Origin of the sequence: Synechococcus sp. RS9907, from assembly GCF_014279615.1 — a bacterium.
Classification (GTDB): Bacteria; Cyanobacteriota; Cyanobacteriia; order PCC-6307; family Cyanobiaceae; genus Parasynechococcus.
Genome location: NZ_CP047944.1, coordinates 1 through 54,939, shown reverse-complemented (window position 1 = coordinate 54,939; position 54,939 = coordinate 1). Strand labels below are relative to the sequence as shown.

61 protein-coding genes and 1 tRNA gene (1 of these 62 only partly in view) are annotated in these 54,939 nt (G+C 62.1%); 28 read left to right on the top strand and 34 right to left on the bottom strand.

Annotated elements, in window-relative coordinates:
* On the bottom strand, positions 1-694 hold the 5' portion of the coding sequence (locus SynRS9907_RS00310) for a SpoIID/LytB domain-containing protein (protein ID WP_188021440.1). It extends 866 nt beyond the left edge of the window; 694 of the gene's 1,560 nt are visible here — the first part of the coding sequence; it begins with the start codon at positions 692-694; its stop codon lies beyond the left edge, outside the window.
* A 57-nt stretch (positions 695-751) separates the two neighbouring features.
* Here SynRS9907_RS00310 and rpmI point away from each other — a divergent pair, with 57 nt between their 5' ends.
* Genes rpmI through SynRS9907_RS00295 form a run of 3 tightly spaced genes read left to right on the top strand, consistent with a single transcriptional unit; the run spans position 752 to position 1,883 of the window.
* The gene (gene rpmI, locus SynRS9907_RS00305; protein WP_006852081.1) at positions 752-949 is read left to right on the top strand and encodes a 50S ribosomal protein L35; all 198 of its coding nucleotides are present in this window, start codon (positions 752-754) and stop codon (positions 947-949) included.
* 56 nt (positions 950-1,005) lie between these two features.
* Complete coding sequence (gene rplT / locus SynRS9907_RS00300; protein ID WP_011363098.1) at positions 1,006-1,353, top strand: 50S ribosomal protein L20; 348 nt, start codon at positions 1,006-1,008, stop codon at positions 1,351-1,353.
* A gap of 11 nt (positions 1,354-1,364) precedes the next feature.
* Positions 1,365-1,883 carry a hypothetical protein gene (locus tag SynRS9907_RS00295; RefSeq protein WP_188021439.1) on the top strand — a complete coding sequence of 173 codons (519 nt, stop codon included), beginning with the start codon at positions 1,365-1,367 and terminating at the stop codon, positions 1,881-1,883.
* A gap of 38 nt (positions 1,884-1,921) precedes the next feature.
* On the opposite strand, the gene SynRS9907_RS00290 is transcribed toward SynRS9907_RS00295, so the two are convergent.
* Complete coding sequence (locus SynRS9907_RS00290) at positions 1,922-2,467, bottom strand: hypothetical protein (protein WP_188021438.1); 546 nt, start codon at positions 2,465-2,467, stop codon at positions 1,922-1,924.
* A gap of 51 nt (positions 2,468-2,518) precedes the next feature.
* On the opposite strand from SynRS9907_RS00290, the gene SynRS9907_RS00285 reads away from it, so the two are divergent.
* From SynRS9907_RS00285 to SynRS9907_RS00270, 4 genes are all read left to right on the top strand, one after another.
* Positions 2,519-3,352 (top strand): thiazole synthase, encoded by an 834-nt coding sequence (locus SynRS9907_RS00285; RefSeq protein WP_188021437.1) that lies wholly within the window; start codon positions 2,519-2,521, stop codon positions 3,350-3,352.
* 77 nt (positions 3,353-3,429) lie between these two features.
* Positions 3,430-3,603, top strand: coding sequence for a photosystem II assembly protein Psb34 (gene psb34 / locus SynRS9907_RS00280; RefSeq protein ID WP_114988853.1), 174 nt, complete (start codon positions 3,430-3,432; stop codon positions 3,601-3,603).
* Positions 3,604-3,677: 74 nt separating this feature from the next.
* Positions 3,678-4,874, top strand: coding sequence for an NAD-dependent epimerase/dehydratase family protein (locus tag SynRS9907_RS00275; RefSeq protein ID WP_115009693.1), 1,197 nt, complete (start codon positions 3,678-3,680; stop codon positions 4,872-4,874).
* A 13-nt stretch (positions 4,875-4,887) separates the two neighbouring features.
* Positions 4,888-6,033 carry a glycosyltransferase family 1 protein gene (locus tag SynRS9907_RS00270; RefSeq protein WP_188021436.1) on the top strand — a complete coding sequence of 382 codons (1,146 nt, stop codon included), beginning with the start codon at positions 4,888-4,890 and terminating at the stop codon, positions 6,031-6,033.
* On the opposite strand, the gene mrdA is transcribed toward SynRS9907_RS00270, so the two are convergent.
* Genes mrdA through cbiD form a run of 6 tightly spaced genes read right to left on the bottom strand, consistent with a single transcriptional unit; the run spans position 6,030 to position 12,224 of the window.
* Positions 6,030-7,817, bottom strand: a complete 1,788-nt coding sequence (mrdA, locus tag SynRS9907_RS00265) for a penicillin-binding protein 2 (protein ID WP_188021435.1) — start codon at positions 7,815-7,817, stop codon at positions 6,030-6,032. The genes SynRS9907_RS00270 and mrdA overlap by 4 nt on opposite strands.
* Positions 7,814-8,197, bottom strand: a complete 384-nt coding sequence (locus SynRS9907_RS00260) for a hypothetical protein (RefSeq protein ID WP_188021434.1) — start codon at positions 8,195-8,197, stop codon at positions 7,814-7,816. The genes mrdA and SynRS9907_RS00260 overlap by 4 nt, the downstream gene beginning before the upstream one ends.
* A gap of 9 nt (positions 8,198-8,206) precedes the next feature.
* Positions 8,207-8,818 carry a hypothetical protein gene (locus tag SynRS9907_RS00255; RefSeq protein WP_115081413.1) on the bottom strand — a complete coding sequence of 204 codons (612 nt, stop codon included), beginning with the start codon at positions 8,816-8,818 and terminating at the stop codon, positions 8,207-8,209.
* A gap of 57 nt (positions 8,819-8,875) precedes the next feature.
* A complete protein-coding gene (locus SynRS9907_RS00250; RefSeq protein ID WP_188021433.1) occupies positions 8,876-9,484 on the bottom strand; it encodes a sulfotransferase in 609 nt (202 codons plus the stop codon).
* Between the two features lie 14 nt (positions 9,485-9,498).
* Positions 9,499-11,085 carry a glutamine-hydrolyzing GMP synthase gene (guaA, locus tag SynRS9907_RS00245; RefSeq protein ID WP_115009697.1) on the bottom strand — a complete coding sequence of 529 codons (1,587 nt, stop codon included), beginning with the start codon at positions 11,083-11,085 and terminating at the stop codon, positions 9,499-9,501.
* Positions 11,086-11,117: 32 nt separating this feature from the next.
* Positions 11,118-12,224: a cobalt-precorrin-5B (C(1))-methyltransferase CbiD gene (cbiD, locus tag SynRS9907_RS00240; RefSeq protein ID WP_188021432.1), complete on the bottom strand. Its 1,107-nt coding sequence runs from the start codon at positions 12,222-12,224 to the stop codon at positions 11,118-11,120.
* Between the two features lie 38 nt (positions 12,225-12,262).
* Here cbiD and SynRS9907_RS00235 point away from each other — a divergent pair, with 38 nt between their 5' ends.
* Complete coding sequence (locus SynRS9907_RS00235; protein ID WP_188021431.1) at positions 12,263-13,411, top strand: alanine--glyoxylate aminotransferase family protein; 1,149 nt, start codon at positions 12,263-12,265, stop codon at positions 13,409-13,411.
* Positions 13,412-13,443: 32 nt separating this feature from the next.
* A tRNA-Gly gene (locus tag SynRS9907_RS00230) sits at positions 13,444-13,515 on the top strand.
* A gap of 21 nt (positions 13,516-13,536) precedes the next feature.
* On the opposite strand, the gene SynRS9907_RS00225 is transcribed toward SynRS9907_RS00230, so the two are convergent.
* The 3 genes from SynRS9907_RS00225 to SynRS9907_RS00215 are packed head-to-tail and all read right to left on the bottom strand — an operon-like array spanning position 13,537 to position 14,447.
* Positions 13,537-13,842: a hypothetical protein gene (locus tag SynRS9907_RS00225; protein WP_255445941.1), complete on the bottom strand. Its 306-nt coding sequence runs from the start codon at positions 13,840-13,842 to the stop codon at positions 13,537-13,539.
* Between the two features lie 24 nt (positions 13,843-13,866).
* Positions 13,867-14,085: a hypothetical protein gene (locus SynRS9907_RS00220; protein WP_038551887.1), complete on the bottom strand. Its 219-nt coding sequence runs from the start codon at positions 14,083-14,085 to the stop codon at positions 13,867-13,869.
* Between the two features lie 38 nt (positions 14,086-14,123).
* A complete protein-coding gene (locus SynRS9907_RS00215; protein WP_188021430.1) occupies positions 14,124-14,447 on the bottom strand; it encodes a chemotaxis protein in 324 nt (107 codons plus the stop codon).
* An 83-nt stretch (positions 14,448-14,530) separates the two neighbouring features.
* Between SynRS9907_RS00215 and SynRS9907_RS00210 the strand changes: the two genes are divergently transcribed.
* Genes SynRS9907_RS00210 through SynRS9907_RS00200 form a run of 3 tightly spaced genes read left to right on the top strand, consistent with a single transcriptional unit; the run spans position 14,531 to position 15,869 of the window.
* Positions 14,531-15,043 carry an AbrB family transcriptional regulator gene (locus SynRS9907_RS00210; RefSeq protein WP_114988843.1) on the top strand — a complete coding sequence of 171 codons (513 nt, stop codon included), beginning with the start codon at positions 14,531-14,533 and terminating at the stop codon, positions 15,041-15,043.
* A gap of 33 nt (positions 15,044-15,076) precedes the next feature.
* Complete coding sequence (locus SynRS9907_RS00205) at positions 15,077-15,487, top strand: DUF6554 family protein (RefSeq protein WP_188021429.1); 411 nt, start codon at positions 15,077-15,079, stop codon at positions 15,485-15,487.
* Between the two features lie 22 nt (positions 15,488-15,509).
* The gene (locus SynRS9907_RS00200) at positions 15,510-15,869 is read left to right on the top strand and encodes a hypothetical protein (RefSeq protein ID WP_255445940.1); all 360 of its coding nucleotides are present in this window, start codon (positions 15,510-15,512) and stop codon (positions 15,867-15,869) included.
* Here the strand turns inward: SynRS9907_RS00200 and SynRS9907_RS00195 are convergent.
* Entirely contained in the window at positions 15,824-17,428 is a 1,605-nt protein-coding gene (locus tag SynRS9907_RS00195; protein ID WP_255445939.1) for a DEAD/DEAH box helicase, read from the bottom strand. The two genes, SynRS9907_RS00200 and SynRS9907_RS00195, sit on opposite strands and share 46 nt — an antisense overlap.
* Positions 17,429-17,589: 161 nt before the next feature.
* Between SynRS9907_RS00195 and SynRS9907_RS00190 the strand changes: the two genes are divergently transcribed.
* Entirely contained in the window at positions 17,590-17,985 is a 396-nt protein-coding gene (locus SynRS9907_RS00190; RefSeq protein ID WP_114988841.1) for an HNH endonuclease, read from the top strand.
* Between the two features lie 3 nt (positions 17,986-17,988).
* Here SynRS9907_RS00190 and SynRS9907_RS00185 read toward each other — a convergent pair whose 3' ends face one another.
* A complete protein-coding gene (locus SynRS9907_RS00185) occupies positions 17,989-18,156 on the bottom strand; it encodes a hypothetical protein (protein ID WP_255445938.1) in 168 nt (55 codons plus the stop codon).
* 32 nt (positions 18,157-18,188) lie between these two features.
* Here SynRS9907_RS00185 and SynRS9907_RS00180 point away from each other — a divergent pair, with 32 nt between their 5' ends.
* Positions 18,189-19,142, top strand: a complete 954-nt coding sequence (locus tag SynRS9907_RS00180; RefSeq protein WP_188021428.1) for an SDR family oxidoreductase — start codon at positions 18,189-18,191, stop codon at positions 19,140-19,142.
* Here SynRS9907_RS00180 and SynRS9907_RS00175 read toward each other — a convergent pair.
* Positions 19,096-19,305 (bottom strand): hypothetical protein, encoded by a 210-nt coding sequence (locus SynRS9907_RS00175; RefSeq protein WP_250396930.1) that lies wholly within the window; start codon positions 19,303-19,305, stop codon positions 19,096-19,098. The two genes, SynRS9907_RS00180 and SynRS9907_RS00175, sit on opposite strands and share 47 nt — an antisense overlap.
* Between SynRS9907_RS00175 and pdxA the strand changes: the two genes are divergently transcribed.
* Positions 19,286-20,302, top strand: coding sequence for a 4-hydroxythreonine-4-phosphate dehydrogenase PdxA (pdxA, locus tag SynRS9907_RS00170; RefSeq protein WP_188021427.1), 1,017 nt, complete (start codon positions 19,286-19,288; stop codon positions 20,300-20,302). The genes SynRS9907_RS00175 and pdxA overlap by 20 nt on opposite strands.
* 1 nt (position 20,303) lies before the next feature.
* Here pdxA and accB read toward each other — a convergent pair whose 3' ends face one another.
* Together accB and efp are read right to left on the bottom strand one after the other, a co-directional pair.
* Positions 20,304-20,780: an acetyl-CoA carboxylase biotin carboxyl carrier protein gene (accB, locus tag SynRS9907_RS00165; RefSeq protein ID WP_114988838.1), complete on the bottom strand. Its 477-nt coding sequence runs from the start codon at positions 20,778-20,780 to the stop codon at positions 20,304-20,306.
* On the bottom strand, positions 20,777-21,340 hold the full coding sequence (gene efp, locus SynRS9907_RS00160; protein ID WP_188022291.1) for an elongation factor P: 564 nt from the start codon (positions 21,338-21,340) through the stop codon (positions 20,777-20,779). The genes accB and efp overlap by 4 nt, the downstream gene beginning before the upstream one ends.
* Positions 21,341-21,405: 65 nt before the next feature.
* On the opposite strand from efp, the gene SynRS9907_RS00155 reads away from it, so the two are divergent.
* Both SynRS9907_RS00155 and thiL read left to right on the top strand, forming a co-directional pair.
* A complete protein-coding gene (locus SynRS9907_RS00155) occupies positions 21,406-22,482 on the top strand; it encodes a peptidylprolyl isomerase (RefSeq protein ID WP_188022292.1) in 1,077 nt (358 codons plus the stop codon).
* Positions 22,479-23,465, top strand: coding sequence for a thiamine-phosphate kinase (gene thiL / locus SynRS9907_RS00150; RefSeq protein WP_188021426.1), 987 nt, complete (start codon positions 22,479-22,481; stop codon positions 23,463-23,465). Before SynRS9907_RS00155 ends, thiL begins: the two co-directional genes overlap by 4 nt.
* 90 nt (positions 23,466-23,555) lie before the next feature.
* On the opposite strand, the gene gap is transcribed toward thiL, so the two are convergent.
* Positions 23,556-24,581 (bottom strand): type I glyceraldehyde-3-phosphate dehydrogenase, encoded by a 1,026-nt coding sequence (gene gap, locus SynRS9907_RS00145; RefSeq protein ID WP_188021425.1) that lies wholly within the window; start codon positions 24,579-24,581, stop codon positions 23,556-23,558.
* Between gap and SynRS9907_RS00140 the strand changes: the two genes are divergently transcribed.
* The 4 genes from SynRS9907_RS00140 to SynRS9907_RS00125 are packed head-to-tail and all read left to right on the top strand — an operon-like array spanning position 24,580 to position 27,419.
* A complete protein-coding gene (locus SynRS9907_RS00140; RefSeq protein WP_188021424.1) occupies positions 24,580-24,732 on the top strand; it encodes a hypothetical protein in 153 nt (50 codons plus the stop codon). The two genes, gap and SynRS9907_RS00140, sit on opposite strands and share 2 nt — an antisense overlap.
* A gap of 9 nt (positions 24,733-24,741) precedes the next feature.
* Positions 24,742-26,151 carry a UDP-N-acetylmuramate--L-alanine ligase gene (gene murC / locus SynRS9907_RS00135; RefSeq protein WP_188021423.1) on the top strand — a complete coding sequence of 470 codons (1,410 nt, stop codon included), beginning with the start codon at positions 24,742-24,744 and terminating at the stop codon, positions 26,149-26,151.
* Entirely contained in the window at positions 26,148-27,053 is a 906-nt protein-coding gene (gene murB / locus SynRS9907_RS00130; protein ID WP_188021422.1) for a UDP-N-acetylmuramate dehydrogenase, read from the top strand. Before murC ends, murB begins: the two co-directional genes overlap by 4 nt.
* Before the next feature lie 24 nt (positions 27,054-27,077).
* Positions 27,078-27,419 (top strand): YbaB/EbfC family nucleoid-associated protein, encoded by a 342-nt coding sequence (locus tag SynRS9907_RS00125; protein WP_011363068.1) that lies wholly within the window; start codon positions 27,078-27,080, stop codon positions 27,417-27,419.
* Here the strand turns inward: SynRS9907_RS00125 and rsgA are convergent.
* From rsgA to grpE, 4 genes are read right to left on the bottom strand one after another with little or no spacing between them, the layout of a single operon-like run.
* A complete protein-coding gene (gene rsgA, locus SynRS9907_RS00120; protein WP_188022290.1) occupies positions 27,394-28,275 on the bottom strand; it encodes a ribosome small subunit-dependent GTPase A in 882 nt (293 codons plus the stop codon). The genes SynRS9907_RS00125 and rsgA overlap by 26 nt on opposite strands.
* A 25-nt stretch (positions 28,276-28,300) precedes the next feature.
* Positions 28,301-28,528, bottom strand: a complete 228-nt coding sequence (locus tag SynRS9907_RS00115) for a sulfurtransferase TusA family protein (RefSeq protein WP_114988831.1) — start codon at positions 28,526-28,528, stop codon at positions 28,301-28,303.
* Entirely contained in the window at positions 28,525-29,661 is a 1,137-nt protein-coding gene (gene dnaJ, locus SynRS9907_RS00110) for a molecular chaperone DnaJ (RefSeq protein ID WP_114988830.1), read from the bottom strand. Before dnaJ ends, SynRS9907_RS00115 begins: the two co-directional genes overlap by 4 nt.
* Positions 29,661-30,338: a nucleotide exchange factor GrpE gene (grpE, locus tag SynRS9907_RS00105; RefSeq protein WP_188021421.1), complete on the bottom strand. Its 678-nt coding sequence runs from the start codon at positions 30,336-30,338 to the stop codon at positions 29,661-29,663. Before grpE ends, dnaJ begins: the two co-directional genes overlap by 1 nt.
* A 90-nt stretch (positions 30,339-30,428) precedes the next feature.
* Here grpE and SynRS9907_RS00100 point away from each other — a divergent pair, with 90 nt between their 5' ends.
* From SynRS9907_RS00100 to SynRS9907_RS00090, 3 genes are read left to right on the top strand one after another with little or no spacing between them, the layout of a single operon-like run.
* A complete protein-coding gene (locus SynRS9907_RS00100) occupies positions 30,429-32,279 on the top strand; it encodes a GspE/PulE family protein (protein ID WP_188021420.1) in 1,851 nt (616 codons plus the stop codon).
* A 10-nt stretch (positions 32,280-32,289) separates the two neighbouring features.
* The gene (locus SynRS9907_RS00095; RefSeq protein WP_188021419.1) at positions 32,290-33,366 is read left to right on the top strand and encodes a type IV pilus twitching motility protein PilT; all 1,077 of its coding nucleotides are present in this window, start codon (positions 32,290-32,292) and stop codon (positions 33,364-33,366) included.
* Between the two features lie 19 nt (positions 33,367-33,385).
* Entirely contained in the window at positions 33,386-34,645 is a 1,260-nt protein-coding gene (locus SynRS9907_RS00090) for a type II secretion system F family protein (protein ID WP_188021418.1), read from the top strand.
* Here SynRS9907_RS00090 and SynRS9907_RS00085 read toward each other — a convergent pair.
* A complete protein-coding gene (locus SynRS9907_RS00085) occupies positions 34,620-35,888 on the bottom strand; it encodes an NAD(P)/FAD-dependent oxidoreductase (RefSeq protein ID WP_188021417.1) in 1,269 nt (422 codons plus the stop codon). The two genes, SynRS9907_RS00090 and SynRS9907_RS00085, sit on opposite strands and share 26 nt — an antisense overlap.
* Positions 35,860-36,363 carry a peptide-methionine (R)-S-oxide reductase MsrB gene (msrB, locus tag SynRS9907_RS00080; protein WP_188021416.1) on the bottom strand — a complete coding sequence of 168 codons (504 nt, stop codon included), beginning with the start codon at positions 36,361-36,363 and terminating at the stop codon, positions 35,860-35,862. Before msrB ends, SynRS9907_RS00085 begins: the two co-directional genes overlap by 29 nt.
* A 40-nt stretch (positions 36,364-36,403) precedes the next feature.
* Between msrB and dusA the strand changes: the two genes are divergently transcribed.
* On the top strand, positions 36,404-37,399 hold the full coding sequence (gene dusA / locus SynRS9907_RS00075) for a tRNA dihydrouridine(20/20a) synthase DusA (protein ID WP_188021415.1): 996 nt from the start codon (positions 36,404-36,406) through the stop codon (positions 37,397-37,399).
* A 13-nt stretch (positions 37,400-37,412) separates the two neighbouring features.
* On the opposite strand, the gene SynRS9907_RS00070 is transcribed toward dusA, so the two are convergent.
* The 7 genes from SynRS9907_RS00070 to SynRS9907_RS00040 all read right to left on the bottom strand — a co-directional run bounded on the left by SynRS9907_RS00070 (position 37,413) and on the right by SynRS9907_RS00040 (position 44,556).
* Positions 37,413-37,925, bottom strand: a complete 513-nt coding sequence (locus SynRS9907_RS00070) for an RNA-binding protein (protein WP_188021414.1) — start codon at positions 37,923-37,925, stop codon at positions 37,413-37,415.
* Between the two features lie 126 nt (positions 37,926-38,051).
* Entirely contained in the window at positions 38,052-39,470 is a 1,419-nt protein-coding gene (argH, locus tag SynRS9907_RS00065; RefSeq protein ID WP_188021413.1) for an argininosuccinate lyase, read from the bottom strand.
* 28 nt (positions 39,471-39,498) lie between these two features.
* Complete coding sequence (locus SynRS9907_RS00060; RefSeq protein ID WP_188021412.1) at positions 39,499-40,911, bottom strand: PP2C family protein-serine/threonine phosphatase; 1,413 nt, start codon at positions 40,909-40,911, stop codon at positions 39,499-39,501.
* Positions 40,912-40,946: 35 nt separating this feature from the next.
* Complete coding sequence (ftsY, locus tag SynRS9907_RS00055) at positions 40,947-42,485, bottom strand: signal recognition particle-docking protein FtsY (RefSeq protein ID WP_188021411.1); 1,539 nt, start codon at positions 42,483-42,485, stop codon at positions 40,947-40,949.
* Positions 42,485-43,120, bottom strand: a complete 636-nt coding sequence (gene nusB, locus SynRS9907_RS00050; RefSeq protein ID WP_188021410.1) for a transcription antitermination factor NusB — start codon at positions 43,118-43,120, stop codon at positions 42,485-42,487. The genes ftsY and nusB overlap by 1 nt, the downstream gene beginning before the upstream one ends.
* Positions 43,121-43,123: 3 nt before the next feature.
* Positions 43,124-43,858 (bottom strand): DUF502 domain-containing protein, encoded by a 735-nt coding sequence (locus SynRS9907_RS00045; protein ID WP_006849770.1) that lies wholly within the window; start codon positions 43,856-43,858, stop codon positions 43,124-43,126.
* A gap of 50 nt (positions 43,859-43,908) precedes the next feature.
* Positions 43,909-44,556: an HpsJ family protein gene (locus SynRS9907_RS00040; protein ID WP_188021409.1), complete on the bottom strand. Its 648-nt coding sequence runs from the start codon at positions 44,554-44,556 to the stop codon at positions 43,909-43,911.
* A 36-nt stretch (positions 44,557-44,592) separates the two neighbouring features.
* On the opposite strand from SynRS9907_RS00040, the gene queG reads away from it, so the two are divergent.
* From queG to SynRS9907_RS00025, 3 genes are read left to right on the top strand one after another with little or no spacing between them, the layout of a single operon-like run.
* Positions 44,593-45,558 (top strand): tRNA epoxyqueuosine(34) reductase QueG, encoded by a 966-nt coding sequence (gene queG, locus SynRS9907_RS00035; protein WP_188021408.1) that lies wholly within the window; start codon positions 44,593-44,595, stop codon positions 45,556-45,558.
* Between the two features lie 37 nt (positions 45,559-45,595).
* A complete protein-coding gene (locus SynRS9907_RS00030; protein WP_255445937.1) occupies positions 45,596-46,459 on the top strand; it encodes a tetratricopeptide repeat protein in 864 nt (287 codons plus the stop codon).
* Between the two features lie 45 nt (positions 46,460-46,504).
* On the top strand, positions 46,505-48,973 hold the full coding sequence (locus tag SynRS9907_RS00025; RefSeq protein WP_188021406.1) for a DNA topoisomerase (ATP-hydrolyzing) subunit A: 2,469 nt from the start codon (positions 46,505-46,507) through the stop codon (positions 48,971-48,973).
* A 12-nt stretch (positions 48,974-48,985) separates the two neighbouring features.
* Here SynRS9907_RS00025 and purF read toward each other — a convergent pair whose 3' ends face one another.
* The 4 genes from purF to dnaN all read right to left on the bottom strand — a co-directional run bounded on the left by purF (position 48,986) and on the right by dnaN (position 54,766).
* The gene (purF, locus tag SynRS9907_RS00020; RefSeq protein ID WP_114988814.1) at positions 48,986-50,443 is read right to left on the bottom strand and encodes an amidophosphoribosyltransferase; all 1,458 of its coding nucleotides are present in this window, start codon (positions 50,441-50,443) and stop codon (positions 48,986-48,988) included.
* Positions 50,444-50,504: 61 nt separating this feature from the next.
* Positions 50,505-52,811 carry a phosphoribosylformylglycinamidine synthase subunit PurL gene (gene purL, locus SynRS9907_RS00015; RefSeq protein ID WP_188021405.1) on the bottom strand — a complete coding sequence of 769 codons (2,307 nt, stop codon included), beginning with the start codon at positions 52,809-52,811 and terminating at the stop codon, positions 50,505-50,507.
* 40 nt (positions 52,812-52,851) lie between these two features.
* Positions 52,852-53,607, bottom strand: a complete 756-nt coding sequence (locus SynRS9907_RS00010; protein WP_188021404.1) for an RNA methyltransferase — start codon at positions 53,605-53,607, stop codon at positions 52,852-52,854.
* Position 53,608: 1 nt separating this feature from the next.
* Entirely contained in the window at positions 53,609-54,766 is a 1,158-nt protein-coding gene (gene dnaN / locus SynRS9907_RS00005) for a DNA polymerase III subunit beta (RefSeq protein WP_188021403.1), read from the bottom strand.
* Between the last annotated feature and the right edge of the window lie 173 nt (positions 54,767-54,939).

Sequence of the window (54,939 nt, the reverse complement as noted above, 5' to 3'; positions counted from 1 at the left end):
GCACCTGCTCCACCAGAGTCCAGCTGCCATAGGCATCCCTTTGCAAGCGGAAGGGCCCTTCAAAACGTCCACCCGCCCAGAGCAACCCATCCGAGGCCTCAATCAAGAGAGGTCCTTGCAGGGGGCGCTCACCCTCCAGCGTCTGCAACACCGGTTCGACGGTGCTGGTGACGATGCCTTGCCAATCGCGCACAGCAAGACCATCGGGAACAGGCGAGCCCTCCGGCGCCCACACCTCCCACTCCTTGGGATGGGCCACCTCGGCCGCAACTCCAAGAGCACGCCAACGGGAGGCGACACGATCCGCCGACTCAAAGCTGGCGTAGGGACCTGCAATCCGGCGGGCCAACTTGAGCGGACGGGCCAAGGCAACGCTTCGCCAGGTGATCACGAAACCTGAACCAATCCCTTGCTCCCCGGTGGCGTCGCGAAGGCTGAGCGATCCGGCAAAGGCACGCAGGTTCAAAGCAGCGGCGGTCGCCGTGGCACCAAGGTGATCCGCCAAGGCCACCCAGAGCACCGGTTCATGACCTTCAACCCGCGGTGGGTCAGCGACGGAACGGTGCGTCGCCCGTTGAACCGGTTCCACCACCGGGGGCTCAGACACGGCGGATTGCAGGCCATCAGCCTGCTCACGGGCGCGGCAGCCCAGGCCCACGCAAAGCAGCAATGTGAGCGTCAGGAACCGAATCATTCAGCAGGGGGCACGTCGGGACGTATTGTTGTCGTTTGTGTCCGAACGAGCAGACCAATGCCCAAGCTGAAGACCCGCAAAGCTGCCGCGAAGCGGTTCAAAGCGACCGGCACTGGCAAATTTCTGCGTCGTCGCGCTTTCCGGAACCACCTGCTGGACCACAAAACGCCCAAGCAGAAGCGTCATCTGGCCACCAAGGCCGTGGTGGACCGCACCGATGAAGAGCGCGTGACTCTGATGATGCCCTACGCCTGAGCACAGCTGCTCAGACGAGACCGTTCAACAAGACCTGATCCAACCCTTCCAACCTCATGGCCCGCGTCAAGAGAGGCAACGTCGCCCGTAAACGCCGCAACAAGATCCTGCGGCTGGCCCGTGGCTTCCGTGGTGGCAACGGAACCCTGTTCCGTACAGCAAACCAGCGGGTGATGAAAGCCCTCTGCAATGCTTACCGCGATCGTCGTCGTCGCAAGCGCGATTTCCGTCGCCTCTGGATTGCCCGCATCAACGCCGCTGCCCGCCTCAATGGTGTGAGCTACAGCCGTCTGATGGGCGGTCTCAAGAAGGCCGATGTGCGCCTGAACCGCAAGATGCTGGCTCAGCTGGCAGTTGTTGACCCCGGCAGCTTCACCAACGTCGTGGCTGCAGCCAAGAGCTGAATTTCCCAACCGTGAACCTGCTGCCCCAGACCTACCTGCTGGGCCTGGTCGGCCTGCTTGCCATCGTTGCGGTGGTGGTGGGCCGACAATTTTTTCGTGTGCGTCGCGATGAAGCACGCCTAATTGAGCTCGAGAAATCCGACACGGCCTCGTCTCGACAGGCGTCTGACCTCTACGAACTCGGATCCGTTCAATTGCGAAAGCGGTTGTACCCGCAGGCGGCTGCCACCTTGAAGCAGGCCCTAAAACGCCTGAGTGGTGAGCCGGATGAAGCCCGTGCGCTGATCGAAAACGCGCTCGGCTTTGCTTTGGCAGCACAGAAGGATTACTCCGGTGCCACCAAGCACTACAAGCTCGCTCTGAAGGCGAAAGCGGACTACCCCGTCGCCCTCAACAACCTGGCTTTTGCTCAGGAAAAGCTGCTGAAGGACGCTGAGGCGATCTCCCTCTATGAGCAGACACTTCAACTGGAACCCGACAACGCCACTGCGAAGAAAGGGCTGAAGAAACTCAAACGGCGGAACAGCTGAGTTCTTTCAGATCTCCTTGTTGCCTCACAAAAATATGGTCACCAGAGCGGCTGAACCGGGGGTTCTTCTTCACAGCCACTGGTCAAGGCCAGACGTCCACCCACTCCAGTGCTGGGATTGGCCACGTTGATCAGACGAGGTGCCTGCCAGCTGGTGGGACTGAACATCTGCAGGCCAAGGAAGACGCCACCAGGCTCAAGGCCAGCAATCAAAGGATCCGCCAAGGGAATGAGATCAAGCTGATCCGACCTGGCATGGAGATTGCCTTGTACCGGTGTGGTCACGGAGCCAAGGGTCATCGTGCCCCGAAGGTCCACCATCTGGCCCATGGCCGTCACCTGGGTGATGTCCAACGTGACATCAACGGTGGGATTGCCATCAAAAGGCTCAAATGTGCCGCACCATTGGCGGGGCAACGATTCCGCCAGCTTTGCAGCGCGTGCGACCGGATCGAAGCTCTCAACCTCGAGTTCATTGAGCTCCAGAGGAACCGCTAACTGAATCGGATCCAGAGGCAACTGGGGATTGGTCTGAAATGGAACCTGGCTGCCAGCCGGGAGATCCATGGCAAGCAGGAACGGCATGGAACACGATGGATGATGAAGGAACGGTAGGCCCTTTTGCTCAGACGCGTCATGGATTCGCCCTCCCCCAGCTCCGACCCCCTGACCATTGGCGGGCGTCAGTTCAACAGCCGTTTGTTCACGGGCACCGGCAAATATCCATCCATGGCATCGATGCAGCAGAGCATCGAGCGATCCGGCTGCGACATGGTCACGGTGGCTGTGCGTCGGGTGCAGACCGTTGCAACAGGCCATGAGGGACTGATGGAAGCCATTGATTGGCAACGGATCTGGATGCTGCCCAACACCGCGGGCTGCACCAATGCGGAGGAAGCGGTGCGTGTCGCCAGGCTTGGACGGGAGCTCGCCAAGCTGGCGGGCCAGGAAGACAACACCTTCGTGAAGCTGGAGGTGATTCCTGACTCCCGGCATCTTCTGCCCGATCCGATCGGCACCCTGAACGCCGCCGAACGCTTGGTGAAAGAAGGCTTCACGGTGCTGCCCTACATCAATGCAGATCCCCTGCTGGCCAAACGGCTGGAAGAGGTGGGATGCGCCACGGTGATGCCTCTGGGCTCTCCGATCGGCTCGGGCCAGGGGCTCAACAATGCCGCCAACATCGGCTTGATCATCGAGAACGCCGGGGTGCCGGTGGTGGTGGACGCCGGCATTGGTGTTCCAAGCGAGGCGGCGCAGGCCCTCGAAATGGGCGCCGATGCCGTACTGGTCAACAGCGCCATTGCCCTGGCAGGCGACCCCGCCGCCATGGCCGAGGCTATGGGCCAGGCGGTGATGGCCGGGCGGACAGCCCACCTCTCCGGGCGCTTGCCGCGGAGGGATCAGGCCTCTGCCAGTTCACCGACCACGGGCCTGGTGCAGTCACCCCAATGCAGTGAAGAGACATGAAGTGAGGTGAAGCCTGCTTCATAAAGGCTGGCAATGAGCATTTGGACTCATAAGGTCCGACCAGTCGCATTGGACCCATGTCGGTCACCACGGAAGACGGCGGTCGTCTCAACGCCTTCGCCAAGGAGCCACGCATGGAGGTGATGGACGTCGCCACCAGTCAGAGCCGCAACCGCAGCTCAATGATGATGCTGGTGAGCGGTGGATTGATCGTGGCCGCCATGGTGGCGGTGACCGTCGCCATCAGCTGAGACGGTTCACACTGAAAATCCCTGTAGTAGCTTGCCAGGACTGAGCATCACGCTCGTTCCAGCAGGAGTTTGGGGTGAAAGTTCTCGTTCTCGGCGGTGACGGCTTCTGCGGCTGGCCCTGTGCGGTGAACCTGGCGGATCAGGGCCACGACGTTCTGATCGTGGACAACCTCAGCCGTCGCAAGATCGACATCGACCTTGAAGTCGAGTCGCTGACGCCGATCGTGAGCATCGGTGAGCGCCTCAAAGCCTGGGAGGAAACCGGGGGCAAGCCGATGAGGTTTGTCCACATGGACATCGCCCATGAGTACCAGCGGTTGCTGGATCTGCTTCGGGACGAGCGCCCGGATTCCGTGGTCCACTTCGCGGAACAGCGGGCTGCCCCCTATTCGATGAAGAGCAGCGCCACCAAGCGCTACACCGTCGATAACAACGTCAACGGCACCCACAACCTGCTGGCGGCCATCGTTGAAAGCGGTCAAGACATCCATGTGGTGCACCTCGGCACCATGGGCGTCTACGGCTATGGCTCCCACCGCGGCGCCACCATCCCCGAGGGCTACCTCAAGGTGGAAGTGCCCCAGCCCGACGGCAGCCGCTTCGAAGAGGAAATCCTCCACCCGGCAAGCCCCGGCAGCGTCTATCACATGACGAAGACGCTCGATCAGCTGCTCTTCCTCTACTACAACAAGAACGACAAGGTCCGCATCACCGACCTGCACCAGGGCATTGTCTGGGGAACCAACACCGATGCCACAGACCGTGACCCGCGGCTCACCAATCGCTTCGATTACGACGGCGATTACGGCACGGTGCTGAACCGCTTCCTGATGCAAGCCGCCATCGGCTATCCGCTCACCGTTCATGGAACCGGGGGCCAGACCCGCGCCTTCATCCACATCCGCGATTCCGTGCGCTGCGTCCAGCTGGCGCTGGAGAACCCTCCGGAACAAGGGGAGCGGGTGAAGATCTTCAACCAGATGACCGAAAGCCATCAGGTGGGTGAACTGGCCAAGAAGGTGGCTGCCCTCACCGGCGCTCAGGTCAACAACCTGCCCAACCCCCGCAACGAGGCTGTTGAAAACGATCTGATCGTGGACAACCGCTGCTTCATCGAGCTGGGCCTCAACCCCACAACACTCGATGACGGCCTGCTGAAGGAAGTGGTGGAGATCGCCACCCGCTACGCCGACCGTTGCGACCGCAACCGCATCCTCTGCACCTCCGCCTGGACCAAAACCCAGGCCCAGGCCATCGGTACCGCGTCCTGATCGAGCTTCATCCTTGAAAGTCGCCTTCTTCACCGAAACCTTCCTGCCGAAGGTCGATGGCATCGTCACCCGTCTGACCAAGACGGTGAAGCATCTGGTGGACGCTGGCGATGAGGTGGTGGTCTTCTGCCCGGAAGGCTGTCCGGAGGAGTACATGGGAGCACGCCTGATCGGCGTGCCGGCGATGCCGCTGCCGCTCTATCCCGAGCTCAAACTGGCCTTGCCTCGGCCGGCGGTGTCCGACGCGATCGATGCCTTTCAACCCGATCTGATCCACGTTGTGAACCCGGCGGTGCTGGGTCTCGGCGGCATCTGGCTCGCGAAGAACAAAGGCATCCCCCTGGTTGCGAGTTATCACACCCACCTGCCCAAGTACCTCGAGCACTACGGCCTGGGAATGCTGGAGCCCCTGCTGTGGGAAATGCTCAAGGCCGCCCACAACCAGGCCCTGCTGAATCTGTGCACCTCCACCGCCATGGTGAAGGAGCTCAGCGACAAAGGCATTCAGCACACTGATCTGTGGCAGCGGGGTGTGGACACGGAGTTGTTCCGTCCCGAGCTGCGCAGCGCGGAATTGCGCCAGCGGCTTCTCGGGGGCCATGACGACCGTGGAGCGCTGCTGCTCTACGTCGGCCGCCTCTCGGCGGAGAAGCAGATCGAACGGATCCGCCCCGTGCTGGAGGCCCTTCCCGATGCACGACTGGCCCTAGTGGGCGATGGTCCCCACCGCCAACAACTGGAGAAGCACTTCGAGGGAACAGCCACCACCTTCGTCGGCTACCTCGCCGGGGACGACCTGGCAGGGGCCTACGCCAGCGGCGATGCCTTCCTCTTCCCCTCCAGCACCGAGACGCTGGGGCTGGTGCTGCTGGAAGCCATGGCAGCCGGCTGTCCGGTGGTCGGCGCCAACCGTGGCGGTATCCCCGACATCATCACCGACGGCGTCAACGGCTGCCTCTATGAACCCGACGGCACCGATGGTGGCGCTGCAAGCCTGATCGAAGCCACCCGCCGCCTGCTGGGCAACGACCTGGAACGCCAGGCCCTGCGCAGTGCTGCCCGCGCCGAAGCCGAGCGCTGGGGCTGGGCAGGCGCCACCGAACAACTGCGGACCTACTACCGCACGGTGCTGTCAGCGCCTCAACTCACGGCCGCCTAGCGCTGCCGGGTCCGCTCCCACTCCGCCAACACCTTCTTGGCCATGGGCAGAGCGTGAACCGATCCCCCTCCAGGGGTGTTCTGGGCAAAGGCCACCACAACGATCTTGCCGTCGGGATACGGGGCATAGCAACCGAACCAGGCGTGATCAGGCCCTCCGGTGCTGTCTTCAGCCGTTCCGGTTTTGCCAGCGGCCACAGGAATGCCAGGGCCATTGAGTCCGGCACCGGTTCCGGCCTCCACTACTTTGCGCAGGCCCTCCCGGATCGTCTGCAACGTTGATGGCTTCATCGCCACCTTGGTGCGGTGCTCCGGACTCATCCAGTCGATGTCACCAGCGGCGAGATGTGGCGTCACCAACCAACCGCCATTGGCGAACACCGCATAAGCGCGGGCCAACTGCAGGGGGGTGATCTGCACCACGGACTGACCGATGGAAGCACTGGCCATGTCCTCAGGGATCCAGGGCACCGTGCCGGGCTCCGCCCAACCCCGGCCACGATCAGCCCAGGGCTCATTTCCCACCAGCCCGACACTCTCTTCCCAGCCGATCTCAATGCCGGTTTTCTGCTGAAACCCAAGCTGATCAGCAGCCTGCTTCAACGCCAGGGACCCAACCCCGACGCCCACTTGATAGAAGAAGGTGTTGCTGGAAAAGCGCAGGGCATCGGCATAGCCGATATGACCGAAGCCAGCCCCGTTGTGATCCGGGAAGCAATGGCCGCCGTAGGTGATGCAAGCCTTGGTCTGCAGCTTGGTGTCGGGCGGAAATTTGCCGGATTCCATGCCGGCCATCGCCGTCACCGGCTTCCAGGTGCTGCCGGGGTCATAGGGATTCATGGCCCGGGACAACAACGGCTTCTTCGGATTGGAAAAGAGGGCGTCGTACTCCTTCTGGGTGGTCATCAGCTTGGAGAAGAAGTTCGGATCAAAACTGGGACGGCTGGCCAGAGCCAACACGGCACCCGTTGCGGCCTCCAGCGCCACCACGGCGCCACCAGGCTTGTCGGCCAGCGCCTGCTCCGCCACCCGCTGCAGATCCAGATCGAGGGTGAGCACAAGATCCTTTCCTGCTTGAGACGGTCGATCGCCCAGGTTGCGCTGCACCTCGCCCATGGCATTCACCTCGAGCATCTGGCCGCCCCACTTCCCGCGCAGATGGCGCTCATAGGCCGCCTCAACACCGGTACGACCAATGCGGTCGCGGATCTTGTAGCCCTTCTCCGCCAGCACTTCGAATTCGCTTTCCGTGATCGGCTGGGTGTAGCCGAGGGCATGGGCCGCCAGGGTTCCGTTGGGATAGGAGCGCAGGATGTCGACATCCACCTGGGCGCCCCGCAACCCCAGGGCCTGTTCCCGGAAGCGCAGCACCTGTTCCGGCTTGAGATCGAGGGCCAACGTGGTGCGGTAACCATCCCGATCCAGGCCCTTTTGCCGGCGCTTGTCGAGCAGATCAGGCTTCAGACTCAACAGCCGTGCCAAGCGATCCCGCAGATCAGGCCAGTCGTCATCGCTGACCAGACGCGGCTCGAGGTACAGGGAGTAAGTGAGTTTGCTGGTGGCCAGCACCCGGCCTTTGCGATCAAGCAACCGACCACGAATGGGCGAGCGAGGCACAAGACGGATGCGGTTTTCGTCCGCCAGTTCGCGAAAACGGGCCCCCTCCAGCAGCTGCATCCAGACCAGGCGACTGACCATGGCGCTGCAGAACAGCAACACCAGCATCAGCAGCACCAGGGGTTGCTGACGCAGACCGGTCTGACGCTGCTGGGCGGAACGGGTCATTCCTGTTGCGGCTCTGGCAAACGGCGGCGCAACTCCTCGAGGCGCTCTTCGATCCGCCGCAAGGTCGGCAGCAAATCGTCGGGGGCGTCCTGTTCAACCGGTGTCGGTTCATCAACAGACACCGAGACAGGCATCACCGGATTGCCCAGCCCGGGGCTCACGGCATCCAGCTGGTCTCGGACGCCCCGCGCCACGGGCTCCCCTTCCTGACGCAAATCAGCGATGGGGTCCTCCGAGCCAGCCGTGAACGCCTCCACCACCTTGCCGGGACCCCCCTGCCGGGCACGCTCCATCACGGCCAGCCCCACAGGCAGCACGTCCTGCATCAAGGAGAGACGCAACTGGTCGAGCGGGTTATCGGAGTTGGAATCAGCGGCCATGGGGCCAGATCAACGAACCCCAGTCTGTCCCGAAGGAAGCGCCAATGTCGGACAAGCCGAACGGTCCGCCGCCAGGGACCAGCCCATCACCCCACTCAGCACCATCAGCATCACCACAGGCACAAGGGCTTTCTGGGTGGTGTCCAGCAGGATCCACTCGCGCCAGGCACGCCAGAAGCGGCTGCGCTCAAAGCGGCGGTGCTCACGGCTTTCGTCGCGCTGACGCCGCCGGATCGCCTTGTCCACCCAGCGCTCGAAGGCCCGCTTCTTGGTGATCGTCATCTTGCGTTCCACCTCGAGCATCTGCCCGGAACCCAGCTCGGGATGGAAGGTGCTGATCAGCTCCAGACTCTTGAGGAACATCTCCACAGCGCCATCGTGAACGGCGGTGGCGTGATCATCCAGCTGGCCCCAGTCGAGTTCGGGGTAAAAACGGCTGCGGTTGGCCGTGATCTGATCCTCCGTCAGCTGACCGGGCTCCCGCAGCCAGCGATCGGTGTTGCTGTCGAACCGCCGCCAATAGAGGAAAGGGTTCAGATAGATCGTGCGGCCACCCAGCTGAATGCTGTCCTGCTGCAGCCGTCGCTGCAGCTGAACATCCTGCTGTTGTGTCGCCGTCATATCCCAAAGGCCGGTGGCCCAAGGTATCGGTGATGCAGGGCCGTCGCCAGCCGTGATTCAGCCTGCGGCCTGCGCAGAACGTGCGCCGGCATGGGGCAACACCTTGCCGCGGATTCGGTAGCCGCGACGCCTGAGAAAACGGCAGAGCGCGGCCTGCTCCGAGGGCACGCTGATGTCGAACTCAAAGAAATTGCTGCGTCCGGCGAAATAGCGCTTCAGATCAAGGTCATGGCGCTGCCAGGCCTCCTGCCAGTGCTGGCGCAGGTCCTCCAAGGTCAACGAAGGATCGTCATAGGCCCGACGCATCCGATCCAGATAGGCGCAGGCGTACTTGCCCTTGCGGTGGTTCATGCGTGAGTCCACCCAGCGGCTCACGTCGCGCGTGTTGTAGATGAAGCAGGAGCCTGGGTACTGCAGGTCCAACAAAGGAAACAGCCGGTAGGCGTAGAACTCACCACAGAGCTCCATGTCCGTGTAGCCGCAATAGCCATCCACACCATCCAGCAGCGGCTTGGAGAAGGTGAAGTTGGCCTGAATCCGACGGGCCAAGCGCCCCTTGTCGTAGTGGATCGAGCTGTAGCCGTTCTTGCGCAACAACTTGTGGAACGACCGCGTGCCGCACTTGTTGTGGCCAATCAAAAAAATGCGGCCTGGTTTGGGCCGCAACCAATCCCATGCCATCACTCCCACTCGATCGTGCCGGGGGGCTTGCTGGTGATGTCGAGCACCACACGGTTCACCCCCTTCACCTCATTCACGATCCGATTGGAGATGGTCTCCATCAGGTCGTAAGGGAGGCGGGACCAATCGGCGGTCATGCCGTCCTCACTGGACACACAACGCAGAACGATCGGCCAGGCATAGGTGCGTTTGTCCCCCATCACGCCGACGGAACGCACCGGCAGCAGCACCGCAAAGGCCTGCCAGATGTCGTGATACAGCCCTGCTTCCTTGATTTCCTGGCGAACGATCAGGTCGGCATCACGCAGGCAGTCCAGCTTCTCGTCAGTGACTTCACCCAAGATGCGGATGGCCAAACCAGGCCCCGGGAAGGGATGGCGGCGCACGATCTCCTCGGGGAGGCCGAGGCTGCGACCAACCTTGCGCACCTCATCCTTGAACAGCTTGCGCAGGGGCTCCACCAGCTTGAACTGCAGGTCTTTGGGAAGACCGCCCACGTTGTGGTGACTCTTGATCTTCACGGCAACCCGTTCGCCCGTCTTGGGGTCCACGTTGGTGCCGGCGCTTTCGATCACATCGGGATAGAGCGTGCCCTGGGCCAGGTAATCAAAGGGTCCGAGCCGCTTGCTCTCCTCTTCGAACACACGGATGAACTCGGTGCCGATGATCTTGCGCTTTTCCTCCGGATCGGTGATGCCCTTCAGCTTGCCGATGAACCGCTGGCGGGCATTGATGTATTCCACATGGATGTTGAACTTCCGATCGAAGAAGTCCATGAGGAACTCGGGCTCACCCTTCCGCATGAAGCCCTGGTCGATGAACATGCAGGTGAGCTGATCACCGATCGCCTTTTTGAGCAGGAAGGCGAGGGTGGATGAATCCACCCCACCGGAGAGCGCCAACAGAACGCGCTTGTCGCCCACCTGCTCCCGCACCAGGCCAACGGCCTCATCAATGAACGCCGCGGTAGTCCAATCGGGATCACAACCGCAAACGTGGTAGACGAAATTGCGGATCAGGGCCATGCCGCAGGTGGAATGCACCACCTCGGGGTGGAATTGCACCCCGTAGAGCTTGCGTTGCAGGTGCGCCACCGCCGCCTCCGGCGTGTTGGCGGTGTGAGCCAGACGCACAAACCCATCGGGCAGAGCCTTCACTGAGTCGCCATGGCTCATCCACATCGTCGAACCGTTGTCGACATTGGTGAGCAGGTCTGTGGGGTCGTCCACTTCCAGGGGCGCCTTGCCGTACTCGGCCTTGCCCGTGGCGGCTTCCACAACGCCCCCGAGCTGCTGCACCATCAGCTGCATCCCGTAGCAAACCCCCAGCACGGGAATGCCCAGATCCCAGATGCCGGGATCGCAGAGCGGAGCATGCTCGGCATACACGGAACTTGGGCCACCGCTGAGGATGATTCCCTTCGGAGCCATGCGTCGCAGCTCCTCGGCCGACGTGCTGTAACCGAGGACCACCGAGAAGACCTCGGTCTCGCGCACGCGCCGGGCGATCAGCTCCGAATACTGGGAGCCGAAATCAAGGATGACGATGGCCGGCTGACGCTGACCGTCGGACGAGGGCTGGGACATCGATCCTGGGAGGTATCGCTCGCGGACGAGCGTCAATCCCTCAATGTAAAGAAGCGCTTCTCCCCCTCCGGTCCCCACCAGCGCAGGGTGCGGCTTCGGTCGAACAGGGAAGCACCAATCCGCATCGACCAGGCGCCGTAGCGATCCACATAAGCCTGGCTGCGCCGCTCCACGATCGCGGCCAGGTGCTGCCCAAGGGCCGTGGCTTGGTCAGCCTCCAGTGCCTGAAAGGCCTCCTCAACGGATGCAGCACCCCGCAGTTGCAGCAACTGGGCCACCGACAGACCGGCATCAAGACCCAGGGCCACAAGCACCTCCAGACGGCCATCGGCCAGGTGGTGATGGGTGTGAAAGATGCCGCCGGCCAGCTTGATCAATTTGCCGTGGTAGCCGAGCAGCAGCAGATCGCGAACACCGGCCTCCGCCGCGGCCACCAGCACGGGCCCCACCCAGTTGCCCACCTTCAGCACGGGCCCCAGACCCTGCTGGCGGGCCAGATCCAAGCCGTTCTCACCGATCACCAGAACGAGGCGTCCCTGAAACGCCGCATCCGCAGCGAGCGCCCTGAGGTCTGCCAACACCTGCTGCAGTTGATCCGGTGCGGCGCTGCGCTGCACCTCCGCCTGGGTGCCGATCAAGGCCAGACCATCAACAACACCGAAGGCGGCATTGCTGGTGCGTTCGGCCAGGACGCGGCCCCTCGGAAGAATCGGCTGCACCAGCAAGCCCCGACCCGGCGGCACCAGGGGCAGCAGATTCCGCTCCAACAGCTCACGGGCAAAACCGGAGAGGCAAGCGTCCCCCTCAGCGCCAAAACGACCCACCCCTTCTCCGGCCTGCAGCTCGAGCACCGGCTGGGACGCAGCGATCCAGGCCACCCGCACCCAGACCTCAAGATCCCGCGTCAAATCAAGGCCAGGCCCTGGATCACAACGGCTGATACCCAGGGCCTCACCTGGTGCCAGAGGAGCCGCCGAGCAGACCGGCACCTGCATCGAGGGTTGATCTGACCCCTGACTCAACTGCTGCTCAGGCTCAAACGGCTTACCAAGCAACACCTGCAGGGCCGCCTTGGCCGCCGCCGCCACCCACACCGGCAGGGTCAATCCAGAACTGGAGGGGGCGATGGAACCGGACAAGCTGTTTTCTAGAGTCGCCGATTGGCATCCCCCGCGCCATGCAGGACAAGCTCACCCTGATGATTCCGGGCCCGACCCCGGTGCCGGAAACGGTGCTGAAGGCCATGGGTCGTCACCCCATCGGCCACCGCAGCGGGGAGTTCCAGGCCATCGTGCGGCGCACCACCGAACAGCTCAAGTGGCTGCACCAGACGACAAGCGACGTGCTGGTGATCACCGGCAGCGGAACCGCCGCCATGGAAGCGGGGATCATCAACACCCTCAGCCGCGGCGACAAGGTGCTGTGCGGTGACAACGGCAAGTTCGGCGAACGCTGGGTCAAGGTGGCCCGCGCCTACGGGCTGGATGTTGAGGTGATCAAGGCGGAGTGGGGTCAACCCCTCGATCCAGAGGCCTTCCGCTCAGCGTTGGAAGCCGACAGCGCCAAAGCGATCAAGGCCGTGATCCTCACCCACTCGGAAACCTCGACAGGGGTGATCAATGACCTGGAGAGCATTGCCCGTCACGTGAAGGCCCACGGCACGGCCTTGACCCTGGCGGACTGCGTCACCAGCCTTGGCGCCACCAACGTCCCGATGGATGCGTGGGGACTGGATGTGGTGGCATCAGGCGCGCAGAAGGGCTACATGCTTCCACCGGGCCTCAGTTTTGTGGCCATGAGTGCACGGGCCTGGGAGGCCTATGAGCGCTCCGATCTGCCCAAGTTCTATCTGGATCTGGGCCCTTACCGGAAAACAGCGGCGAAGGACAGCAACCCCTTCACCCCGGCCGTGAACCTCTATTTCGGGCTGGAAGCTGCTCTGGACATGATGCAGAAGGAAGGCCTGGACGCAATCTTTGCCCGCCACGCCCGCCATCGCGCCGCCGCCCAGGCAGGCATGAAGGCGATGGGCCTGCCCCTGTTTGCTGCCGAGGGTTGCGGCAGCCCGGCCATCACCGCAGTGGCCCCTGAAGGCATCGATGCCGAACAGTTGCGCAAAGCCGTGAAGGAGAAGTTCGACATTCTTCTGGCTGGCGGACAAGACCATCTGAAAGGTCAGGTGTTCCGCATCGGCCATCTCGGCTACGTCTGCGACCGGGATGTTCTGACCGCCGTCGCTGCGATCGAATCCACCCTTCAGTCCCTTGGTCTGCACAAAGGCAGCATGGGAGCAGGGGTTGCTGCAGCCTCCGCTGCTCTTAGCTAAAACACAGGTGGCGAGGACGATCTCGCCCCTTTGCGGGTGTAATTCAGTGGTAGAATGTCAGCTTCCCAAGCTGAACGTCGCCGGTTCGAGTCCGGTCACCCGCTTGAACAAATTTCAGACGCACATCAAGAACGAGACTTGACGAGCTGAAGAACCTGAGGCCCGGCAGATCCAGCACGGCGTTCGTGTCCCAGGGCCTGCAAAATCAACGAGCCTGCTTCATTGATGCGGCCATCTTCTGCACAGTGGCGGGCCTTGATAAACAAAGCCTGAGCTGCTGATTCATGGTCCTGACGTTGTTGAGCAGCCGTCTTTAATTGTTTTGTTTTCGTAAGCGTCAGGGTCAACGTTCGAATTCTCTTGTCATCAAAACAGTAGCTCTTATTGATATTTAGACCATCCCACGCGCGATCTGCACGATTGCCGATCAACTCCGTCGATTGCTCGGATTCCGATCAGGTACCCGGTTCCTCTGCATTGCCCCCCAGATCAGCAATCCGGTCACGCAGCTGCGAGCAACGGCGCTGATCACCTTTGGCTTCAGCGAGGGCAAGCGCGAATTCCAGTTTCTCGAGCTGATGACCACCTTCAAGGAAACCTGACCGGGTCCAGATGGTCATGCCATGCAAGGTGCGAGAGGCACAAGCATTGGAGGCAGGGATGGTGGTCGCCATAGTTGCCTTTCTTTTTATTTTGGCACCGCACGCCACCCCTACGCGACGTCGCGGCCCGCTTCTGTTTCGGCCTCCTGACCCCAGGCATGGTTCTGGGAGGACTCCTCAGCCATTTCAGGCTCTGGCATCGGAGCTGTGCTCTCCAGCAGCTCCCGCGTTTCCCGCAGCAGAGCTTCTACGCCCTCGAGAGTGGAGATCTCTTCGTCTGGAACAGCATTCAGATTCTGCTGCTGATGGCGCAGTTGGAGCTCGAGAGCTTCCTGACGCTGTTCCAGTTTCACCAAGCGCTGCGACAGAGCCGTGATGGTTTGAGCGAGATCTTCCGCTGTGCGGGTGATCCGAAAGGACACGGAGGACGTCATCACCGAAAGCTGATGGTTGCGCTGATGACAACACAGGAGCGCCGCTGTCTCAAGATCAAGCTGACATGACGCGATCGAGACCGATGCCTTCCTTGGCAACGCTGGCGCTGTACCTGCTGGCTGGAACCGCCATCGGACTGCTGGCTCTGTTCAGCGGCATTCCCGCCGCACCTCTGGCGGGAGCCTTGCTGGGTGCTGGCATCGTCAGCATGAGCGGCCAGCTGGAACCAGCCACATGGCCAGCGGGAACGCGCACGGTTCTGGAGATCGGCATCGGCACCGTGATCGGAACTGGCCTGACGCGAGCGTCCTTGGAGCAACTGCAACTCCTCTGGAAACCAGCGGTTCTGATCACCCTGGCACTGGTGCTGACAGGACTGGTCGTCGGCCTCTGGACCAGCCGCTTGCTCGGCATTGATCCCGTCGTGGCCTTGCTTGGCGCTGCCCCGGGTGGCATCAGTGGCATGAGCCTGGTCGGTGCCGAATTCGGCGTCGGTGCCGCGGTGGCCGCCCTCCATGCCGTGCGGCTGATCACTGTGCTGCTTGTGCTGCCGTTGGTGGTGCGGCTGATCGTCCCCTCGACAGCTGGAAGCTGATCGATACCTTGGGACCAATCCAAAACTGACGTCATGGGTCCCATCAGGTCATCGCTGGTTCTCTCCGCCGCGGCCCTGATCGGCGCTCTCAGCACCATGACCTCCCCCCTGCAAGCGGCCGAAGCCACCGAAGAGAAGGGGGCCAAGATCTATTGCTTCATGCGGTCCAGCGGCAACGACCACGAGGTGAGCTGGAATGCCGCCTACGCCGTGATCAAGCGGCAGCGCAGCGGCGTGTTCAAAACATCCCCGGAGCATGCCTCGGTGATGATTACAGAAGCCGTCGTCCAGGACCCCGGCAATTTCCCCGACTGTGGCCAGTTCCTTGGTGATCTGTTCGGTGGGAACACTCAACCAGCCACCGCTGCCGCCCTTGCAAACACCTCCACCTCCACCGAAAGCAGCATCGAGAGCAGCGACCACACCACGCGCTACAGCTACTGAGCCCTCAGGGCTTCTGGGGCTGATGCTTCTGGTTGCCGTGTTGATGGCGGGCTGCCAGAGCAAGCAACCCGCGACGCCTGCCAACACACCGACGCCGCTCGTCTCCAGTTGCCTCAGCGGGTTCCGCATGGATGACCTTGAGCTGATGGTCAAACGATGTGATGAGGCCATCGAGCAGACACCGGATCAGGCCGATCTGCATCGCGACCGCGCCCTTGTCTTGACCCTGCTTGGCGATCAAGCCAAAGCCTGCGACGACGTCACAACGGCAGTGTCGCTGCTGAAGCGGTCGAGCCAGCCGGTCGATCCGATGCTGCAGCACGAACTCCAGGTGCGTCAGAGCAGCTGCAAACAATCCCGCACCATGGCGGGGAGTGATTGACGTTGCAGCGACAAGCGCCGGGGCCCCAGCAACACCTCGATCCGTTCCGCCTTGCTCGCCAACAAGCCATCCACCAGCTGGTCGGCTGCGCCGAGTTGCAGCCAATGGCAGGTCAGGCCATCTCCCATTCCCAGACGATGACAGCGGTCTTCGGCTTGGTCGAGATCGCCTGGCGTCCAGGGGCGTTCCAGCAACACCACGTGACGGGCCCGGTGCAGGGTGAAGCCAAGGGCACCGGTGCCGAAGGTGGCCAGCAGACAATCGTTCTGACCCTGCTGAAACCGATCCACACTCTCCTGGCGTTCAGCAGGGCGCTGGCGACCGGTTAACAACTCGCCGCCAAGGGTTTGCTGCAACAGCTGCAATGGAGCCACAAAGCCACTGAACAGCACCACAGCCTCGCCTTGCCGGCGCAGTGACTCCACCAGCTGCCGGGCCGCCGGCAATTTGAATTCCGCAGCGATCTGGCGCATGGAGGTGAGCAGAGCCAGGTGCTCGGCATCCCGTCGGACCTCTCCGAGCTGAACCCGACGCCGGTAGTCATCCAGCACGAGCTCGACACGATGGTCGAAACCGGTGAGCTCAGCCTCCGACAGCGCCACGGGGTGAAGCCGTCGCTGCTTGGGAGGAAGGTCCACCACCTGCTGCTTGCGGCGATGCAGGATCAACGGTCGAGTCAAGCGCCGCAGCTCCTCAAGCTGACTGGCGCCGGACGCCTGCCAGCGTTTACCGGTTCGACCCTCCCGCCAGTGCCCCTGGCAATACCGCTCTTCGAACTGGCGTTGATCCCGAGCAATCGGATGGTCCATCGCCGCCAGCAGGGGATACAGCTGGGACGGGCGACCGTTCTTCATCGGGGTTCCCGTGAGCATCCAGATCGCCCGCAGACGGGGATGACGGGCCAGACGCAGCAAAGCGGCCGTGCGCTGCGCCTGAAGCGACTGGGCGTAGTGCGCTTCATCCACCACCAGGAGCGTTCCCGCTGGTGGCAGGGTGTCGGGAAGCCGAGCCCAGCTCGCCAACTCAAGCTCAACCCCGAGAGCCTCTGATTCCCGGCGCCAGTGGGGATGCAGGCCAACGGGAGCCACCACCAGCAACCGCAGCTCAGCGCAGCGCATCAGGGCACGGGCCGCCAACAGAGCTGTGAGGGTCTTCCCCAGCCCCATCTCATCGGCCAGAACGGCGCCGCGACGGGCCAGGAGCCAGCGGACCCCGGAGCGTTGATGGCGCAGAGGCCGACGACCATCCTGCAGGACTTCGTCGAGATCCGCTGCAGCAACTAAGGTCCGGTGCGGTGGCAGCGGCGGCAGCGGCTGCTGACACCAGTCGAGCCACTGCTGGAGTGCGGAGGTGACAGGAAAACGACGCCCCAGGGCCTGCTGAAGCGCATCGGCTGCAGCCAAGGGGAAATCCCAACCCTGGCTAGCACCGTTCCAACGCCCGCGTGGCTTGATCCGACGCAACTGGGACTGGGTCACCGCATCAAAGGGGCTGACCACGCGAATCAGACCCGCTGGGGACAGATCCAGGCAACAGGTCAATGTGGGTTTTGACGCCACCAACAGGCCCCCACAAACAATCACTTTAGTGAACCCAGATCAGCGCGCAAGCATTGAGATCAAGATTCACATCACAGGCTGAGAAATTATCGAAAATGCAGCGCTCGACACATTGACGGGCTTTTCGTTCAAGGCAGAATTCCCTCAACCGATGCATTCGGATGCATAGCAGGGACGCGGTTTTTCTCGACGAACTCTGTCCCAAATTACGCGTTCGAAGATGGCGACAGTCTCTTCACACTTTTACCGGCAAAAGTTGTATTTACTGCGGAAAACCTTCCGAATCAATTGATCACATTCACCCTCAGGCTAAAGGGGGTTCAAGCGTTACTGAAAACTGCGTACCGGCTTGCCTGTCGTGCAACGGCCGCAAATCGGACGCCGACGTTTTCGACTGGTACCGGCGACAGCGCTTCTATGACCCACGCCGCGCCATGGCGATTCGGGCCTGGATGGATGGCGACCTTCGGCTCGCCGTTCGCCTGCTGCAGTGGGCCCAACCGGATCAACCCATCAACGAGCCGGACGACATCTCAATCGCGGCTCAGGCGGCCTGAGGCTCACCAAACCCGACAGACATCCGAGGAGTGGTGACGCTGGCAGATGGAGGCCTGAACGCCTGGGTCTTCAGGCGCCAGCACCACAGCACCGGCGAGTAGGGCAGCCGTCAGGATGGCCCGGAGCACGATGGGCCCGGAACGGGAACGATGGAGAGACGACGACGTCACGACAGTACATTTGATCTAATACAGGTGTACTGATGCTTGCTGATCTTGTCAAGCGGTCGCAGCCGCTGGCGGCTGACACCAAGCTGCTGGTGCTGGGCGGCGGATACAGCGGACGTTGTCTGGCCGGGCTGGCTCGAGCCCTGGGAACACCGGTGCTCTGCACCCGCCGTTCCCAGAGCTCTCCCGAGGCGGATCTGCTCTTCGACAGCAATGGTCAGGACCGGCTCGACCCTGCCGCCCTGGAGGGCGTGACCCATCTGCTGTCCACCATCCCCCCGGATCGCGAAGGCAACGATCCGGTCTTGTTGAAGCTGCTGCCAACGCTCAGAAGCCTGCCGCTGCGCTGGGCGGGCTATCTCTCCACCACAGGGGTTTACGGCGATCGTCAGGGCGGTTGGGTGTCGGAACAGGACGACCCGGCACCAGCGCTGGACCGCAGCATGCGCCGCCTCAACTGCGAACAAGCTTGGTTGCGCTCAGGTCTGCCGATCCAGATTCTGCGTCTGCCAGGCATTTATGGACCGGGCCGGTCAGTGCTCAACGGCTTGCAGCAAGGGCGGGCCCGCTTGATCGACAAGCCTGGCCAGGTGTTCTGCCGCATCCATGTGGAAGACATCGCAGGGGCCTGCTGGCACCTGATGCATCGCGCCGGACAGGACGCTCCGGCAAGCCCGGGCAATGGAAGCATCGTGAATGTGGTGGATGACCTCCCGGCTCCCACCGCCGAACTGATGCGGTATGCGGCAGACCTGTTGGGTTGTGCCCTGCCGCCGCTGGAGCCGTTCGACCAGATCGTGGACAGCATGAGTCCAATGGCGCAGTCGTTCTGGAGCGAGAACCGCCGCGTCAGCAACCACAGGCTCTGCCATGAGCTCGGTTACGCGTTGCTGCATCCGAACTACCGCGTTGGGCTGCAGGATTGCCTGAACCAGGACAAACTCAATCCGTCTGACCTGCGTTCTCCCCCTCAATCAGCCAACGGTTGAAATCGAAACCCTCGCCTTCCTCAGGCAGGGATAGCCCCACATCCTCAAGGAAACGGGAGAGATGCAGTTCGATCCAGCCATTGCTCAGGCCAGCGGCCAATCCCACCAACAGACACCCCAGCAGCAGCAAACGCAGCACAGCGATGGGCCCCCACGATTCCACGAACCCTAGGCATGAGCTGGTGATCGCTCTCGGCGATCCCGCGGGCATCGGCATGGAAGTGGTGCTCAAAGCCCTCGCCTCACCCACGCTCCCCCCAGAGCTCCAACCCCTGCTGGTGGGTTGCCGACGCACGCTGATCAGCACCCACGCGCGACTGCAGCGGCAAACGAGCCACCCCCTTGCCAACCCCGCAGCCCTCAGGATCGACGACCAACCGCTGGAGGCCAGCGTTCAGCCAGGACAGCCCACCACCAGCGGAGCCGATGCAGGGTTTCGCTGGCTGACCCGCGCCGTCGAACTGCTGCAGGAACGAGGGTCCCGCGCCCTGGTCACCGCGCCCATCGCCAAACACCTCTGGCATGCGGCCGGCCACCGCTATCCCGGGCAGACCGAACGCCTGGCTGAGTTGGCTGGATGCCAGCGCTCCTCAATGCTGTTCACCGCCGTCTCTCCCACCACCGGCTGGCGCCTGAACACCTTGCTGGCCACCACCCACATCCCCCTCAGCCAGGTCCCTGAAGCGCTGACCCCAGACCTGGTACACCACAAACTGAACGTGCTGGATGGGTTCTGTCGACGCTTCACGAGCACACCCCATCTGCGCATTGCCGGTCTGAATCCCCATGCCGGTGAAGCCGGTCAACTGGGCCACGAAGAAGCCGAATGGATGCTGCCGCTGCTGGATCAATGGCGGAAGGACCATCCTCAAGTGCAGCTGGTGGGTCCCGTTCCTCCGGACACCTGCTGGATCAGCGCTGCTCGCGCTTGGCAGTCGCCAAACCAGCCTGGTCCTGACGGGATCCTGGCCTTGTATCACGACCAGGGGCTCATTCCCGTGAAGCTGCTGGCCTTCGACGCAGCGGTGAACACCACGTTGGAACTGCCGTTCCTACGCACCTCCCCCGACCACGGCACCGCCTTCGACATTGCAGGCCAAGGGATCGCCAGCCCTGAGAGCACGACGGCAGCCCTTCAGGCCGCCTGGGACCTGAGCTGACTCAGGCCGGCTTGACCCGCATCAGAACCTGACCGAATTCAACGGGCGTGCCGTTGTCGACCAGGATCTCCACCACTTCACCGCCAACCTCAGACTCCAGCTCGTTCATGAGCTTCATCGCCTCAAGGATGCAGACGGTCTGGCCGACATTGATGCGGCTGCCCACCTCAACAAAGGCAGGTTCGCCAGGAGCGGGAGCGCGGTAGAAGGTGCCCACCATCGGAGCCGTGACTTCGAGCAGGTCACTGCGGGTTGCGGTGGATGCAGGCGGTGCAGCTGCAGGCTCGGCGGGCGCAACAGGCGCTGGTGCAGCAGCAACGGGAGCGGGCATGACCGGGGCCATGACGGCCTGGGCCGGCAGGTTGCGACGGATTTCCAGACGGAAGTCGTCCCCTTCCAACCGGAACTCCTGGATGTCGCTCTCGCCGAGCGCCTCCAGCAAGCGGTGCAGTTGTTCATGATCCAGCTGCATGGTCATCCGTTTTCGCGCCCGAGGTAACTGTCGTTGCGGGTGTCCACTTTGATCTTTTCTCCCACAGAAAGAAAGAGCGGAACCATCACTTGCGCACCGGTCTCAAGAATGGCGGGCTTGGTGCCACCGGTGGCGGTGTCGCCTTTGACGCCAGGGTCGGTTTCTTTGATCTCCAGAACCACGGAGTTGGGCAGTTCAACCTCGAGGGGGGTGTCGTTCCAGGACACCACGTTCACCTCCATGCCCTCCTTGAGGTATTTGCGGCTCTCGCCGATCTGGTCGGCGCTGAGGCGGGTCTCCTCGTAGGTGGCCATGTCCATGAAGACATAGTCCTCACCTTCCATGTAGGTGTGCTGAAGCGAGGATTTCTCCAACATCGCCTGGGGAAGCATTTCCCCGGCGCGGAAGGTCTTCTCCAACACGTTGCCGGACTTCACCGCCTTGAGCTTGGTGCGCACGAAGGCAGATCCCTTGCCGGGCTTGACGTGCAAGAACTCGACAACACGCCAGACGGCCCCATCGATCTCAATCGTGGTGCCGGTGCGGAAGTCGTTACTGGAGATCATTCCCACCGAACGGTTCATCGGACTATACGGCTGTGCCAAAGTCCCGTCAGCACTGGGGTTCCCCCTTGGTCCATCAGCGTTTGAACGCCGTCCTTGCTGTTCTGATCAGCTTTGCTCTGATCACAATCGCCGCCCCTGCCTGGGCCGCATTGCCCCAGGGCAATGCTGTGAAGGACCCTGCCGCGATTCTTCGGGACGCGCTGCCCTTCGATCAGGACGACATCCGCGAACTGCAGCATCGGCTGGAACTCACCAGTGACGATCTGCGGGCCAAACGCTGGACAGCCCTCGGCAAGACGGTGTCACGCACTGAATCGCTGCTCAACACCCGCCGCGACACCATCCTGAACGCGGTCCCTGAAGCCAAACGCGGTACGGCTGAAGCACTGTTTGAGCGCGTGGATCTGGGCCTTGAAGACCTCAAAGAGAAGGTCAAAGCCACCGACAAACCAGGCTTCATCGCCGATCGACGCCGGACGCTGAGCTTCATCGGTGATGTGGAGGCCCTGCTGGTGCCCGAAGGGTTTGAACGGGAGATCCCCGCAGAATTTGATGCCCTGCCACGGCTGCAGGGACGAGCCACCCTCAACATCATCACCACCCAGGGAGAGCTGACCACCGTGGTGGATGGCTACAACGCCCCACTCACCGCAGGCGCCTTCGTGGATCTCGCCCTCAAGGGCTTCTATGACGGACTGCCCTTCATCCGGGCCGAAGACTTCTACGTGCTTCAGAGCGGTGATCCGGAAGGTCCGGAGATCGGCTACGTGGATCCAAAGACCAAGCAGGAGCGCCATGTGCCCCTGGAGATCCGCGTGCCGGGCGAAGACGACACGATCTACAACGAAACCTTTGAAGACGTGGGCCTGTTCATGGCCACACCAACCCTCCCGTTCGCAACCCTGGGCACCCTTGGCTGGGCCCATTCAGACCAGGCCCTCGACGACGGATCCTCGCAGTTCTTCATGTTTCTCTACGAGGCGGAGCTCACCCCGGCTGGTCTGAACCTCGTGGATGGCCGCAATGCAGCCTTCGGCTACGTGGTGGATGGATTCGATGTTCTGGAGGAATTGGGCGTCGATGACCGGATCACCGCCGTGAAGGTGGTGGAGGGAGCGGAGCAGCTCAAAGCCCACGCATGAGCCCGACCCTGGCGGAGCTGACTGAAGCGGAGCTGCTCAGGCGGCTGTCTCGCTTCGCTCCGCCCGATCAGCTCAGTGACGACACCGCAGCCCTGCCCGCCGACGCCCGGCCACTGCTGATCAACACCGACGTTCTGGTGGATGGCATCCATTTCAGCGATGCCACCACAACCTCCATGGATGTGGGCTGGCGCGCCGTTGCCGCCAACCTGTCCGACTTGGCCGCCAGTGGTGCCGTCGACATCGATGGAATCACCGTGGCCCTGGTCGCCCCAGGCCACACCCGTTGGGACTGGGTGGACGGGGTGTATCAAGGCATCAGTGCCGCCTTGGGGCAGTACGGCGGCGTTCTGCTGGGAGGTGACTGCTCCAAAGGAGAGCAGAGGCTGCTCTCGATCACGGCACTCGGCCGTCTCGGACCCCTGCGTCTGCATCGCAACGCAGCCCGCCCTGGCGATGTGCTGGTCACCAGTGGGCCCCATGGGCTCAGCCGACTGGGCCTCGCCCTCCTCCAGAACGATCCAAACGTGCGTGACATCGCTTTGTGCTCAACCCTGCGGGACCAGGCGATCGCACGCCACCAACGCCCGACACCTCGGCTGAAGGACGTCCAACAGCTGCTGGCCTGCAAACCGAAGCATCTGCCCTGGCGGGCCGGGGGAACCGACAGCAGCGACGGACTGCTCTCTGCCGTCGCAGGTCTCTGCAGCAGCAGCGGCTGCGGAGCGGTGCTGCACAACGACCAGCTTCCAACGGCCGAAGGCTGGCCTGAGGGAGCTCGATGGAAGGATTGGTGCCTCGCCGGAGGAGAGGACTTTGAGTTGGTGCTGAGCCTTCCCGAGGCCTGGGCCGATGCATGGCAGCGATGCATCCCCGAAAGCCAGCGCATCGGCCAGATCAATGCTGAAGCGGGCGTCATCCGCTGGGCCCACAACCACGAGCCAGTGGACACAAGCGGATTTGATCACTTCGGTAAGCCCTGAGCAGCCCTGAGCGACCCCCTAAGCGACCGTGCCTGACCAAAAAAAATCCCCCCCAGGTCGGGAGGGATCAAAAAAGCGATCAACGGGCGATCACTTCCAGTTCTTGGCCACCACTTCGGCGAGGTCAACAACACGCTGGCTGTAGCCCCACTCGTTGTCGTACCAGGCCAGGATCTTCACAGCCTTGTCACCCATGGCGTAGGTGAGGTCGGCATCAAAGATGGTGGACTCGTTGGTGCCGGCGTAGTCGGTGGACACCAGGGGCAGGTCGCTGTACTTGATGATCCCCTTCATGCCGTTCTCGGAAGCCGACTTGATGGCGGCCTTGATGTCGTCGACGCTGGCGGCGCGGGAGGGGCCGAAGGTGAGATCAACAGCGGAGACGTTCGGGGTGGGAACGCGCATGGCGAAGCCGGTGAGCTTGCCCTTCACCTCGGGGTAAACCAGAGCCACGGCCTTGGCTGCACCGGTGGTGGTGGGAACCATGTTCAGAGCTGCAGCACGGGCGCGGCGCAGGTCGCGGTGGCTGTTGTCCAGGATCCGCTGATCGCCGGTGTAGCTGTGAATGGTGGTCATCAGACCCCAGTCGAGGCCGAAGTTCTGATCCAGAACCTTGACGATCGGTGCGAGGCAGTTGGTGGTGCAGCTGGCGTTGCTGAGGATGTCCCAGTCTTCGTGGCGGTACTGGTCGTCGTTGACGCCCACAACGAAGGTGCCGACGCGATCACCCTTACCAGAGGCGGTGAGGATCACCTTCTTGGCGCCAGCCTGAATGTGCATGCTGGCCTTCTCATCGGTGTTGAACACACCGGTGGACTCGATCACCAGGTCAACGCCCCATTCCTTCCAGGGGCAGTTGAGGGGATTGCGGTCGGCGAAGAACTTGATCTCCTTACCGTTGACGAACATCGAGCTGTCCGTGGTCTTGATGTCGACGGAGGGATCGAGACGCCCAAGGATGGAGTCGTAGGTCAGCAGGTGGGCGCTGGTGGCGGGGTCAGACGTGGAGTTCATCCCCACGATTTCCAGGCCGGTGTCAGCACCCCGGCTGATCCATCCCCGCAGAACATTGCGACCGATCCGGCCGAATCCATTGATCGCAACGCGCAGGGTCATGGCAGAAGCGGCAAAGCCGCGCAAGGGTTTTGGCCGCCGATCATACAGAAATCAGCAGAAATACCCTGTTGCACCCCGCTTCAATCCGCTCGATCCGGCCCTCAGCACGGCAGACAAGCAGCGCCAACTGACTTATCTTTCTTGGGACTGAAGCCCTCCGTTGCCGCGCCTGCTCGACCGTCAGACACCAGTCCACTTCATCGGTGTCGGCGGAATTGGCATGTCGGCTTTGGCCCGGATTCTCGTTGACCGCGGTCACTTCGTCAGCGGCTCAGACCCGCGTGACAACGCAACAACACAACAGCTGAAGACCCTCGGGGTGAAGGTCTTCCGTGAGCAGGACGCCACCTGCATCGATGCCGTCACGGGAGCAACAGCCGCTGGCTCACCGGTGGTGGTGATCAGCACAGCCATCCCTGAGAGCAATCCGGAACTGCAGCGGGCCCGACAGCAGGGGCTGGAGATCTGGCATCGCTCCGATCTCCTGGCGGCTCTGATCGAGCAGCAACCCTCCATCGCAGTGGCCGGCAGCCACGGCAAGACCACCACCAGCACCTTGATCACCACCTTGCTGCTGGAGGCCGATCAGGACCCAACAGCTGTGATTGGAGGCATCGTCCCCAGCCTCGGCAGCAATGGTCACGCCGGCCAGGGGAAGCTGCTCGTGGCCGAGGCGGATGAATCAGACGGTTCGCTGGTGAAGTTCAGCCCCAGCCTGGGGGTGATCACCAACCTGGAGCTGGATCACACCGATCACTACTCCAGCCTCGACGAGCTGATCTCCACCCTGCAGCGCTTCGCAGGGGGTTGCGATCGCGTGCTGGCCAATCACGACTGCCCAATCCTTCAGGAACACTTCCAGCCAACGGCCTGGTGGTCCAACCAGAGCGCCGAATCCGTTGATTTCGCCGCCCTGCCCTTGAGCCTGGAAGGCGATCGCTGTGTCGCCCGTTTTTATGAAGCCGGCCAGCCCGTCGGCGACTTCACCCTGCCGATGGCCGGGCTGCACAACCTGAGCAATGCCACAGGCGCCTTGGCCGCCTGCAGCATGGAAGGTCTCCCCTTTGACCAATTGGTGCAGGGCCTCGCTGGCCTGAAGGCACCGGGCCGCCGATTTGATCTTCGGGGCACCTGGAAGGGCCGTCACATCGTTGATGACTACGCCCACCATCCCAGTGAGGTGCAGGCAACCCTGGAGATGGCACGCCTGATGGTGCGCAGTGGCCGCAGTCCACTCCCCACAGCACCACAACGGCTCCTGGCGGTGTTCCAGCCGCACCGCTACAGCCGCACCAGGCAGTTCCTCGATGGCTTCGCCAAAGCCCTACAGAACTGTGATCTGCTGCTGCTGGCGCCCATCTATCCCGCAGGCGAGCAACCGCTGCAGGGCATCAGCAGCAACGCCCTCGCGGATCGGGTGCGCCAGCTGAAACCGAATCTTGAAATCGCCGTCGCAGACAACCTCGATCAACTCACCGAGCTGGTGATCCAGCACAGCCGCGAGAACGATCTTGTTCTGGCCATGGGTGCTGGCGACGTGAATGGACTGTGGTCAAGGCTGACGTCATGACTCAGCAGTGCGATGCCCGCCTGCCGCAGGCCCGAGTCAAGCTGGCGGACTACACCACCTGGCGGGTGGGAGGAGCGGCCGAATGGCTGGCCGAACCCGCCAGCCTTGAAGAAACCCAGGCCTGGATCGAATGGGCCGCTCACCAGGGCATGCCCTGCCGCGTCATCGGCGCTGGGTCGAACCTGCTGATTCACGATGACGGCCTGCCGGGGCTCTCGCTCTGTCTGCGCAAACTTCAGGGGCTGCAGCTTGATGCCACCACGGGGACCGTGGAGGTGCTCGCCGGCGAACCGATCCCGTCACTGGCAAGACGCGCTGCCCGAGCTGGATTGCATGGTCTGGAGTGGTCGGTTGGCATCCCGGGAACCGCTGGCGGTGCGGCTGTGATGAATGCAGGAGCCCAGGGAGGCTGCACAGCGGAATGGCTGGAGTCGGTGCGGGTCATGCCTATGGAAGGGGGCAACTGCTTTGAGCTGCAGCGGGATCAACTGGACTTCGCCTACCGGCACAGCCGTCTTCAAGACGACAACCTCGTGGTGTTGTCGGCACGGTTCCGCTTGCAGCCCGGTCACGATCCGGATGAACTGAAGCGGGTCACCACGGCGAACCTCAGTCACCGCACCACCACGCAGCCCTACCAACAACCCAGCTGCGGCAGTGTTTTCCGCAATCCCGAACCGCTCAAGGCCGGACGGCTGATCGAAGAGCAAGGACTGAAGGGAACCCGGATCGGCGGCGCCGAAATCTCAACCGTGCATGCCAATTTCATCGTCAACAACGGTGATGCCGAGGCGAAGGACATCGCCCAGTTGATCCAGCTGGTGCAGGACCGCATCGAAGCCGAACACGGAATCCGTCTGCACCCCGAAGTGAAGCGGCTGGGATTCGCTTCGGCGGCTTAACCTTCCGGCTCCCACAGGATCGCCATGGCAGGGTTCGGACTCCCCAATTTCGGCCAGCTCACCGAAGCCTTCAAGAAGGCCCAGGAGATTCAGCAGAACGCTCAGGCCCTGCAGGACGAACTGGACGGGATGGAGATCGAAGGCAAGAGCAGCGATGGCCGCGCCAGCGTTTGGCTGTCGGGCAACCAGCAACCGCTGCGGGTACGACTGGACCCAGCCCTGCTGCAGGAGGGCCAACAGGCCAGCGAAACGGCCACCCTTGAAGCCCTGCAGGCGGCCTATGAGCAATCCACCGCCACGATGAAGGGCCGGATGGAAGAACTCACCGGTGGCCTGAATCTCAACCTCCCCGGGATGGGCGGCTGAGGCTGCTCTGCTCGATCAACGCGGCCTTGTACAGGGCATAGCGTTCCCAGTCCGTGGAAACGCCGCAGCCGGGCTCACCGCGATGCAGGCAGTCGCGGAAACGACAGGACCAGGGATCAAGTTGCTGCCGCAGCTCAGGAAAGAGAACCCCCAGTTCCTGGGGGTCATCCGGCAGATCGGGGCGGTTGAACCCGGGGGTATCAGCCACCCTCGCGCTCGGCCCCAGGGGAAACAGCTCAACGTGGCGGGTGGTGTGGCGCCCGCGCTGCAGTCGACCGGACACCGCAGCCGTGCGCAGTTGAAGGTCAGGGCGCAACTGGTTCAGCAGGCTGCTCTTGCCCACCCCGGAAGGCCCACACAGCACCGAAAGCTGCGCACCAGCCAAACGCTGCCGTAAAGCATCAATGCCCGTTCCGGCTGCACTGGACAACGCCAGCGGGTCATAGCCCCACCCTTTCAACCGGGTCACCAGCCGCTCGAGCGCTGCACCTGAAAGAAGGTCTGTCTTGGTGAGCAGCAGGATCACCTCCAGGCCGGTCCGTTCCGCCGTCAACAGAAAGCGACTGGCCTGATCAGGGTCAAAACTGGGCTGTTCCACTGCCAACACCACAGCCACCAAGGAGACGTTGGCCACCGGTGGGCGTGTGAGAAAACTGTGGCGTGGCTCGACCTCGGCCACCACGGCACGCCCCTGGCCTGGATCAATCGCCTCGACGCGAACCCGATCGCCCACATAAACGGCTTCACCCCGATGGCTGAGCCGGGTGCGACGGGTGCAGAGCAGCCGCCCTGGGCATCCATCAGGTGCGGCATCGAGCTCCACCTCCAGGTAGTTGGCCTGGAGCGCCACCACCATCCCGGATGCCACCGAACGGCCGGTGTCAGCCACCGCAGATCACCTCGATGGTGATGGCATCCGGCGTTTGATCAATGCACTCCACACGATGGCCTGCATCCCTCAGACCTGGAAGAACCATGGCCTCAGGCTCACCCCGATCGAGACAGACCTCCAGACAGTCACCGCTGCTCATCTGCTCGAGGGTGAGCTTGCAGCGAATGAAATTCACCGGACAGGGCGTTCCCCGCAGATCCAGGGAACGCCTGCTCATCCCTTCTGACCGAACAAGCGAGCGAACAGACCACTGTTGTGGTGGTGGTGTTGCTTGCCGCGGGCGGAATGGTGACCCGCCAACTGCTCGAGGAGCTCCCGCTCCACATCACTGATCCGCTTCGGCAGATCCACGGTGACCGTCACGCGCTGATCGCCCCGTGCCACTGGATTCCCGAGCTTGGGAATGCCCAGGTTCGGCAAGGTGAGCACCGTGCCGGGCTGGGTGCCGGCGGGGATGTCCAGCTCCTTGCTGCCATCAACGGTTTCCACCTCAATGGTGTCGCCAAGAATCGCCTGGAGGTAGCTGACCTTGACCTCCGAGAAGATGTTCAGGCCATCCCGCTGCAAGCGCGGGTGATTGCGAACGGTGAGGAACACGTATAGGTCACCGGACGGGCCTCCCCGGGGTCCGGCGTTGCCTTCACCGGTCACACGAAGCCGTGTTCCGGTGTCCACCCCGGCAGGGATGTTGATCCGCAGCTTCTTGCGCACCTGTTTGACACCCTGGCCACCACAGGACCCGCAGGGATCCGAAATCACCTGGCCCGTACCGCCACAGTTGGGGCACTCGGCGACCTGAGTGAAACTGCCGAAGGGAGTTCGGGTGGCACGGCGCACTTGCCCGGCTCCGCCACAGGTGCCGCAGGTGGTGGGTCCACTGCCCGCTTTGGCACCGCTGCCGCCGCAGGTGTCGCAGGTCTCCAGATGCGGGATCTTGATCTCCTGCTCCTGACCGAACACCGCCTGCTCGAAATCAATCGTCAGGTCGTAACGCAGGTCATCCCCCTGCTGAGGGCCCTGACGCCGCGGCCGACCAGCTCCAGCACCCCCAGGTCCACCGAAGCCCTGGAAAAACGTCTCGAACAGGTCCGCGAATCCGCCCATGTCCCCCATGTCGGGGGCACCGGCCGCACCGCCGAGGCCGGCCTCACCGAACTGGTCATAACGGGCCCTGGTCTGGGGATCACTGAGCACCTCGTAGGCGCGGCCGATTTCCTTGAAACGGTCTTCAGCTCCCGGATCCTTGTTGATGTCGGGGTGGTACTGACGCGCCATGCGCCGATAAGCCCGCTTCAGGCTGTCGGGATCCACATCCCGGCTGACGCCGAGCAGGTCGTAGAAGTCGGCCATCAGGCCTCCTCCGCCGTCTGATCCGGTGCCGCTGCAGCCTCAGCAGGCGCTGACGCCGGATCGGATGGTCCGGGACCCATCGACACCTTCACCATGGCGTGGCGCAGCACACGCCCATCGCGGTGGTAGCCGCGCTGGAGCTCCTCGCACACCACGTCCTCCGCAAACTCGCTGCTTTCCTCCCGCAGCACGGCCTCATGCAAGTTGGGGTCGAACTCCTGGCCAACCACTTCCATCCGGGCCACCCCCTGCTGCTTCAGCACCTCCACCAGTTGCTTGTACAGACCCTGGTAACTGCGATGCAGCGCCTGGGCTTCCTCACCTTCAGGATTCAGCTGCTGACGGGCCCGCTCGAAGTTATCGACGACGGGGAGAATCTCCGTGAGGGTCGAGCAGACCAGCTGCTGACGCATGTCGTCCTGGTCGCGGCTCTGGCGCTTGCGGAAGTTGTCGAAATCCGCCGCAATGCGCATGTATTGGCTGTTGAGCGTCTCGTGCTCCTGCTTTAACGCGCTCAACTCCTGCTCGAGCTGCTGCATCCGATCGGCCGGATCCACCGCTGCAGGAGCCTGTTCAGACGTCGCCTCGGGCGCTTCAGAAGCGGACTCCGGCGTGGCTGGAACAGCACCGGACTCAACGGTCTGGTCCTGCTCTGGGGTGGAGGCGTCGCCGCTCATGCTGACCGCTCAGGGATTGCTGTCTAGACATGTTGAAGGGCAACGCTGACCTCCCACAAGCTGCGGAAGCCCGCACCTCGTTCGCCATCCATGACTTTGACGCTGCCCACCCCCGATGCCGGCGACACGGCACGGCAGCGTTTCGCCCTTGAATTGCTGTTGCAGCAACCGGTTCCGGGCCCAGAGCAACTGCTGGCAAGCCGCAACCTGCTCAGCGACGCCCTCCCGGACGTCAGCCCGGATCAATGGCGGGCACTGCAGGCCATGCCGATCGCAATCGGTGCTGACCACCTGGACATCGCGATCCCCAGCCAGTGGCGAGACCAGGAATGGCAACACTTGATCGATCAGCTGCCGGACCAACACCGCACGATCCGCCTGCACCCCGCCATCGAAGCGGATCTGCAGCGGGCCTTAGCCACAGCAACGGACCAGCCAACAAAGGAACCAAACCCGCCAGCAGCAGAACAGTCGAGCAACCCTGCTCCGGCGGAGACAGCCAGCACACTCGATCTGAATGCTGAGTCCTTTCTCCACGACTTCAGCCCCGATGAGGTGCTGGAGAGCGAGGAAGACAGCGACGCCCAACTGGCCCGGGATGCCATTGATCTTGAGGCCAGCCTCAACGATGCAGAAGCCTCGCCTGTGGTGACGCTGGTGGACCGAATCCTGCTGCAGGCGATGTCAGTGGGGGCCAGTGACATCCACGTGGAGCCACAGCAGAAGGGGTTGCGTCTGCGTTTCCGCCAGGACGGTGTGCTCCAGCAATACGTGGAGCCGCTCCCCAGTCGCCTGGTTCCTGCGGTGACATCCCGCTTCAAGATCCTGGCGGATCTCGACATTGCCGAACGACGCCAGGCCCAGGACGGCCGCATTCGTCGCAAATACCGCGACCGGGTGATCGATTTCCGCGTCAACACCCTGCCCAGTCGCTTCGGGGAGAAGGTCTGTCTGCGCCTGCTGGACAGTGGAGCGACCCAACTGGGGCTGGACAAGCTGATCGACGATCCCGATGCCCTGGCCCTGGTACGGGAGCTGGGGTCCAAACCCTTTGGAATGATCCTGGTCACCGGACCAACGGGCTCCGGCAAGTCGACCACCCTCTATTCACTTCTCGCCGAGCGAAACGATCCGGGCATCAACATCTCCACGGTGGAGGACCCGATCGAATACACCCTGCCCGGCATCACCCAGTGCCAGGTGAACCGAGACAAGGGCTTCGATTTCGCCACGGCACTGCGGGCCTTCATGCGCCAGGACCCGGACGTTCTGCTGGTGGGAGAAACCCGTGATCTCGAAACCGCCAAAACAGCGATTGAGGCTGCCCTAACCGGTCACCTGGTGCTCAGCACCCTGCACGCCAACGATGCCCCCAGCACCATTGCCCGCCTGGACGAAATGGGCGTGGAGCCCTTCATGGTGTCGGCATCCCTGATCGGGATCATTTCCCAGAGGCTGCTGCGCAGGGTCTGCTCCCACTGCCGCGAGCCCTACCGCCCGGAGGAACGGGAACTGGGCCGCTTCGGGCTGATGGCCAGCCGGGAGGCGGATGTCACCTTTTACCGGGCGCATCATCACGGCCCCAACGAAGAGGTCTGCCCCCATTGCCAGGGGAGCGGCTACAGGGGCCGCGTCGGTATCTATGAAGTGCTGCGGATCCAGGAAGACATGGCCACCGCCATCTCCAAGGGCGCCAGCACCGATGTGATCCGCCAGCTCGCCCTGGAATCAGGAATGGTGACCCTGCTCGGCTACAGCCTCGAACTGGTGCGACGGGGCGAGACCACGCTGGAAGAGGTGGGGCGGATGGTGCTGACGGATTCCGGGCTGGAATCCGAGCGCAGAGCCCGCGCTCTCAGCACAATGACCTGTGAAGGATGCGGCGCCGGTCTGCAGGAGGGCTGGCTCGAGTGTCCCTATTGCCTGACACCACGCCACTGAGGAGCCGGTCATGGATCTGATGATCGAAGACCTGATGGAACAACTGGTGCAGGGCGGTGGCAGTGATCTGCACCTCGCCACCGGTCAACCGCCCTACGGCCGCTTCAGCGGTGAACTGCGTCCGATGACGGACCAACCCCTGGCCGAGGAGGACTGCAACAAGCTGATCTTCTCGATGTTGAACAACAGCCAGCGCAAGACGCTGGAGCAGACCTGGGAACTGGACTGCGCCTACGGCCTCAAGGGTGTTGCACGCTTCCGCGTCAACGTCTACCGCCAGAAAGGCAGCTATGCCGCCTGCCTGCGGGCCCTTGGCAGCACGATTCCCAGCGTTGAACTGCTGAACCTTCCTCCTGTTGTGCTGGAGACCAGCGCGCGGCCCCGGGGGCTTGTGCTGGTGACTGGTCCGACCGGATCCGGCAAGACCACCACCCTGGCGGCGCTGCTGGATCACATCAATCACACCCGCAGCGAACACATCCTCACGATCGAAGACCCGATCGAGTTCGTGTACCAGAGCGACAAAAGCCTGGTGCACCAACGCCAGCTGAACGAAGACACCCGCAGCTTCGCCAACGCCCTACGCGCCGCCCTGCGGGAGGACCCGGACGTGATCCTGGTGGGTGAAATGCGGGATCTGGAGACCATTCAACTGGCGGTGAGTGCCGCCGAAACCGGACATCTCGTCTTCGGAACCCTGCACACGAGCTCCGCCGCCCAGACCGTGGACCGCATGGTCGACGTCTTCCCACCGGAACAACAGACGCAGATCCGTGTGCAGCTCTCAGGCAGTTTGGTCGCTGTGTTCTCCCAGACCCTCTGCCGACGTCAGAACCCGGCAGAAGGACAGTTCGGTCGGGTGATGGCCCAAGAGATCCTGATCAACACACCCGCCACCGCCAACCTGATCCGCGAGGGAAAAACAGCCCAGCTCTATTCCCAAATCCAGACGGGGGGAGAACAGGGCATGCAGACCCTGGAGAAAGCCTTGGCCAACCTTGTGCTCAACGGGGATGTGTCCCGCGCTGAAGCGATGGGCAAAGCCAGCAAACCAGGCGAATTGCAGCGCTTGATCGGTGAAATCTGAAGCCAGGGGGTAAGCATCGATGGCCGCCTTCATTGCCTCCTACGCCGGGCCCACCGGACAACCACGAACGGTGACGATCAAGGCATCCAACCTGGCTGAAGCCAGAAAGCTGCTGCGGCGTCGGGGCATTCGTGCCGAAGAGCTGCGGACCGTCAGCCCTGGAAACACCCAGGACGGCAACGCTGATGGGGCCGACACGGCAGGTCTCAAATCGATCGACCTCAACCGCATGTTCGAGAAGGCGCCGGGCGTCAAGGAGAAGGCCGTGTTCGCCAGCAAACTGGCGGCCCTGGTCGATGCCGGCGTGCCGATCGTGCGCAGCCTCGATCTGATGGCGACGCAGCAGAAGCTGCCGATGTTCAAACGTGCGCTCACCAAAGTGAGCCTCGACGTCAACGAGGGCATTGCCCTGGCAACAGCCCTGCGCCAGTGGCCGAAGGTGTTTGATCAGCTCAGCATCGCCATGGTGGAGGCCGGGGAAGCTGGCGGCGTCCTGGATGAGGCCCTGAAGCGACTGGCCAAGCTGCTGGAAGACAACGCCAAACTTCAGAACCAGATCAAGGGAGCCTTGGGCTATCCCATCGCCGTGCTGGTGATCGCCATCCTGGTGTTCCTGGGGATGACCATCTTTCTGATCCCGACGTTCGCGGGGATCTTCGAAGATCTGGGCGCCGAGCTGCCGGCCTTCACCAGGCTGCTCGTTGATCTGAGCGCCCTGCTGCGTTCCTCGGCTTCGCTTTATGCGACCGGAGTGATCCTGCTGGCGATCTGGATGTTGAACCGGTTCTACGCCACCCACAACGGTCGTCGAACGATCGACCGCCTGATGCTGAAGCTGCCACTGTTCGGCGAACTGATCCTGATGACAGCGACAGCTCAGTTCTGCCGCATCTTCAGTTCACTGACGCGGGCCGGTGTGCCGATCCTGATGTCGATGGAGATCTCGAGCGAAACTGCCGGCAACGCGATCATTTCCGATGCCATCCTTGCCTCGCGGGGCATGGTTCAGGAGGGGGTGCTCCTGAGCAATGCGCTGATCCGTCAGAAGGTGCTGCCCGACATGGCCCTGAACATGCTGGCCATCGGCGAGGAAACCGGCGAGATGGACAAAATGCTCAGCAAGGTGGCGGACTTCTACGAAGACGAAGTCGGCGCCATGGTCAAGGCGCTCACCTCGATGCTCGAGCCCGCGATGATTGTGGTGGTGGGCGGAATCGTGGGATCCATCCTGCTGGCGATGTACCTGCCGATGTTCACCGTGTTTGATCAGATCCAGTGAGCCCTGCAGCGATGGCCTGGCCCGCCAGCCAACCGCCGCTCCAGCAAGCCTGAAAGTTGAAACCGCCGGTCACCCCGTCCACATCAAGCAGTTCACCCGCCAGGTAAAGACCGGGGCAGCGGCGACTCTCCATCGTGGCCAGGTTGACCTCCCCCAAGGCGACACCGCCGGCGGTGACGAACTCCTCCCCAAAGGGTCCTCGTCCCTGAATCGGCACACACTGCGCACAGAGCAGCTCCACCAATCGACGCTCCGCCTTGATCGGCAGATCCGCCCAACGGCGCTCTGGCTCCACCCCAGCCATGGTCAAAAAGGCTTGCCATAACCGCCGGGGCAGATATTCGAAGGGCTTCGCGGCTGCAAGGGTTCGCCGGGCCTGCTCCTGTCGCCATTGCTGAAACCGCTCGGTCAGCCCCGACCGTCCCAAGCCAGCGCTCCAATCCAATTTTAGCTCACCCTTGTAGCGGTTCTGATGCAGGGCCCTGGCGGCAAAGGCTGAGAGGCGCAACGTGGCGGGTCCACTCAGACCGCGATGGGTGATCAGCACCCGCCCGGTCTGGCGGAAGCGCTGATCGCCGAGCTTGAGATCAAGGCCCACATCGTCGATGGCAATGCCACTGCAGGCCGACAGGGCCGGTGCCTGCAGGGCAAGGCTGAACAGCGATGGCACCGGCGGCACCACCTGGTGGCCGAGGGCTGCCGCCAGGTTTCGGCCACTGGGATGCCCCCCCGTGGCCAGCATCAAGCAGCCCCCATGCAAAGGCTCGAGGCCGCGACCCTCGAGCACAAACCCCCCTTCGGGGTGAACGCGCACCTGCTGGACCATCGCTTTCGTGCGCAGCTGAACACCCGACGCCCTTGCCGACTTCTGCAGGCACTGAATCACGGCCTCAGAACGGTTCTGCTGCGGAAACATCCGTCCATCGGGTTCCTCCACCAGCGTGAGCCCATGCTCGTCAAACCAGGCGATCGCGTCGCCGCAGGCGAAGCGACTGAAGGGGCCCCGCAGAGGTCGACTGCCACGGGGGTAATGGGTTGCTAGTTCACGGGGGTCCCAGCAGGCATGGGTCACATTGCAGCGACCGCCACCGCTGATGCGCACCTTCTGGAGAGGCTCAGGGGTGCCTTCCAGCACCAGCACCCGCCGAACCCCCTGCTCAGCGGCAGTGATCGCCGCCATGTAGCCGGCAGGACCACCGCCAACAACAATCAGATCAAGCGGGCTGGAAGCGGAGGGCGACACCGTTGTTGCAGTAGCGCTTGCCGGTGGGTCGCGGTCCGTCATTGAACACGTGGCCCTGGTGCCCACCACAACGGCTGCAGTGGTATTCCGTGCGCGGCAGGATCAATTTGAAATCTACTTTCGTGGTGATGGCTCCATCCAGGGGCTGCCAGAAGCTGGGCCAGCCGGTGCCACTATCGAATTTGGCCTCCGACGAAAACAAGGCTGCATCACAACCAGCGCAGTGATAGGTGCCGGAACGCTTCTCCCCATTGAGCGGACTGGTGAAGGGGCGTTCCGTTCCCTCATTGCGCAACACGTCGTAGGCCTGGGGAGACAACCGATCACGCCACTGGTCGGCATTGAGATCCCACGAGGGATCGCCAGCTTTGGATGCGGCCAGCACAGGCTGAGGTCTCCAGAGACTGCCAAACACCCCTGCCATTGCCGCCAACAGCAACGATCGACGGGACAGAACGGCGACACTCAAGCTCATCGGTGCTGAAGCGGGAATCTCGGGCGGTTCTAATGGATTGATGACTGCCTCCGGATCCACCGCTGCCTACCGCTTCAGTGTGGCCCCGATGCTGGATTGCACCGACCGCCACTTCCGGGTGCTGATGCGGCAGATCAGCCGCAGGGCCCTGCTCTACAGCGAAATGGTGGTGGCCCAGGCGCTGCACCACAGCAAGCGACGCAACAAGCTGCTGGACTTCGATCCTGTGGAGCATCCGATCGCCCTGCAGGTGGGGGGGGACGACCCAGCCCTGCTGGCCGAAGCGGCACGACTGGCGCAGGACTGGGGCTACGACGAGATCAACCTCAATGTGGGTTGCCCCAGCCAGAAGGTGCAGGCCGGAAATTTCGGAGCCTGCCTGATGGCGGAACCGGATCTGGTTGCCCGCTGCGTGGAAGCCATGGTGGACGCAGGGGGACTCCCCGTGACCGTGAAGCATCGGATCGGCATTGACGATCTGGACAGCGATGCGCTGCTGACGAACTTCGTGGATCGGGTGGCGCTGGCAGGGGCCAGCCGCTTCGCTGTTCATGCCCGTAAGGCCTGGCTGGAGGGCCTTGATCCCAAGCAGAACCGGACGATTCCTCCGCTGCAGCATGAGCGCGTGGTGGCACTGAAGCAACGCCGCCCCGACCTGGTGATTGAACTCAACGGGGGGCTGGAATCCCCTGAAGACTGCCTTCAGGCACTGGAAGGGTGCGATGGCGCCATGGTGGGCCGAGCGGCCTACAGCCATCCCCTGCGCTGGACCAGCGTCGATGCCCTCATTTTCGGGGAGAAATCACGCCAGATCCTGGCGTCAGACGTTGTGAACGGACTGCTTCCCCATGCGGCCGCTCATCTGGAGCGAGGAGGACGAATCTGGGACCTCTGCCGTCACCTGGTGCAACTCGTGGAAGGCGTCCGGGGTGCACGGCACTGGCGCCGGGAGCTGGGGGAGAAAGCCCAGCGCCCCGGGGCCGATCTGGATGTGCTGCTCAATGCCGGGCAGCAGCTCAAGGACGCAGGGCTCTGATCAACGGCTGAGGTCAGCCCTCAGCTCCGCCGTAACCGGAATAGTCATCGCCACCGCCACTGGACGATCCACGGCGACGACGGCTGCGCCCTTCGTCGTAGGCATTGCCCTCCCCAGCGTTATCGCGGGCGCCATAGCTGCGGTCTTCCCAGCCCCGTGCACCGGAGGGACGATCACCGCCGCCGCCATAGCCGCCGCCGCCGTAGCCGCCACCACCACCGCGATAACCGCCACCGCCGTAGCCACCGCCGCCATAGCCGCCGCCACCACGACGGGGGGCGCTACCGCGGGGCTCCGCTTTGTTGATCCGCAGAGGACGGCCCATCAGTTCGGCACCCTGCAGCCCCTCAATCGCTGCCTCTTCGGTGGACTCGTCGGCCATCTCAATGAAGGCAAAACCACGCTTGCGGCCTGTATCCCGCTCGAGGGGCAGCGCGCAGTTGGTCACTTCACCGAACTGGGCAAACAGTTCGATCACGTCTTCCTGCTCAGCGCGGAAGGGAAGGTTGCCGACAAAAATGCTCACGTTTTGCGTGGACCGGGTACGAAACAGTGGACCGATGAGGCCTTGAACATTGCCATCGGGCCATGACTCCGGAACGAAGTGACATACCTCAGGCTGATCAAGCGTAGACCCGGTTATGGGTGAGAGTCATCCCACCGGCTGAGTTCCGTTGAAACGCTGTAACCAGCGCTGAAGCTGTTCATCAACACGCTCAAATCCTGTCCCCCCTTCACTGCGACGGGCGGCCACAACAGCACGGGGAGCCAAGGCATCGTGCAGATCCGCCTCAAAGGCCGGGTGGAGTTCCTTCCAGGCACTCAGATCAAGGTCCCGCAACAGACATCCCTGCTCTAGACAGCGCCGGACGACAGCACCGACCAATTGATAAGCCTCGCGAAATGGAACACCGCGAGACACCAGATAGTCAGCAACATCCGTTGCGTTAGAGAAATCCTGCTCCACCGCTTCATTGAGGCGCTCGACTCTGAAATCAAGGCCTTCCTCAAACAAAATCGCCATCGCCTCAACACAATCACGGGTTGTGCGGAAGGCATCAAACAGCGCCTCCTTGTCTTCCTGAAAATCCTTGTTGTAGGCCAGAGGAAGACCCTTGATCATGGTCAGCAATCCCTGGAGATGTCCGAAGACCCGTCCGGTCTTGCCCCGGACCAACTCAGGCACATCGGGATTCTTCTTCTGAGGCATCAGGCTGCTGCCCGTGGCACAGCGGTCGCTGAGCCGCACGAAGCCGAATTCCTCGGACGCCCAGGCGATCACCTCTTCCGCCAGACGGCTGAGGTGCACCATCACCAAGGAAGCGGCAGCGGAGAACTCAACGCAGAAGTCACGGTCACTGACCGCATCGAGGCTGTTGGCATAAACCGCTGAAAAACCCAGCTCCTTCGCGGTGCGCTGGCGATCAATCGGAACCGGCGTACCCGCCAGGGCAGCAGCGCCAAGCGGGCAGATGTTCACGCGTTTCCGCACATCCTGAAGTCGCTCACGGTCGCGCTCCAGCATCTCGACATAGGCGAGCAGGTGATGGGCGAGACAGAGCGGCTGAGCCCGCTGCAGGTGGGTGTACCCGGGAATCATGGTGCGGCGATGACGATCCGCCTGGGTCAGCAACGCCCCCTGCAACCGCTGCAGATCATGGTCCAGGCCATCCAGCCGTCGCCGCACCCAGAGGCGTAGGTCAGTCCCAACCTGATCGTTGCGGCTGCGTCCGGTGTGCAACTTCTTGCCCACGGGACCGAGCAAGGCAATCAGCCGGCGTTCCACAGCGAAATGAACGTCCTCATCAGCAAGGCCGGGCTGGAAACTGCCGGATGCCGCCTCAGCACGAACGGTCTCCAGGCCCTCCACCAGCTGCTCAGCCTCCGCTTCCGTGATCACTCCGACACTGGCGAGCATCCGGGCATGGGCGATCGACCCATCAAGATCCTCCTGAAGAAGAGTCAGGTCAAAACCGATGGAGGCGTTGAACGCCTCGATGAAGGGATGCAGACCCTGCTCAAAACGATCGCTCCAGGTGCCTGCTGCACCACCGGTCACCCCACCAGCCATCAAGTCATCCGTCGATTTCCTCAGCTTGTCAGGCGATTGACCGTCCCTGCACACTCGGCAACGTGACCGCCTCCGGAACTTTCAGCACCACAAGCGACGCGTCATCCTCCAGCTGACGATCCGGACCAATAAAACGGTCCAAGCGTTCAAACAGGCTTTCAAGTATTCCCTGCGCCCCCTGACCACTGCGGCAGGCCGTTTCAAGGGCACGAATCAGCCGCGCTTCGTCGAAACGATCGCCCGTGATCCCCGGTGCTTCGGTGACGCCATCGGTGTAGTAGAGCAACACGTCTCCCGGTTCAAGGCGAATCTCGCCAAGGGCGAACTCAGCTTCGGGTTGGAGACCGATCAGAAGCCCAGCCGCATCGAGCCGCATGATCACCCGTCGTTCAGCACGCCAAAGCAGGGGCGGGTTGTGGGCCGCATTGGCATAACGCAGCCGCAGCGTGCGCGGATCCAGGTCGGAATAAAACAGCGTCACGAACCGGTGCGACTGCGCCAGGTCTTCCTGCGCCAGCTGGTTGAGGTCGTGGAGAATCCGATCCGGTGGCAGACCGCTGAGAACCTCCGCGCGCAGCATCCCGCGCAGCATCGTCATCAGCAAACCAGCGGGCACGCCCTTGCCCATGACATCACCCATCACCAGGGCCCAGCGACCCCGCTCACGGCGTCGACCGATGAGTTCCGGTCGGGTGGGAATGAAGTCATAGTAGTCACCGCCCACCTGAAACGCAGGCCGACAACGCGCGGCCAGATCAACCCCCTCGATCACGGGGCAACGATCCGGCAACAACTGGGCCTGAATCTCTGCACCGATGCTGAGTTGTCGATCCACCCGCTCATGCCGGCGGGCGTCCTGCAGCATCTGGTCGTTTTCGATCGCAACACCAGCAAGATCCGCCACCAACTGAACGTGCCGACGGTGCACCTCGGTCCAGACCATCGAGCCGTTGCGGGCGTACACATAAAGGCGGCCCCGTGTCCGACCACGGGCCGTCAACGACGTGGCAAACAAAGCCGCTTTGGGAAGGCAGCGTTGCACCAGCCGGTCAAGCGCCAACAGCTGCTGATCGTCGCTGCCGAAGCCCACGGCAGAGCCGGGTTCAAAGGCTGCTAATCGCCGCAACAGATCCTGGGACGGCTCAGCTGGACTCCCCTGCAGCTGATCACGCCAGAGGCGACCATCCGACTGAAACGGAACAAGCAAGGCCCCCTCAACACCCACCAGACGCGAGGCCACAACAGGCACAAGCTCAAGAAAGCGCTGCAGGTTGGTGAAGCTGCGGAGGGCAAACCCCAGGGAGACCAACAGATCCTGATTACGGCGCTGCTCGCTGCTGAGGCTGTCAAACAGCTGACGCAACGAAGCCATGGCCTCGGGCGAGGGGTTCCCGATCCGCTGCGCAGAGCTGGGATGACGTCCGGGCGGCTTGCTGCTCAACCTCGCACCCCCAGGGTCCGCAAGGTAGCAACGCTTCAGCGTCCAGCCAGCAGAGCCTCAACGAATTCAAAACTGTTGAAGGGACGCAAATCGCGAATTCCTTCTCCAGCGCCGATGAAACGAATCGGCAATCCAGCCTCAGACGACACCGCCAGCGCGACGCCGCCACGGGCCGTGCCATCGAGTTTGGTGATCACAACGCCGGTGAGGCCGGCCGCCTGGGCAAAGGCCATGGCCTGGCGAAGCCCGTTCTGACCCTGACTGGCATCAAGAACCAGCAGGGATTCAACCTTCGCCTCCGGCGCCAAACGGTCGATGATTTTTCTGACTTTTTGGAGTTCCTCCATCAGGTTGTGCTTGGTCTGCAAGCGTCCGGCGGTGTCCACCAACAGCAGATCAGACTTGCGCGAGCGAGCGGCACCAATCGCGTCGAAGACAACGGCAGCGGGATCGGCATTGCTGCTGGGGTTGGACACCACTGGAACATCACTGCGCTCTCCCCAGACCTCAACCTGCTGGACGGCTGCAGCCCGGAAGGTGTCGGCGGCCGCGATCAGAGCCGAATAGCCGCTGCGAACAGCAAGATTGGCAAGTTTTCCAAGGGTGGTGGTCTTACCAACCCCATTCACCCCCACCATCAACCAGATGTTGAGGCGATCCCGTTCGGGCGCCAGAAGAGGAACACCACTGGCCTGGATCGGGGCATCCAGCAGGCCACGCAGCTGTTCCTTGAGGAAGCGAATTCCCTCGGCAGGATCAACCACCTCCTCATTCATCCGCTGACGCAGGGCATCCAGCACCTGATCGGTGGCCTGGACGCCGGCATCAGCCCGGAGCAACAGGGTTTCGAGATCGTCGAGAACCTCCGGCGTCAGCGGATCGTCACCGAGATTCTCCAGAAGGCTGGTGACAAAACCCTGACGGGTCTTTTCAAGGCCGCGGCGCAGCCGACCCAACCAATCGATTTCCTCAAGGGAAACCTGATCGACGCGACGGCCCTGGGCCGCAAGCACTTCGGCAGACCAGGTGAAGTCCTGATCAAAGTCACCCAACTGCGGCTCTTCTGAGTCGACAGCTGGCGCAGGGGTGGGAGCCGGCGTGGGTGCAGGGGGAGCCTCGAGAGCCCGTTCATCCAGATCCTGCTGACGCTGCTGGCGTTGAGCCGCGGCCTGCTCCAGCAGCGACAGTCCGGGGGCTGGTGCTGGAGTCGGCGTGGGATTTGGTGGCTGACTCGGGAGCGGGGACGGCGTTGGTAACGGTGCCGGTCCTGGAGTTGGGGTTGGTGAAGGTGTAGGCGCTGGTTCTGGACTGGGCGCAGGGGTGGGCTGGGGGGCCGCTTCGGCGACAGAGGCCGCGGCCTGTTGTTGAGCCTTCAGCCGGGCATAGGCCTCACGGGCCCAAACCAGAGCCTCATCCTCTTCCTCACTGGCTGCAGGAACTGGAGTCGGCTCCGGCGCCGCTGAAACGGGGGCATCAGTCCCACCAGCCATCGGTTCCGGCGTCGGCGCGGGGGTGGGCGTCGGCTCCGGCGTCGGTGACTCCTCAGCCTGTCGTTCGAACCAGTTGAACACCATCAGGCCGATGCTTTCGATTGAGCGTCATGGAAGCGACGCAACACACCATTGATCATCCGGCGACCCTGCTCATCGCTGTAACGGTTGGCCAGCTCAACCGCCTCGTTAAACGCCACCGGAGCGGGAGTACGCAGGCTTTCCAGGTCAACGACAGCCAACCGGAGGATGTCTCGATCGATCCGCGGAAGCCGGGTCAGTCTCCAGCCCTCCATCACCTGATCCAACCGTTTGTCGATGCCCTCGCGCTGGGTGAGCACCTTCTGAACCCGCTCCATGGCGCCGCGGCGAATCTGCTCCTGGTCGCCAAGCAGCAACAGCCGAGGCAACTCAAGACTGGCGGACAAACCATTCAGCACCTGTTCAGCGGAACTCAAAGAGGCGCGCAGATGGGTGCGGACGGTGTCATGGGTTCCTGATTCGCCCTGCTGTAGCTCGCTGTCCAGCAGAGACTGCTGCGCTTGATCGAGCTCTGAAGCACTGGCATCAAGCGACTCACGCCAGTGCTGGGTGAGGGTGTCGAGGGCCTGGTCCAGGATCGAATCAAGGGCCAGGTCAGCGACTGAGGCTGACTTCTGTTCCGGCACCTGACCAAGCACCAGCAAGGCCAGCTCGCGTGTAAGGGATCGTGTGGCCATGACTCAGCTGGAAGGAGATGCAGAAGCCCGTAACTGGGCCATGAGGCTGGAGAAACTCCGATTCACAGGAGCTTCACGATCATCGGGGTTGACGATGCCGGCCGAAATGATCGTTCGGAAAGCTTCTTCAACGCTGATCTCAAGCTCTCGGACGGATCCAGCTGGAACAAGGGTGTACCAACCGGTGGTGGGATTCGGAGCGGTGGGAATGAACACACTCAACAGGGGCTCCTTCAGATCGGATTGAAGGGAAGGCCCCACCTCCCCGGTGACAAAACCAACGCTGAACAATCCCTCCCGTGGGTACTCAACGAGAACAACACGACGGAAGCGAGAGGAGTTGTCACGGAAAAAGGTCTCAAGCAGCTGCTTCAGCGTCTTGTAGACCGATCCAGCCAGGGGAATCCGGCTCAAGGTGCCTTCACCGAACTCCAACAGCCAGCGACCAACGATGTTTCGGGCCATCAGGCCGATCAGAAGGATGCCCATCAGAGGCACCGTGAGACCGAGGGCCAGATTGATCAGATCCTGAAGCAGTGGATTCAGGGTGATGAACGGATTGAACTGCTTCGGAATCGAGGTCAGGAACGCCAGAACAAAGCGACTGACGATCGTTGACAGCCAAATCGTTGTCGCCAGCGGGATGACCACCAGCAACCCTGCAATCAGGTCGTTTTTCAGATCCTGCCGAAGCCTTGCGGACAGCGGCAGATCAGGTCTGGGATTGGACTGGACCAAGGAGCTACTGCGCCCAGCTTTGAGTGAAGTCTGACCAACCTAACCAGCGGTCAGAGCACTGCCGTGAACGCAAGGAGCGCAAACGCAATCGCAAGAACCACAGCCGTGATGGTTCCACCGATGAACCGCTGCTGGGATTCACGGGCCTGGCCAGCCTCAAAGGTCTTGAGCTGAGCCTCCATCTGGGCGATCTGATCGTCCACCATCTTTTGTGCCGCCCGCAGCTTGTCGTCCTCCGTAGCATCGGCAGCGAGCTGACCGGCCTGGGCCAGCTGCTCACCAAGGGAGGTGACCTGCGCTGCATCGGAGCGGAAGGCTCGAGCATCCTTCAGCGCTTCGCGGCCCTGGTCCAGATTGCGCTGACGGGCCAGGTCACCGGCACCCCCATCCAGGGAGATGGGCACGGCAATCACCATGCCGAGGGCCAACAGCGCAGAAAGGACGGCGATCAGCAGACGCAAAGGAGTGCGCTGCTGATGGGGATGATCCAGCCTTGATCCGACCAGGCAGATCAACAAACCGGCAAATCCCAGGGGAGCAAGGGCCACCAGCGGTCCGGTGACCTGCGGGCGTGGAGCATCCGCACCCCAGTCGACACCGACAAGAACAGCAAGCATCTGCAGGACGAGGATCACCACGAGGGTCAAACCAAGCCAGCGCAGCAAGGGAGCAACCCGTCCTGTCTCAGTGCCGGTCACAGAGAAGATGCTGATAAGCGCCCAACCTTAAGGTCGATGCAAGGGCATGTCACCGATCAACAAACTCGATTAAGCGAGGCTCTGAAGCGCCGCGCCGCTGAGGAAGGGTTCAATCCCGTTGGCATTGCCAGAATCCCGGGAAGTCCAAGGCTGCAGCTGCGCACCAACGCCCTGCAGCGCTGGTTGGACCATGGTCATCAAGCTGACATGGCCTGGATGGCCGCCCCCCGTCGGCGAGACCCCAGGCTGCTGTTGGACGGAGCCAACAGCGTGCTCGCCGTTGGCCTCAACTATTACGTCGACGCTCAACCCTCCCCCGGCTCCCTCAAAGTCGCCCGCTACGGCTGGGGGCGGGACTATCACCGGGTTGTTGATCAACGGCTGCGACGAATCGGTCGCTGGCTTACGGAACAACGGCCCGACTGCGGCTGGCGCGCCTGTGTTGACTCCACACCGCTGCTGGACAAGGCCTGGGCTGAGGAAGCCGGCCTGGGCTGGATCGGCAAGCACAGCAACCTGATTCACCCCGAACGGGGCTCCTGGATGGTGATCGGCCATCTGCTGACAACGGAGCCCTTGAACGCCGACCCACCAGCGCGCAGCCTCTGTGGACGCTGCAGTGCCTGCATCGATGCCTGCCCCACGGATGCGATCCGCGAACCTTTTGTGGTGGATGCAAGGCGTTGCCTGGCCTTTCACACGATCGAAAACCGTGAGGACGACTTACCGGAGAACATTCGCGCCGCCCTTGGACCGTGGGTGGCAGGGTGTGACATCTGCCAGGACGTCTGCCCCTGGAACCACCGAAGATTGCCCCAGAGCAGTGATCCCGAGGTGCAGCCACGTCCATGGCTGCTGAATCTGCAAAAAGAGCAGATTCAGAGCTGGGACGACAGCGTCTGGGACCAAAACCTGCGGGGATCGGCGTTGCGACGGATCAAACCCTGGATGTGGCGTCGCAACGCCGCTGCGGCACAACCGGATCCCACACCTACGATTTAACGACTCCACCCTCGCTCCAGTGCTGCGTCGAATTGGCTTGCGTCGAACGCTGGCGGCTGCACTGGTCGTTCTGGGGGGTTGGTTCGGCGCCCCAGCAGCCAACGCCCTGATCCCCTACGTCTATCTGCCCACTGAAGAGGAACTCAAGGGCTCATCGATCGGCATCGGTCGGACCGCTGCACAGCTGCTTCAGCTGGGGCAACCTGAACAAGCAGCAAAACTTGCAGCCCTAGCTGTTCAACTCAATCCAAACGATGAACGGTTCTGGTCGATCCTGGCGGAGGCTCAACTCCGCAGCGACGACCTTGAAGGAGCCAGTCGGTCTCTGGCCCGCTCCAAGTTTCTGAAACCAGAAAAAGCAGGGCTTTGGTTCGCAGAAGCAGCGATTGCCCTGCGGGCAGAGCGACCGGACGATGCCGTTCCCTTGATTACCCGCGGACTCCAACTGGATCCGAACAACGCTTCGGCCTATTTCGACCTCGGCAACGCCAGGATCATGCAGGGCGAACTACCGCTAGCCCTGAAGTCGTTCGAACAAGCCACAGCCCTGAAGCCGGAGTTCTGGGAAGCCCTGAACAACCAGGCCCTGGTGCTTTACGAAATGGGAGATCTTGATGAGGCGATTCGCAGGTGGCGCGCTGTTCTGAAAATTGAAAACAACGCCGAACCCATGCTGGCCCTGGCCACTGCTCTGCATCAACGGGGTGAGCAGACCGAGGCGATCCAGCTGGCTTCCACGGCGTTGGCCAAGAACCCCAACTACGTCCTGCCCCTGCATCAAGCCGAACAGCTTTGGGGTGTGCGCATCCGTGAGGCGACGGCAGAATTGCTGAGCGAGCCGCAGCTCACCAACAGCGTGGAACGAGCCCAAGCCAACGCAACGTGGAAGAAAAGCCAGTGATCATCTGTAGGCTGAGCGCCTTCCGGCCGGAGAGCGACAGACCGAATGGCTGAGGAGCGCGTTGAACCGATCGCCCTGCATCAGGAGATGCAGCGCTCCTACCTCGAATACGCGATGAGCGTGATCGTGGGTCGGGCGTTGCCCGATGCCCGCGATGGTCTCAAACCCGTCCAGCGGCGGATTCTGTACGCGATGCAGGAACTGGGGCTCACCCCAGACCGTCCCTATCGGAAATGCGCGAGGGTTGTCGGTGACGTCCTCGGCAAATACCACCCCCACGGTGATCAGGCCGTTTACGACGCCTTGGTGCGGCTTGTTCAGAGCTTCGCCAGCCGTCATCCACTGCTCGACGGCCATGGCAATTTCGGCTCGGTGGATGACGACCCACCGGCGGCCATGCGGTACACCGAAACCCGCCTGGCGCCGATCTCTCACCAGGCGATGCTGGAGGAGATCGGTGAGGACACGGTTGATTTCGCACCGAACTTCGATGGGTCCCAACAGGAACCCACCGTTCTTCCAGCCCAGCTTCCCTTCCTGCTGCTGAACGGCTGCTCCGGCATCGCCGTTGGCATGGCCACCAGCATTCCCCCGCACAACCTGGGAGAGGTGGTGGATGGCCTGATCGCCCTGATCCGCAAACCGGAGCTGAGTGACGAAAAACTGCTGGAACTGATCCCAGGGCCCGACTTCCCCACAGGCGGTGAAGTACTAATCAGCTCAGGCCTGCGGGACACCTACCTGCATGGACGCGGCAGCATCCCGATGCGCGGCGTGGCCCACACCGAAGAGGTGCAACCGGGCAAAGGGCGCCACAAACGCAATGCCGTGGTCGTCACCGAACTGCCGTACCAGCTCAGCAAAGCCGGCTGGATTGAAAAACTGGCGGAGTCCGTCAACGACGGAAAAATCGGCGGAATAGCCGACATCCGCGACGAAAGCGACCGCGAAGGCATGCGTGTGGTGGTGGAGCTGCGTCGCGATGCAGATCCCGAGAAGGTGCTGAAGGATCTGCAACGGCGAACGGCACTGCAGAGCAACTTCGGAGCCATCCTTCTCGCCCTGGTGGATGGACAACCCCAGCAACTATCGCTGCGCCAACTGCTGCAGACCTTCCTCGATTTCAGGGAACTGACCCTGATCCGGCGCACCAGCCATGCCCTGCGCAAGACCGAAGACCGGCTTGAGGTGGTGGAAGGACTGATCACAGCCCTGAACAACCTTCAGGCTGTGATCGCGATGATTCAGGAGGCGAATGACGCCGCCTCAGCCCGCGCCAGCCTGATGGTGCGCCTCGACCTCAGCGAACGGCAGGCGGATGCGGTGTTGGCCATGCCCCTGAGGCGCCTGACCGGACTCGAACAGGAAAGCCTGCGCCAGGAGCTGGATGAGCTTCGAGCGGAACGCCAACGCCTGAAGTTGCTCCTGGACAACCGGGATCAGCTGCTGGACGCGATGGTGACGGAGCTCAAGGCCTTGAAAAAACGCTTCAGCACCCCGCGGCGAACCCGCCTGGTGGAGGGCGGGGACGCCCTGATGGCCGAACGGGCAGCCAGCCAACGGCCGAACACGGAACTGCTGCGTCAGCAGGCCCTGGCTGCACTGCCCGGAGATGGTCGGGTGCTGATCCAGGCCGATGGTCAAGTGAAAATCGTCACCCCCCAGGTGCTGGGACGACTGCACCTCAATGATCCTTCCCCCATTGGTGATGCACCATCTCCGGCACGGGTGATCCTTCCGATCGAGCCACCACCACGACTGTTGGCGGTGAGTGCGGGAGGACGCATCGCCCAGGTGCGCTGGGAATTTGCTGGACAGCAACCCGGCCCGATTGAACGGTTCCTACCTACGGGCCTCGACGGCGACCCCATCGTTTCGCTGCTGTCGCTGCCCAGCCAAAACATCGACGACTTGAGTCTGGGCTTGCTCAGCAGCGATGGACGCTTTAAGCGGCTCCCCCTCAGCGAAGTGGTGGACCTTTCCGGTCGAGCCACCAGCGTTCTCAAGTTGAAAGAGGGAGTCGAGCTCAACAGTGCAGTGATCTGCCGCGATCAGGGAACACTGGTGCTGATCAGCGACATCGGTCGCCTGCTGAGACTGCAAGTCACAGAAGATTCACTTCCGTTGATGGGTCGATTGGCACAGGGACCCATGACCATGCGATTGCTCCCGGGGGAACAGATCGTTGGAGCCGTCTGCACGGAACAGGCACCACTGATGCTGATCACCAGGCAGGGAATGATCGGGCGAATCGACTGTTCAGGCCTGCGCTACAACCAGCGGGGCGATCTCGGCAGCATGGCGGTGCAGATTGATGCGGAATCTGATCGCCTGGTGGGCATCAGCACCGGAGCCCGTCTTGTTGGTGTACGCACCAGCAAGGATCGTCATGGGCGCCTGGATGCGGACAACATCAACATCTCAAAACCCGGATACAAACTCACAGAACAGGCATCTCTTCAGAAAGGAGAGGCGATCGTTGATGTGATCAACGCCATTCAACCGAATCCCTGAGCCCCGATCCGATCAGGAGCGGCAATTCTGCTCCAACCACTGGAAATAATCTTCATCGATTCCACCGGTCACATAGTGGCCGTCGAAACAAGACATCTCGAGATCCTTGATCTCAGTGTTCTCCACAATGCTTTCCAACAAATTCTCAACGGTCTGATAAACAACATGATCGGCCCCGAGAACATCTGAGATCTGCTCACTGGTTCGGCCGTGGGCAAGGAGTTCCGCCCGGGTTGGCATGTTGATCCCATAAACATTGGGATAGCGAACCGGTGGAGCAGCCGACGTGAACGTTACCTTGTTTGCACCAGCGCTGCGTGCCATCTGAACAATCTCGCGGGATGTTGTTCCACGAACAATCGAATCATCGACAATCAGAACATTCTTCCCGGCGAATTCAGTTCCGAGAGCATTGAGCTTCTGACGCACTGACTTCTTCCTTTCAGCTTGACCCGGCATGATGAAAGTGCGGCCGACATAACGGTTTTTGTAAAACCCTTCTCGATACTCAAGACCCAATTGCTTCGCCACCTGCATCGCCGAAGGTCTTGCTGAATCAGGAATCGGCATCACAACATCAATATCACCAGCCGGCAATGTTTCAGCAATGGTTTGAGCCAGACGATCACCCATCCGTAAACGCGACTCGTACACCGATATGCCGTTCATAACGGAATCCGGCCGCGCCAAATACACATACTCAAAAGCACAGGGAATCAAACGAGGAGACTCAGCACACTGACGCTGGTGCAAGTTCGAATCAGCGTCGATGAACACCGCCTCACCGGGATCAACATCGCGAACGATCTCGTAGCCACTGTTTTCAATCACCAGGGATTCACTGGCGACAATCCACTCCTCACGACCCTGGTCAGACAACCGCCTGCCGAGAATCAAAGGCCGAATTCCGTAGGGATCCCGGAAGGCCAGCATTCCGTGGCCCGCAATCAAAGCGATCGCCGCGTAGGAGCCCTGAACGCGGTGATGGAGTGATGCCACCGCATCAAACAACTGATCCGGTGTTAAATCACGTCCTGTCAGTTGGGATTGAATCTCCGTGGCCAACACATTGACCAGCATCTCCGTATCGCTGGTGGAATTGGTGTGACGACGATCAATCTTGAACAGATCCTGCTCAAGCTGAAGGGTGTTGGTGAGATTGCCGTTGTGAACAAACGTGATGCCATAGGGGGCATTCACATAGAACGGCTGAACTTCCTCTTCTGACGCAGCAGCTCCACGGGTGGCATAACGAACATGACCGATCCCGGCATTGCCCAGCAGTTTTCGCATGTCTCTTGTGCGAAAGGCTTCACGCACACGTCCCCTTTGTTTGTGCACGTGGAAGGTGTGATTGTCCATCGTGACAATCCCTGCCGAGTCCTGACCGCGGTGCTGAAGCAGAAGCAGATTGTCGTAGATCTGTTGGTTGACCGAGTCAACACAGAACATTCCGATAATGCCGCACATGATGAATCCGAAGTCAGAGAGATAAGGAAGAGAAACGACCGTCAGGCAACGCCTGACTCAATCACTCCGAATGCATCCTTCGGGGCAACGCATCACGGAAAACAGCAGCACAGCGTTGCACCTCAAGATCAAGCTGAACGGCTGATTCGGATCGGATCACCAATCGAGGCTCCGCAGTCACGCTGCCCAGCTGGGTGACGCAAAGCGCTGGCTTGGATCCGATCAACTGCTCCCATGCAGGGAGGGATGCTGCATTCACCGACACAATCACCCGGCTGCCACCTTCGGCGAACAGAACCCGCTCCAGGCGCGCTGAGCTTGTGGACAAGGTCACGCTGATGCCCAGATCAGAAGCGATGCAGGATTCGGCCAACGCCACGGCCAAGCCGCCATCACTGCAATCGTGGGCCGAGGCCAACAAACCTTGAGCAATGGCCTCACGCACCAAATGCCCCACCGCTGCTTCGAGGGCAAGATCGGGCTTGGGCGGTCGTCCGGCCAAGGAGCCAAGGGTCTGCTGCTGATAAGCACTGCCGGCCAAACCAAGGCTGGGATCGGCACCATCCTCTGGCGGAACACCGATAAGGAAAATCGCATCGCCAGGCTGTTGCCAGGCCAAGCCAGTCACACGGCTGATGTCATCCACACCACCAACCATGCCGATCACCGGCGTGGGGTGGATCGGTTGCATCGTGCCGTCGTCCTGTTTGGTCTCGTTGTAGAGCGAGACATTGCCTCCAGTAACGGGGGTGTTGAGGGCACGGCAGGCATCGGAGATCCCGCGGCAGGCCATGGCCAGCTGCCAGAAGCCCTTGGGTGTTTCCGGTGACGGGAAATTGAGGTTGTCGGTTACCGCCAGGGGCTCCGCCCCCACACAACTCAGGTTGCGTGCCGCTTCGGCAACGGCCGCCTGAGCGCCGCGTTCGGGATCCAGGGCAACCCAACGGTTGGGGCAGTCCACCGTGGCAGCAACACCACGATTGGATGCGGCCATAGATCCATCGCCTTGCTGAGGTCTCAACCGCACCACGGCGGCATCAGCGGCTCCAGACGAGACCACCGTGTTGGCCAGCACCTGCTGGTCGTACTGACGGTGAACCCACTGCTTGCTCGCAATGGTGGGGTCATCCAGAAGCTGAAGCAGGGCTGCCGCTGCATCACTCAGCTCCGGAAGCTCCTGCTCGGTCCAACTCCAGAGCGCCTGAAGGTCTGCCGGGGGCTCCTGCAACAGAGCATGTTTTTCGATTGGAGTGTCATCGGCAAGAGCCGTGGCCGGCACCTCAGCGGCGACGGCACCGTGATGCAACACCCGCACAATCGGTTCCTGGAGCACCTTGCCCACAACCGCCGCCTGCAGGCCCCAGCGACGGAAGCGCTGCATCAAGGCGTCCTCCCGGCCGGCCTTCACCACGAACAACATCCGTTCCTGGGATTCCGACAACAGGAACTCGTAAGCCGTCATCCCGGTTTCACGGGCCGGAACACGGTCCAGATCCAGTTCCACCCCCAGGCCCCCTTTGGCAGCCATTTCCGAACAGCTGCAGGTGAGACCAGCGGCGCCCATGTCCTGAGCAGCCACAACATCGCCACTGGCGAAGGCCTCAAGGCAGGCTTCGATCAGCCCTTTCTCCAAAAACGGATCGCCCACTTGCACGGCAGGACGATCATCCAAGGAATCTGCACTGAGCTCAGCACTGGCAAAGCTGGCTCCCCCCATGCCGTCCCGACCGGTGGTGCTGCCCACGTACACCACAGGATTGCCGACGCCGATCGCACCGGATTTGACGATCTCCTCGGTCTCCATCAGGCCAAGGGCCATGGCATTCACCAGCGGATTGCCGGAATAGGAGGAATCAAAAGCCACCTCGCCACCCACCGTCGGCACCCCTACGCAGTTGCCGTAATGGGCAATGCCGGCCACAACGCCTTCCATCAGGCCTACGTTGGCGGGATCCTCAAGAGGGCCGAAGCGCAGAGCGTTCAGCAGCGCAATCGGACGGGCCCCCATCGTGAAGATGTCACGCAGGATGCCGCCCACCCCTGTGGCCGCCCCCTGAAAGGGTTCGACGGCGGAGGGGTGGTTATGGCTTTCGATCTTGAAGGCCAACCGATGGCCCCCGCCGAGATCCACCACACCAGCGTTTTCGCCGGGTCCAACAAGGATGCGTGGTCCCTCCGTGGGGAAGCCACTCAGCAAAGGCCGGGAATTGCGATAACAGCAGTGTTCGGACCACATCACACCGAACATGCCCAGTTCGGCTCGATTCGGCTCGCGGCCGAGACGCCGACAGATCTCATCCCAGTCACTGGGCTTGAGCCCTTCCTGCTTCAGGGCTGCAGCTATGTCGTACGCAGGGGAGGAAACCACGAATCGCGGAGCACCTCCCCCCAGTGTTGCCGACCGCCCGTCAGACCCAGGGATCTTCGTCCTCGCGACGGCGGCGAGAGGGGGTTTCATCCCAGCTTTCGTCATCCCAGACTTCAGGTCCAGACACCTCTCTTGGTTCGTCCTCGTCGTCGGATCTGAAGCGCACGCTTTCCGATCGCAGCTCATCGATGGGCGAGTCGTCCAACCAACCCTCCAGGCGATCGCTGGCCCGATCACCCATGGAACGCAACTGGTCCCGCCAGTGTTGGGTGCGTTGGAGCAGATCGTGCCGAACGCTGGCGCGGGCCATGGGCAGATCGTCCAATCCCATCAGGCCGGTTTGGATCTGACCCGGTTGTTGATCAAGGATGCGATCGGGAGCCAAACGCCATCGGGAACTCCCCGGCAAACGCGGGTCGCTGCGGGCGATCAGGTAGTGAAGAATCGCGCCATCGGCAGGTCGAAAATCAAGGTCCACAACGCTGCCGATCCGCTCACCGTCACGGTCCAGCAATGCTGCATCCATCAGCGTGGGCAAGCGCTCCAGGGTCACCTGATCAGTAACCGCCGGCTCGCCACGGACAAACACCTGTTGATCGCTCAAACCACAACACTGGTTCAAACGCCAGACATCCCGTGACATGCGCAGGGCCGATGGACGGCTGACCCAGCCCAGAAGACGATGCACCGGCGGATGCATCCAGGCCATGACCCCAGGCCCGTGATCCAGACCCAGATCACAACGAACCGTATGACTCAGTAGATCACTGAGGAGCAGCTGATCCGGTAGCGACACATCAGGAACGAATCTGAACAGGCATCACCAGATAGGTGAAGGCTTCGGACGCTTCCTCGGAACGGAGCACAGCCGGCGTGGTGGGAGCGTTGCAGTGCAGAACAATCCGATCAGAGCCCATGGCTTTCAGGCCATCCAGCAGATAGCGAACATTGAAGGCAATCTGCATGGCGTCACCCTCCAAGTTGGAGGGAAGCGATTCAGAGCCACTGCCCACATCCTGCGCATCGGCACTGATCTGGACAACACCGTCCTCGGGCTGGCTGCTGAATTTCACAACGTTGTTGTGTTGATCAGCGAGCACAGCAATCCGCTCCAAAGCAGCGATCAGGGCGCGACGGTCCATTCCAAAGGTGCGGGTGAAACCGTCAGGGATCAGCTGGCCGTAATTGGGATAGGTGCCTTCCAAGGTGCGGCTGGTGACCATTTGATCGGCCGCAAGAAACACCACCTGGCCCCGATCACAGAACAAACTGACCGGTTCATCGGACCGCCAGGACGCCATCAGCCGCTCCACCTCCCGAAGTGAGCGCGATGGAAGTGTCACGGCGAAACCGTCGTCGTCCACCGCATCGGTCAAGGCCGCATCCTGCAGGGCATCTTCAACATTGAGCACGGCAAGGCGGTGACCATCGGTGGCAGCCGCTTCCAGAGCCCGCTGGTTGAACTTGAGATGCACGCCGGTGAGCAGTTGCTTCGCTTCATCAGCACTGCTGGCAAACAGGGTGCCTTTGAGAGCCTGCACCAAGCGTTCAGGTTGCAGCTTGAGCGTCATGCCGCTCTCCACCATCGGAAGATCGGGGTAGTCGTCGGCACTCATGCCGCGCATCTGATAACTGCCGCTGAGGCTGGTGAGCTGAACCTGCTCACCGGAATCGTCTACGGCGAGGGTGACCGGAGAATCGCTGGACAAGCGCGACACGATCTCTCCCAGCAGCCGGGCCGGCAGTGTGATGGCCCCGCTGGTTTCCACACTGGCGGCGAGGGACGTCTGAATTCCCAGGTTCAGGTCAAAACCGGTCAGGCTGAGGCGGTTGCTGCCGGCATCGGCGGTGAGCAACACATTGGCAAGAACCGGGTGCGTGGGGCGTGTGGCGACTGCACGGCTCACCAATTGCAGAGCGCTATTCAGTTCGGACTGTGAACAGACCACCTTCATCGTCCTGAAGACCTGAGCGCGCTGAGGTGTCCCACGGTTTCACAGGCTGAGGGGAAGTGCAATGGCCAACGGTTCGGGAGCCTCTGTTCGGCTGTTTGGTTCTTATGGATTTAAAAAATAAAAAACAAAAACAGCCGTCGTAGGGCCTGGGGAAAAGGGGGAAACGAGCTCAG

Excerpts from the sequence above, each read along its gene's own strand:
- rpmI (WP_006852081.1), top strand. The coding sequence starts at position 752 with ATGCCCAAGCTGAAGACCCGCAAAGCTGCCGCGAAGCGGTTCAAAGCG.
- rplT (WP_011363098.1), top strand. The coding sequence starts at position 1,006 with ATGGCCCGCGTCAAGAGAGGCAACGTCGCCCGTAAACGCCGCAACAAG.
- SynRS9907_RS00290 (WP_188021438.1), bottom strand. The coding sequence starts at position 2,467 with ATGCCGTTCCTGCTTGCCATGGATCTCCCGGCTGGCAGCCAGGTTCCA.
- SynRS9907_RS00285 (WP_188021437.1), top strand. The coding sequence starts at position 2,519 with ATGGATTCGCCCTCCCCCAGCTCCGACCCCCTGACCATTGGCGGGCGT.
- psb34 (WP_114988853.1), top strand. The coding sequence starts at position 3,430 with ATGTCGGTCACCACGGAAGACGGCGGTCGTCTCAACGCCTTCGCCAAG.
- mrdA (WP_188021435.1), bottom strand. The coding sequence starts at position 7,817 with ATGACCCGTTCCGCCCAGCAGCGTCAGACCGGTCTGCGTCAGCAACCC.
- SynRS9907_RS00260 (WP_188021434.1), bottom strand. The coding sequence starts at position 8,197 with ATGGCCGCTGATTCCAACTCCGATAACCCGCTCGACCAGTTGCGTCTC.
- SynRS9907_RS00255 (WP_115081413.1), bottom strand. The coding sequence starts at position 8,818 with ATGACGGCGACACAACAGCAGGATGTTCAGCTGCAGCGACGGCTGCAG.
- guaA (WP_115009697.1), bottom strand. The coding sequence starts at position 11,085 with ATGTCCCAGCCCTCGTCCGACGGTCAGCGTCAGCCGGCCATCGTCATC.
- SynRS9907_RS00235 (WP_188021431.1), top strand. The coding sequence starts at position 12,263 with ATGCAGGACAAGCTCACCCTGATGATTCCGGGCCCGACCCCGGTGCCG.
- SynRS9907_RS00220 (WP_038551887.1), bottom strand. The coding sequence starts at position 14,085 with ATGGCGACCACCATCCCTGCCTCCAATGCTTGTGCCTCTCGCACCTTG.
- SynRS9907_RS00215 (WP_188021430.1), bottom strand. The coding sequence starts at position 14,447 with ATGACGTCCTCCGTGTCCTTTCGGATCACCCGCACAGCGGAAGATCTC.
- SynRS9907_RS00210 (WP_114988843.1), top strand. The coding sequence starts at position 14,531 with ATGCCTTCCTTGGCAACGCTGGCGCTGTACCTGCTGGCTGGAACCGCC.
- SynRS9907_RS00205 (WP_188021429.1), top strand. The coding sequence starts at position 15,077 with ATGGGTCCCATCAGGTCATCGCTGGTTCTCTCCGCCGCGGCCCTGATC.
- SynRS9907_RS00200 (WP_255445940.1), top strand. The coding sequence starts at position 15,510 with ATGCTTCTGGTTGCCGTGTTGATGGCGGGCTGCCAGAGCAAGCAACCC.
- SynRS9907_RS00190 (WP_114988841.1), top strand. The coding sequence starts at position 17,590 with ATGCATAGCAGGGACGCGGTTTTTCTCGACGAACTCTGTCCCAAATTA.
- SynRS9907_RS00180 (WP_188021428.1), top strand. The coding sequence starts at position 18,189 with ATGCTTGCTGATCTTGTCAAGCGGTCGCAGCCGCTGGCGGCTGACACC.
- pdxA (WP_188021427.1), top strand. The coding sequence starts at position 19,286 with ATGGGCCCCCACGATTCCACGAACCCTAGGCATGAGCTGGTGATCGCT.
- accB (WP_114988838.1), bottom strand. The coding sequence starts at position 20,780 with ATGACCATGCAGCTGGATCATGAACAACTGCACCGCTTGCTGGAGGCG.
- efp (WP_188022291.1), bottom strand. The coding sequence starts at position 21,340 with ATGATCTCCAGTAACGACTTCCGCACCGGCACCACGATTGAGATCGAT.
- thiL (WP_188021426.1), top strand. The coding sequence starts at position 22,479 with ATGAGCCCGACCCTGGCGGAGCTGACTGAAGCGGAGCTGCTCAGGCGG.
- SynRS9907_RS00140 (WP_188021424.1), top strand. The coding sequence starts at position 24,580 with ATGGCAGAAGCGGCAAAGCCGCGCAAGGGTTTTGGCCGCCGATCATAC.
- gap (WP_188021425.1), bottom strand. The coding sequence starts at position 24,581 with ATGACCCTGCGCGTTGCGATCAATGGATTCGGCCGGATCGGTCGCAAT.
- murB (WP_188021422.1), top strand. The coding sequence starts at position 26,148 with ATGACTCAGCAGTGCGATGCCCGCCTGCCGCAGGCCCGAGTCAAGCTG.
- SynRS9907_RS00125 (WP_011363068.1), top strand. The coding sequence starts at position 27,078 with ATGGCAGGGTTCGGACTCCCCAATTTCGGCCAGCTCACCGAAGCCTTC.
- rsgA (WP_188022290.1), bottom strand. The coding sequence starts at position 28,275 with ATGGTGGTGGCGCTCCAGGCCAACTACCTGGAGGTGGAGCTCGATGCC.
- SynRS9907_RS00115 (WP_114988831.1), bottom strand. The coding sequence starts at position 28,528 with ATGAGCAGGCGTTCCCTGGATCTGCGGGGAACGCCCTGTCCGGTGAAT.
- dnaJ (WP_114988830.1), bottom strand. The coding sequence starts at position 29,661 with ATGGCCGACTTCTACGACCTGCTCGGCGTCAGCCGGGATGTGGATCCC.
- grpE (WP_188021421.1), bottom strand. The coding sequence starts at position 30,338 with ATGAGCGGCGACGCCTCCACCCCAGAGCAGGACCAGACCGTTGAGTCC.
- SynRS9907_RS00100 (WP_188021420.1), top strand. The coding sequence starts at position 30,429 with ATGACTTTGACGCTGCCCACCCCCGATGCCGGCGACACGGCACGGCAG.
- SynRS9907_RS00095 (WP_188021419.1), top strand. The coding sequence starts at position 32,290 with ATGGATCTGATGATCGAAGACCTGATGGAACAACTGGTGCAGGGCGGT.
- SynRS9907_RS00090 (WP_188021418.1), top strand. The coding sequence starts at position 33,386 with ATGGCCGCCTTCATTGCCTCCTACGCCGGGCCCACCGGACAACCACGA.
- msrB (WP_188021416.1), bottom strand. The coding sequence starts at position 36,363 with ATGAGCTTGAGTGTCGCCGTTCTGTCCCGTCGATCGTTGCTGTTGGCG.
- dusA (WP_188021415.1), top strand. The coding sequence starts at position 36,404 with ATGACTGCCTCCGGATCCACCGCTGCCTACCGCTTCAGTGTGGCCCCG.
- argH (WP_188021413.1), bottom strand. The coding sequence starts at position 39,470 with ATGGCTGGTGGGGTGACCGGTGGTGCAGCAGGCACCTGGAGCGATCGT.
- ftsY (WP_188021411.1), bottom strand. The coding sequence starts at position 42,485 with ATGGTGTTCAACTGGTTCGAACGACAGGCTGAGGAGTCACCGACGCCG.
- nusB (WP_188021410.1), bottom strand. The coding sequence starts at position 43,120 with ATGGCCACACGATCCCTTACACGCGAGCTGGCCTTGCTGGTGCTTGGT.
- queG (WP_188021408.1), top strand. The coding sequence starts at position 44,593 with ATGCAAGGGCATGTCACCGATCAACAAACTCGATTAAGCGAGGCTCTG.
- SynRS9907_RS00025 (WP_188021406.1), top strand. The coding sequence starts at position 46,505 with ATGGCTGAGGAGCGCGTTGAACCGATCGCCCTGCATCAGGAGATGCAG.
- purF (WP_114988814.1), bottom strand. The coding sequence starts at position 50,443 with ATGTGCGGCATTATCGGAATGTTCTGTGTTGACTCGGTCAACCAACAG.
- dnaN (WP_188021403.1), bottom strand. The coding sequence starts at position 54,766 with ATGAAGGTGGTCTGTTCACAGTCCGAACTGAATAGCGCTCTGCAATTG.